General features: G+C 44.3%; 74 protein-coding genes (1 of these 74 cut by a window edge). 16 read left to right on the top strand and 58 right to left on the bottom strand.

Going from position 1 to position 54997, the window contains the following annotated elements; all coding sequences use genetic code 11:
* Positions 1-993, bottom strand: partial view of a GntP family permease gene (locus BFP77_RS07080; protein ID WP_099573344.1) — the 5' portion only. It extends 342 nt beyond the left edge of the window; the window shows 993 of its 1335 coding nt (coding positions 1-993); it begins with the start codon at positions 991-993; the stop codon falls past the left edge of the window.
* Positions 994-1145: 152 nt separating this feature from the next.
* A complete protein-coding gene (locus BFP77_RS07075; RefSeq protein ID WP_099573343.1) occupies positions 1146-3308 on the bottom strand; it encodes a thioredoxin domain-containing protein in 2163 nt (720 codons plus the stop codon).
* A 160-nt stretch (positions 3309-3468) separates the two neighbouring features.
* Between BFP77_RS07075 and BFP77_RS07070 the strand changes: the two genes are divergently transcribed.
* The 3 genes from BFP77_RS07070 to trxB all read left to right on the top strand — a co-directional run bounded on the left by BFP77_RS07070 (position 3469) and on the right by trxB (position 7312).
* Positions 3469-5067: an arylsulfatase gene (locus BFP77_RS07070; RefSeq protein WP_257212899.1), complete on the top strand. Its 1599-nt coding sequence runs from the start codon at positions 3469-3471 to the stop codon at positions 5065-5067.
* Between the two features lie 86 nt (positions 5068-5153).
* On the top strand, positions 5154-6230 hold the full coding sequence (locus tag BFP77_RS07065) for a formylglycine-generating enzyme family protein (protein WP_373604818.1): 1077 nt from the start codon (positions 5154-5156) through the stop codon (positions 6228-6230).
* A 98-nt stretch (positions 6231-6328) separates the two neighbouring features.
* Complete coding sequence (gene trxB / locus BFP77_RS07060; protein WP_099573340.1) at positions 6329-7312, top strand: thioredoxin-disulfide reductase; 984 nt, start codon at positions 6329-6331, stop codon at positions 7310-7312.
* A gap of 63 nt (positions 7313-7375) precedes the next feature.
* Here trxB and BFP77_RS07055 read toward each other — a convergent pair whose 3' ends face one another.
* The 34 genes from BFP77_RS07055 to BFP77_RS06900 form a co-directional block, all read right to left on the bottom strand.
* Positions 7376-7822, bottom strand: a complete 447-nt coding sequence (locus BFP77_RS07055; protein WP_099573339.1) for a hypothetical protein — start codon at positions 7820-7822, stop codon at positions 7376-7378.
* Between the two features lie 114 nt (positions 7823-7936).
* On the bottom strand, positions 7937-8989 hold the full coding sequence (locus BFP77_RS07050) for a pyridoxal phosphate-dependent aminotransferase family protein (protein WP_099573338.1): 1053 nt from the start codon (positions 8987-8989) through the stop codon (positions 7937-7939).
* Positions 8989-9999: a dipeptide epimerase gene (locus BFP77_RS07045; RefSeq protein ID WP_099573337.1), complete on the bottom strand. Its 1011-nt coding sequence runs from the start codon at positions 9997-9999 to the stop codon at positions 8989-8991. Before BFP77_RS07045 ends, BFP77_RS07050 begins: the two co-directional genes overlap by 1 nt.
* 92 nt (positions 10000-10091) lie before the next feature.
* Entirely contained in the window at positions 10092-10823 is a 732-nt protein-coding gene (locus BFP77_RS07040) for a head GIN domain-containing protein (protein ID WP_099573336.1), read from the bottom strand.
* A gap of 98 nt (positions 10824-10921) precedes the next feature.
* Positions 10922-12706, bottom strand: a complete 1785-nt coding sequence (locus BFP77_RS07035; RefSeq protein ID WP_099573335.1) for a PspC domain-containing protein — start codon at positions 12704-12706, stop codon at positions 10922-10924.
* 2 nt (positions 12707-12708) lie between these two features.
* Positions 12709-13044 carry a PadR family transcriptional regulator gene (locus BFP77_RS07030; protein ID WP_099573348.1) on the bottom strand — a complete coding sequence of 112 codons (336 nt, stop codon included), beginning with the start codon at positions 13042-13044 and terminating at the stop codon, positions 12709-12711.
* A gap of 250 nt (positions 13045-13294) precedes the next feature.
* A complete protein-coding gene (locus BFP77_RS07025; RefSeq protein WP_099573334.1) occupies positions 13295-13780 on the bottom strand; it encodes a nuclear transport factor 2 family protein in 486 nt (161 codons plus the stop codon).
* Positions 13780-14262, bottom strand: coding sequence for a DUF4870 domain-containing protein (locus BFP77_RS07020; RefSeq protein ID WP_099573333.1), 483 nt, complete (start codon positions 14260-14262; stop codon positions 13780-13782). Before BFP77_RS07020 ends, BFP77_RS07025 begins: the two co-directional genes overlap by 1 nt.
* A gap of 239 nt (positions 14263-14501) precedes the next feature.
* Positions 14502-15089, bottom strand: a complete 588-nt coding sequence (locus BFP77_RS07015; RefSeq protein ID WP_180272324.1) for a formyltransferase family protein — start codon at positions 15087-15089, stop codon at positions 14502-14504.
* 59 nt (positions 15090-15148) lie between these two features.
* Positions 15149-15649, bottom strand: a complete 501-nt coding sequence (locus BFP77_RS17120; protein ID WP_218963460.1) for a GNAT family N-acetyltransferase — start codon at positions 15647-15649, stop codon at positions 15149-15151.
* Complete coding sequence (locus BFP77_RS17115) at positions 15589-16278, bottom strand: hypothetical protein (RefSeq protein WP_218963459.1); 690 nt, start codon at positions 16276-16278, stop codon at positions 15589-15591. Before BFP77_RS17115 ends, BFP77_RS17120 begins: the two co-directional genes overlap by 61 nt.
* Positions 16275-16412 carry a hypothetical protein gene (locus BFP77_RS16955; RefSeq protein WP_180272323.1) on the bottom strand — a complete coding sequence of 46 codons (138 nt, stop codon included), beginning with the start codon at positions 16410-16412 and terminating at the stop codon, positions 16275-16277. Before BFP77_RS16955 ends, BFP77_RS17115 begins: the two co-directional genes overlap by 4 nt.
* A gap of 115 nt (positions 16413-16527) precedes the next feature.
* On the bottom strand, positions 16528-17397 hold the full coding sequence (locus BFP77_RS07005; protein ID WP_099573331.1) for a phage baseplate protein: 870 nt from the start codon (positions 17395-17397) through the stop codon (positions 16528-16530).
* Complete coding sequence (locus tag BFP77_RS07000) at positions 17390-17887, bottom strand: hypothetical protein (protein ID WP_099573330.1); 498 nt, start codon at positions 17885-17887, stop codon at positions 17390-17392. The genes BFP77_RS07005 and BFP77_RS07000 overlap by 8 nt, the downstream gene beginning before the upstream one ends.
* Positions 17887-18753, bottom strand: a complete 867-nt coding sequence (locus BFP77_RS06995) for a hypothetical protein (RefSeq protein WP_099573329.1) — start codon at positions 18751-18753, stop codon at positions 17887-17889. The genes BFP77_RS07000 and BFP77_RS06995 overlap by 1 nt, the downstream gene beginning before the upstream one ends.
* Before the next feature lie 8 nt (positions 18754-18761).
* Entirely contained in the window at positions 18762-19343 is a 582-nt protein-coding gene (locus BFP77_RS06990) for a hypothetical protein (RefSeq protein ID WP_099573328.1), read from the bottom strand.
* Between the two features lies 1 nt (position 19344).
* Positions 19345-19599 carry a hypothetical protein gene (locus BFP77_RS06985; RefSeq protein WP_099573327.1) on the bottom strand — a complete coding sequence of 85 codons (255 nt, stop codon included), beginning with the start codon at positions 19597-19599 and terminating at the stop codon, positions 19345-19347.
* Between the two features lie 11 nt (positions 19600-19610).
* Positions 19611-21251 carry a hypothetical protein gene (locus tag BFP77_RS06980; protein WP_099573326.1) on the bottom strand — a complete coding sequence of 547 codons (1641 nt, stop codon included), beginning with the start codon at positions 21249-21251 and terminating at the stop codon, positions 19611-19613.
* A 1-nt stretch (position 21252) separates the two neighbouring features.
* Positions 21253-23169, bottom strand: a complete 1917-nt coding sequence (locus BFP77_RS06975; protein ID WP_099573325.1) for a fibronectin type III domain-containing protein — start codon at positions 23167-23169, stop codon at positions 21253-21255.
* Positions 23166-23489: a hypothetical protein gene (locus tag BFP77_RS06970; protein ID WP_099573324.1), complete on the bottom strand. Its 324-nt coding sequence runs from the start codon at positions 23487-23489 to the stop codon at positions 23166-23168. Before BFP77_RS06970 ends, BFP77_RS06975 begins: the two co-directional genes overlap by 4 nt.
* Positions 23486-24151: a hypothetical protein gene (locus tag BFP77_RS06965; RefSeq protein WP_099573323.1), complete on the bottom strand. Its 666-nt coding sequence runs from the start codon at positions 24149-24151 to the stop codon at positions 23486-23488. The genes BFP77_RS06970 and BFP77_RS06965 overlap by 4 nt, the downstream gene beginning before the upstream one ends.
* A gap of 1 nt (position 24152) precedes the next feature.
* Positions 24153-24434: a hypothetical protein gene (locus BFP77_RS06960; RefSeq protein WP_143751870.1), complete on the bottom strand. Its 282-nt coding sequence runs from the start codon at positions 24432-24434 to the stop codon at positions 24153-24155.
* Positions 24431-24643 (bottom strand): hypothetical protein, encoded by a 213-nt coding sequence (locus BFP77_RS06955; RefSeq protein WP_099573321.1) that lies wholly within the window; start codon positions 24641-24643, stop codon positions 24431-24433. The genes BFP77_RS06960 and BFP77_RS06955 overlap by 4 nt, the downstream gene beginning before the upstream one ends.
* 42 nt (positions 24644-24685) lie before the next feature.
* Positions 24686-25165, bottom strand: a complete 480-nt coding sequence (locus tag BFP77_RS06950) for a hypothetical protein (protein ID WP_099573320.1) — start codon at positions 25163-25165, stop codon at positions 24686-24688.
* Entirely contained in the window at positions 25165-26145 is a 981-nt protein-coding gene (locus BFP77_RS06945) for a late control protein (protein WP_099573319.1), read from the bottom strand. The genes BFP77_RS06950 and BFP77_RS06945 overlap by 1 nt, the downstream gene beginning before the upstream one ends.
* Positions 26145-26735, bottom strand: coding sequence for a DUF6046 domain-containing protein (locus tag BFP77_RS06940; protein WP_099573318.1), 591 nt, complete (start codon positions 26733-26735; stop codon positions 26145-26147). Before BFP77_RS06940 ends, BFP77_RS06945 begins: the two co-directional genes overlap by 1 nt.
* Positions 26735-28510, bottom strand: coding sequence for a tape measure protein (locus tag BFP77_RS06935; protein WP_143751869.1), 1776 nt, complete (start codon positions 28508-28510; stop codon positions 26735-26737). Before BFP77_RS06935 ends, BFP77_RS06940 begins: the two co-directional genes overlap by 1 nt.
* 203 nt (positions 28511-28713) lie before the next feature.
* Entirely contained in the window at positions 28714-29121 is a 408-nt protein-coding gene (locus BFP77_RS06930) for a hypothetical protein (RefSeq protein ID WP_099573316.1), read from the bottom strand.
* 79 nt (positions 29122-29200) lie between these two features.
* Positions 29201-29614, bottom strand: a complete 414-nt coding sequence (locus BFP77_RS06925) for a hypothetical protein (protein ID WP_099573315.1) — start codon at positions 29612-29614, stop codon at positions 29201-29203.
* A 9-nt stretch (positions 29615-29623) separates the two neighbouring features.
* Positions 29624-30799 carry a DUF2586 family protein gene (locus tag BFP77_RS06920; protein ID WP_099573314.1) on the bottom strand — a complete coding sequence of 392 codons (1176 nt, stop codon included), beginning with the start codon at positions 30797-30799 and terminating at the stop codon, positions 29624-29626.
* Positions 30800-30851: 52 nt separating this feature from the next.
* Positions 30852-31358: a hypothetical protein gene (locus BFP77_RS06915; protein ID WP_099573313.1), complete on the bottom strand. Its 507-nt coding sequence runs from the start codon at positions 31356-31358 to the stop codon at positions 30852-30854.
* A gap of 11 nt (positions 31359-31369) precedes the next feature.
* Positions 31370-31750 carry a M15 family metallopeptidase gene (locus BFP77_RS06910; RefSeq protein WP_099573312.1) on the bottom strand — a complete coding sequence of 127 codons (381 nt, stop codon included), beginning with the start codon at positions 31748-31750 and terminating at the stop codon, positions 31370-31372.
* Positions 31751-31851: 101 nt separating this feature from the next.
* Positions 31852-32763 (bottom strand): phage capsid protein, encoded by a 912-nt coding sequence (locus tag BFP77_RS06905; RefSeq protein ID WP_099573311.1) that lies wholly within the window; start codon positions 32761-32763, stop codon positions 31852-31854.
* A 3-nt stretch (positions 32764-32766) separates the two neighbouring features.
* Positions 32767-33936, bottom strand: coding sequence for a Clp protease ClpP (locus BFP77_RS06900; protein WP_099573310.1), 1170 nt, complete (start codon positions 33934-33936; stop codon positions 32767-32769).
* A gap of 175 nt (positions 33937-34111) precedes the next feature.
* Here BFP77_RS06900 and BFP77_RS06895 point away from each other — a divergent pair, with 175 nt between their 5' ends.
* The 8 genes from BFP77_RS06895 to BFP77_RS06860 all read left to right on the top strand — a co-directional run bounded on the left by BFP77_RS06895 (position 34112) and on the right by BFP77_RS06860 (position 40229).
* Entirely contained in the window at positions 34112-34399 is a 288-nt protein-coding gene (locus BFP77_RS06895; protein ID WP_099573309.1) for an oxidase, read from the top strand.
* A gap of 7 nt (positions 34400-34406) precedes the next feature.
* The gene (locus BFP77_RS06890) at positions 34407-34895 is read left to right on the top strand and encodes a terminase gpP N-terminus-related DNA-binding protein (RefSeq protein ID WP_099573308.1); all 489 of its coding nucleotides are present in this window, start codon (positions 34407-34409) and stop codon (positions 34893-34895) included.
* The gene (locus BFP77_RS06885; protein WP_099573307.1) at positions 34888-36444 is read left to right on the top strand and encodes a hypothetical protein; all 1557 of its coding nucleotides are present in this window, start codon (positions 34888-34890) and stop codon (positions 36442-36444) included. The genes BFP77_RS06890 and BFP77_RS06885 overlap by 8 nt, the downstream gene beginning before the upstream one ends.
* Position 36445: 1 nt before the next feature.
* Positions 36446-36916 (top strand): hypothetical protein, encoded by a 471-nt coding sequence (locus BFP77_RS06880; RefSeq protein ID WP_099573306.1) that lies wholly within the window; start codon positions 36446-36448, stop codon positions 36914-36916.
* Positions 36903-37319 carry a phage protein Gp36 family protein gene (locus BFP77_RS06875; protein WP_099573305.1) on the top strand — a complete coding sequence of 139 codons (417 nt, stop codon included), beginning with the start codon at positions 36903-36905 and terminating at the stop codon, positions 37317-37319. The genes BFP77_RS06880 and BFP77_RS06875 overlap by 14 nt, the downstream gene beginning before the upstream one ends.
* Positions 37319-37825, top strand: coding sequence for a phage morphogenesis protein (locus BFP77_RS06870; protein WP_257212897.1), 507 nt, complete (start codon positions 37319-37321; stop codon positions 37823-37825). The genes BFP77_RS06875 and BFP77_RS06870 overlap by 1 nt, the downstream gene beginning before the upstream one ends.
* Positions 37822-39042, top strand: coding sequence for a phage portal protein family protein (locus BFP77_RS06865; RefSeq protein WP_099573304.1), 1221 nt, complete (start codon positions 37822-37824; stop codon positions 39040-39042). Before BFP77_RS06870 ends, BFP77_RS06865 begins: the two co-directional genes overlap by 4 nt.
* A gap of 206 nt (positions 39043-39248) precedes the next feature.
* Complete coding sequence (locus BFP77_RS06860; RefSeq protein ID WP_099573303.1) at positions 39249-40229, top strand: phage minor head protein; 981 nt, start codon at positions 39249-39251, stop codon at positions 40227-40229.
* A 58-nt stretch (positions 40230-40287) separates the two neighbouring features.
* Here BFP77_RS06860 and BFP77_RS06855 read toward each other — a convergent pair whose 3' ends face one another.
* From BFP77_RS06855 to BFP77_RS06765, 22 genes are all read right to left on the bottom strand, one after another.
* The gene (locus BFP77_RS06855; RefSeq protein ID WP_099573302.1) at positions 40288-40509 is read right to left on the bottom strand and encodes a hypothetical protein; all 222 of its coding nucleotides are present in this window, start codon (positions 40507-40509) and stop codon (positions 40288-40290) included.
* A 90-nt stretch (positions 40510-40599) separates the two neighbouring features.
* Positions 40600-40788, bottom strand: a complete 189-nt coding sequence (locus tag BFP77_RS06850) for a hypothetical protein (protein ID WP_099573301.1) — start codon at positions 40786-40788, stop codon at positions 40600-40602.
* Positions 40785-41372: a Rha family transcriptional regulator gene (locus BFP77_RS06845; RefSeq protein ID WP_099573300.1), complete on the bottom strand. Its 588-nt coding sequence runs from the start codon at positions 41370-41372 to the stop codon at positions 40785-40787. The genes BFP77_RS06850 and BFP77_RS06845 overlap by 4 nt, the downstream gene beginning before the upstream one ends.
* Before the next feature lie 167 nt (positions 41373-41539).
* Entirely contained in the window at positions 41540-42199 is a 660-nt protein-coding gene (locus BFP77_RS06840) for a hypothetical protein (RefSeq protein WP_099573299.1), read from the bottom strand.
* Positions 42200-42293: 94 nt separating this feature from the next.
* Positions 42294-42713: a hypothetical protein gene (locus tag BFP77_RS06835; protein ID WP_099573298.1), complete on the bottom strand. Its 420-nt coding sequence runs from the start codon at positions 42711-42713 to the stop codon at positions 42294-42296.
* Between the two features lie 20 nt (positions 42714-42733).
* Positions 42734-42946: a DUF7220 family protein gene (locus tag BFP77_RS06830; protein ID WP_099573297.1), complete on the bottom strand. Its 213-nt coding sequence runs from the start codon at positions 42944-42946 to the stop codon at positions 42734-42736.
* Between the two features lie 63 nt (positions 42947-43009).
* Complete coding sequence (locus BFP77_RS06825) at positions 43010-43246, bottom strand: hypothetical protein (protein WP_099573296.1); 237 nt, start codon at positions 43244-43246, stop codon at positions 43010-43012.
* A gap of 29 nt (positions 43247-43275) precedes the next feature.
* Entirely contained in the window at positions 43276-43728 is a 453-nt protein-coding gene (locus BFP77_RS06820; RefSeq protein WP_099573295.1) for a hypothetical protein, read from the bottom strand.
* Entirely contained in the window at positions 43725-44291 is a 567-nt protein-coding gene (locus BFP77_RS06815) for a hypothetical protein (RefSeq protein WP_143751867.1), read from the bottom strand. The genes BFP77_RS06820 and BFP77_RS06815 overlap by 4 nt, the downstream gene beginning before the upstream one ends.
* Positions 44230-44769 (bottom strand): hypothetical protein, encoded by a 540-nt coding sequence (locus BFP77_RS06810; protein WP_099573293.1) that lies wholly within the window; start codon positions 44767-44769, stop codon positions 44230-44232. Before BFP77_RS06810 ends, BFP77_RS06815 begins: the two co-directional genes overlap by 62 nt.
* A gap of 1 nt (position 44770) precedes the next feature.
* Entirely contained in the window at positions 44771-44956 is a 186-nt protein-coding gene (locus BFP77_RS16835; RefSeq protein WP_143751866.1) for a hypothetical protein, read from the bottom strand.
* A gap of 161 nt (positions 44957-45117) precedes the next feature.
* Entirely contained in the window at positions 45118-45369 is a 252-nt protein-coding gene (locus tag BFP77_RS06805; protein ID WP_143751865.1) for a hypothetical protein, read from the bottom strand.
* Positions 45370-45374: 5 nt separating this feature from the next.
* A complete protein-coding gene (locus tag BFP77_RS06800; RefSeq protein WP_099573291.1) occupies positions 45375-45719 on the bottom strand; it encodes a hypothetical protein in 345 nt (114 codons plus the stop codon).
* Between the two features lie 26 nt (positions 45720-45745).
* Positions 45746-45967, bottom strand: coding sequence for a hypothetical protein (locus BFP77_RS06795; RefSeq protein ID WP_099573290.1), 222 nt, complete (start codon positions 45965-45967; stop codon positions 45746-45748).
* Between the two features lie 230 nt (positions 45968-46197).
* Entirely contained in the window at positions 46198-46356 is a 159-nt protein-coding gene (locus tag BFP77_RS16950; protein WP_180272322.1) for a hypothetical protein, read from the bottom strand.
* Positions 46357-46358: 2 nt separating this feature from the next.
* The gene (locus tag BFP77_RS06790; RefSeq protein ID WP_099573289.1) at positions 46359-47018 is read right to left on the bottom strand and encodes a DUF3164 family protein; all 660 of its coding nucleotides are present in this window, start codon (positions 47016-47018) and stop codon (positions 46359-46361) included.
* A gap of 134 nt (positions 47019-47152) precedes the next feature.
* The gene (locus BFP77_RS16830) at positions 47153-47443 is read right to left on the bottom strand and encodes a hypothetical protein (protein ID WP_143751864.1); all 291 of its coding nucleotides are present in this window, start codon (positions 47441-47443) and stop codon (positions 47153-47155) included.
* On the bottom strand, positions 47436-47762 hold the full coding sequence (locus tag BFP77_RS06785; protein WP_099573288.1) for a hypothetical protein: 327 nt from the start codon (positions 47760-47762) through the stop codon (positions 47436-47438). The genes BFP77_RS16830 and BFP77_RS06785 overlap by 8 nt, the downstream gene beginning before the upstream one ends.
* A 2-nt stretch (positions 47763-47764) precedes the next feature.
* The gene (locus BFP77_RS06780; protein WP_099573287.1) at positions 47765-48406 is read right to left on the bottom strand and encodes a hypothetical protein; all 642 of its coding nucleotides are present in this window, start codon (positions 48404-48406) and stop codon (positions 47765-47767) included.
* A gap of 3 nt (positions 48407-48409) precedes the next feature.
* The gene (locus BFP77_RS06775) at positions 48410-49306 is read right to left on the bottom strand and encodes an AAA family ATPase (protein WP_099573286.1); all 897 of its coding nucleotides are present in this window, start codon (positions 49304-49306) and stop codon (positions 48410-48412) included.
* A gap of 2 nt (positions 49307-49308) precedes the next feature.
* Positions 49309-51342: a hypothetical protein gene (locus tag BFP77_RS06770; RefSeq protein ID WP_099573285.1), complete on the bottom strand. Its 2034-nt coding sequence runs from the start codon at positions 51340-51342 to the stop codon at positions 49309-49311.
* 1 nt (position 51343) lies between these two features.
* The gene (locus BFP77_RS06765; RefSeq protein ID WP_099573284.1) at positions 51344-51541 is read right to left on the bottom strand and encodes a hypothetical protein; all 198 of its coding nucleotides are present in this window, start codon (positions 51539-51541) and stop codon (positions 51344-51346) included.
* Positions 51542-51619: 78 nt separating this feature from the next.
* Here BFP77_RS06765 and BFP77_RS06760 point away from each other — a divergent pair, with 78 nt between their 5' ends.
* The 5 genes from BFP77_RS06760 to BFP77_RS06740 form a co-directional block, all read left to right on the top strand.
* Positions 51620-52318 carry a S24 family peptidase gene (locus BFP77_RS06760; RefSeq protein ID WP_099573283.1) on the top strand — a complete coding sequence of 233 codons (699 nt, stop codon included), beginning with the start codon at positions 51620-51622 and terminating at the stop codon, positions 52316-52318.
* Positions 52319-52829: 511 nt separating this feature from the next.
* The gene (locus BFP77_RS06755; protein ID WP_099573282.1) at positions 52830-53285 is read left to right on the top strand and encodes a DUF4442 domain-containing protein; all 456 of its coding nucleotides are present in this window, start codon (positions 52830-52832) and stop codon (positions 53283-53285) included.
* A gap of 101 nt (positions 53286-53386) precedes the next feature.
* Positions 53387-53839, top strand: coding sequence for an FKBP-type peptidyl-prolyl cis-trans isomerase (locus tag BFP77_RS06750; RefSeq protein ID WP_099573281.1), 453 nt, complete (start codon positions 53387-53389; stop codon positions 53837-53839).
* Positions 53840-53951: 112 nt separating this feature from the next.
* On the top strand, positions 53952-54281 hold the full coding sequence (locus tag BFP77_RS06745) for a YegP family protein (protein WP_099573280.1): 330 nt from the start codon (positions 53952-53954) through the stop codon (positions 54279-54281).
* A gap of 294 nt (positions 54282-54575) precedes the next feature.
* Positions 54576-54997: helix-turn-helix domain-containing protein (locus BFP77_RS06740; RefSeq protein WP_143751863.1), on the top strand; the 422-nt coding region annotated here is incomplete at its 3' end.

Here is a 54997-nt window from a genome sequence, read left to right as displayed (position 1 = left end):
TAAATCGGCTATCACAGCACCGATACCTGAATTTTGCAGAATTTTTCCAAAAATACCGCCAGCTCCCGTAATCAAAAGTATCGTTGAGGCACTTAGAAAAGCCTTGCCTACCCAACCAGATTCGGAAAATAAGGATTGATTTAATTTCTTGGGTAAAGTAAAAGCCAATAACATACCAATAATCAAGGCTATAAGCGGGGAGCCAACAAAGGAAATGAGTTGAAACAGAAATGAGCTGGTCATGGCTTCGTTGGCAAAAAAGGTTATTAAGGATTTCCCAACTATCAATAGGATAGGAACCAAAATTGGAAGAAAGGACCTGAAGGCATTCGGTGCTTCTGCCATCTTTTTTTCAATATCGGCCTCTGAAAGTTCAGGATTAGGGTCTATATAGGTCTTGCCAGCTATTTTTTTAGAAAAGATAATAGCTACGATAAGCCCAAAGAGACTTATGCCCAAACCTAGGAGCATAACGAGACCGATATCCGCTTCTAAGATACCGGCGGCAGCAATGGGACCCGGTGTAGGAGGTACAAGAACGTGGGTAAGCATTAGACCTAGCATAAGCGCAACACCTGTGCCCGCTATAGAGAGTTTGGATTTTTTGGAAAGGGATTTATTCAAGGGGTTTAGAATTATAAAACCACTGTCGGCAAAAACGGGGATGGAGACGATATAGCCAATAATACCCATCGCCGCATGAACATTTTTTCTTCCAATGAGATGTAAGACCACTGCTGCCATTTTATAAGCACCCCCTGTATTTTCTAAAAAAGCACCAATAACCACACCAAGCAATATGACCAATCCTATTTTACCCAAAGTACCACCAAAACCCTCTTCAATGGAAGAAAGTATAAGGTCGAACGGCATGCCCGTAGTCAATGCGAAAAAAAAAGAGGCCAGCAAAAGGGCCAAAAACGGATGCACGTTTAATTTGGCGGTCAGTAAGATAATCAAGGCAACACTTGCCACTAACAGTATTAAAATCATTTTCCTTCTTTTTTAACTTAAGTTGTTTGGGCTAGGGATTTAAACCTTCAAAAATTTTTTGCCACGAACCTTTTAAAAATAAGGAACTTATGCTAAACAATAAAAAGGCGAAATCAACTTATAAGACTGCTATTGGTATTACTATTTTAATGCTAATGCAATCCACCAAAATCTAAAGTCTGTGTTTGCAAATAGGTATTTGTTGGGTCTAGAATACGAAGTGCTTCCGGGATTGTTTTTACAGGTAATTTACAAGTATTATCACGACATACATATATGTAGGTACCATCTTCAGAAAACCTGCCTTCAAAAAGGGCAAAATCACTTTCCGTAGTGCTGCCTACCAAAAGTATATTGGGAACATAAGTAGCACCCATTTTTTTAATCATACTTTCTGCATCTTTACCCACTACCGCAACCTCATAGAAAGGATAGGACATGTTTAAAAGAAGCGAATTCCATTTTGCATAGGAGTAAGGCGTTTCCTTTGAAACTTCCACCATAGATGAAACCATGGTTTTTGCCTTTTTCATATCCTCTTGGTTATAGCGTATATGCCCAAGTTGAAAGAGGTTATGCGCCATAATAGCATTGGAAGATGGGATGACGCCATCGTCTGTTTTTATTAATTTGGCTATCAATTTATCTCCTTGATTATACGTATACATCCCAGATGAGGCATCATTAAATTTATCCTGAGCCTTTCGTGTCAGTTCTTGGGCAAGGGATAAATGTTGTGTGTTTAACGTAGTACTGTAGAGATTCAATGCGGCATTAGCCAGTAGACTATAATCTTCTAGGAAAGCATCGATATGCTTGCTATCTTTTTTGTAAGAATGCCCAAGTTCGTTGTTTTTATAGCCATGTGTTTGAATAAATTGTAGAATGTGTTCCGCATGGTCCAATAAAGAAGTAGTTCCTATGGCAGTATAAGCATTTAGGTAACCATTGATTAAAAGCGCATTCCAAGAGGTCAGAATTTTATCATCGGTCCTAGGGCGGGTCCTTTTTTTCCTTGCCTCCATCAATGTTGCTTTCCAATTGGACTTCAGGTCTTCTAGTTCTGATTTGGATACGGAATTCGTCTCTAGGAATTGGGTGTCGTCCATAAGTCTATGAAGCACATAATTACCGTTTTCCCAAACAGCCTGTTCTTCAATAGTGTAATAGGCGGCAAAAAGTTTAAAATCACTACCCAAAATCGATTTTAGCTCCGTTTCGGTCCAGACATAGAACTTACCTTCTTCTCCCTCGCTATCCGCGTCCAAAGCGGCATAATAACCGCCTTTTGGATTCTTCATTTCACGTTCAAGAAATTCGATGGTCCCCAAGATAACTTCTTTGTATAGAGGTTTTTTGAAAACCTGATAGGCTTTTGAGTATAAGCTTAAGGCTTGCGCATTATCGTATAACATTTTTTCAAAATGCGGCACTTTCCATCTAGCATCCGTGCTGTAACGGAAAAATCCACCACCAATGTGATCATAAATTCCACCAAGTGCCATTTTGTCCAAGGTTCGCTCAACATGTTTCAAAGCGGCTTCATCTTTTGTGAGCAATGCGTAATCTATAAGAAAATTCAAATTAGAAGGGAGCATAAATTTTTCGTCCCTAGTATCTCCACCCCAAACTTCGTCCCACAAAGGCTTCCAGTTTGCTATACCTTCAAAAACTGCTTCTTTTTTGAGTTGGGTAAAATCATCTGAGGGAGCTATGAGATTTACTTCTTGAATACCCTCCGCAACCATATCTGAATATTGCGCGGCCTTATCAGGGTCTTCCTTATAGAGTCTGCTTATCTCCGTAAGGACTTTTTTCCATTGCTCTTTGGTGTGGTAGGTACCACCGTATAACGGTTTGCCATTTGGAAGGGTGATTACGTTTAGGGGCCACCCTCCGTTCCCTTTCATTAGTTGAACGGCCGTCATGTAAATCTGGTCCACATCTGGGCGTTCTTCACGGTCTACCTTAATATTCACAAAATTCTCGTTCATTATTTGGGCGATGGAATCGTTTTCAAAAGTCTCTTCTTCCATTACATGACACCAATGGCAAGATGAATAACCAATACTTACCAGAACAAGCTTATTTTTTTCTTTGGCTTCATCCAGTGCATCTTGGCTCCAAGCCCTCCAATCCACGGGATTATGGGCATGCTGAAGCAAGTATGGGCTCGTTTCGTTGATTAGTGCATTGGTGTATTTATGTTTTGATGCTTCTTCTTTGGATTCATTTTTACAAGAGGCGAGGGTGGTTAGAAGAACAAGGGCAATTTCTAAATAACGAGAAACTTCGGGGATAAAATAATTGAACATCTTGCGTGTATCTAAATTAGTGTTAAGGTAAACAGACGTAATTTTCTGCTAACTTTAGCTAGCGTAATTTACTCATTTTATGAATTTTACTAAGGTCTTTTTTAGCATATTCATTATCTTTTAAAACTATAGCATATAAGTAACTCAAGATTAAAAATTTATGAAGAACAGGTCCTATGATTTTTTAATGGTAAAAGACTACTTGCTCCTAGTTTTTATTGCGCTACTGCTTGCTTCTTGTGGAGCGAAGACGAAGGAAAAAGAAGCTACTAAAATCACGAGGCCAAACATTATTTATATCCTTGCGGATGATTTGGGCTATGGTGAAATAGGTGTTTTTGGTCAAGAAAAAATTGAAACACCTCATATTGATGCGCTAGCTAATGAAGGTATGATTTTTACGCAGCACTATACCAGCGCCCCGGTATGTGCGCCCGCCAGATACATGTTTTTAACGGGAAAACACGCTGGTCATTCCTTTATCCGTGGTAACCATGAGTGGCGAGAGCGCGGAGATGTTTGGAATTATAAGGCAATGGCACAGGATTCTACCTTAGAAGGCCAGCATCCCATGCCTTTGGATACCAAGACCCTTGCACATTACTTGAAGGATATAGGCTATACAACCGGTATGATTGGTAAATGGGGTTTGGGTGCTCCGCATACTAAATCTATCCCCAATGAAATGGGATTTGACTTTTTCTACGGTTACAATGGTCAGAGACAAGCGCATACTTATTATCCGTTGCATCTTTACAAGAATAGAAAACGTGTTCATCTGGCGAACTATACCATTGCTCCCCACACACCATTTCCAGAAGGTGCAAACCCCGAGGACCCTGCAAGCTATGCTGATTTTACACTTACGGATTACGCACCCGATTTAATGTTCAACGAGCTATCGCAGTTTGTAGCACGTAACAAAGCAGCTCCTTTTTTCATGTATTGGGCAACTCCAATTCCGCATGTTGCGCTGCAGGCACCTCAAAAGTGGGTTGATTATTATATAGATAAGTTTGGACCAGAGGTTCCTTATCTCTCTGGTGGTAAGAACAGCTATTTTTCTCATAAAAATCCACATGCGGCCTATGCGGCTATGGTATCCTATTTAGATGAAAATATTGGGAAGTTGGTGGAGCAGTTAAAAAAAGAGGGTATTTATAACAATACGCTTATCGTTTTTACCTCGGACAACGGACCCAGTTATGCTGGGGGTGCTGATCCTACGTTTTTTGATAGCGCTAAACCTTTTGATGGGGGTTACGGAAGAGGGAAGGGGTTTGTTTACGAAGGAGGTATCAGGGTCCCGACATTTTTTACGTGGCCCAATAAAATAAAGGCAAACACCAAAAGCGACCATATTTCCGCTCACTATGATATGATGGCGACCTTAGCGGACATTACGGGTTTTAAACCTGGTAAGGAAACGGATGGCATTAGTTTTCTGCCCACCTTACTATCCGAAGAAAATCAAACAAAACATGATTTCTTGTATTGGGAGTTTCCGGAATATGATGGACAAATAGCCATCCGAATGGGAGATTTTAAGGTGGTTCGTCAGCATCTAAAAAACCCTGAAAAAGCGACTATTGAGTTATACGATTTGGTGAATGACCCACAAGAGCTAAAGAATATTTCGGAAGCGCATCCTGAACTATTGGAGAAAGCTGCTGCTATTTTTAAAAAAGAGCATACCAAGGCAGAAGCGGATAGATTTGTAATACCGCTATTGGAGACGGGATTTTTAAGTAAAAAATAGGGTAACTTTACCTTTTAATTACCGTACATATGAAAATACGTTTCTTAGTTCCAAGCTTACTTTGTTTGTGTATTACAGCACTTTTTTTGAGCTGTAAAGAAGATAGGGCTGGTAAAGAGGCCGAAAAAGCATTCACAAAGAAAGAGGCAAAGCCAGAAGTACTTACGCCGCTTTTAGTGGAACAACCGGACGGAGTAAGGACTCCCGATGGTATGATTTGGGTCTCCGGGGGTGAATTTCAACAGGGAGCCGTACCACAGGATAAAATGGCCATGGCGCATGAAAAGCCGGCCGTTAAGGTATCTGTAGATGGCTTTTTCATGGATATCACAGAGGTAACCAACGAACAGTTTAGAAAATTTGTAGAAGAAACGGGGTATATTACCATAGCTGAAAGGGCAATTGATTGGGAAGAATTGAAAAAGCAAGTTCCTGAGGGTACCGAGAAACCCCACGATTCCATCTTGCAGCCGGGAGCATTAACTTTCAGGAAGACCGAAAGCTCCCTACCCAATCTTTACGATTTTTCGCAATGGTGGAAATGGACCATAGGAGCAAATTGGAAGCATCCGAACGGACCTAAAAGTGATATAAAAGGAAAGGACAACTATCCCGTAGTGCAAGTTTCCTTTGAAGATGCCTTGGCCTATTGTGAATGGGCTGGTCGTAGGCTCCCAACCGAGGCGGAATGGGAGTTGGCCGCTAGAGCTGGTAGTTATGGCACAACCTATTTTTGGGGAGACGACGCGACCGAACTTTCCAAAAGGGCAAATACTTGGGAGGGCGAGTTTCCTGTCAAGAATACCGAGTTAGATGGCTATGAGCTGCGTGCTCCCGTAAAATCCTATGCGCCCAATGCCTTAGGTCTTTACGATATGGCTGGCAATGTATGGGAGTGGACGAGTGATTGGTACAATACAAATTATTATAAAGATATGGCCGTTACATCCAGTGTTTTAAGAAATCCACTTGGTGCTGCGAGTCCGTTTACACCGAATAATCCGTACGCCAAGGAAAAGATCATTAAAGGCGGTTCTTTTTTATGTAGTGATTCCTATTGCGCTAGTTATAGAGTTTCAGCCAGAATGGGTTCCAGTATGGATTCTTCCCTGGAACATACAGGTTTCAGGACGGTAGCTTCGGTTGCCATGCTTAAGAATTGAAAAATTAAGTTTATCATAAACTGTTGATAACTTCACTGTAAGGTTTTTGCACAAAAACCTACTTTTGTACTGTATAATTTGAAAGAAATTTAAAGACCATGTCGGATAAAGTAGAACGAGTAAAAACCTTAATAATAGGATCAGGACCCGCGGGATATACTGCGGCCATATATGCTGCTAGAGCAGATTTAAAACCAGTAATGTATACGGGAATGGAACCAGGTGGACAATTGACCACTACGACCGAGGTAGATAATTTTCCGGGTTACCCAGAAGGTATCGATGGTCCTACGATGATGGTTCAATTACAACAACAGGCGGAGCGTTTTGGAACAGAGGTACGTATTGGTATGATAACTGCGGTGGAATTAAGTAAGGAAGTCGGCGGAATACATAAGGTTACTGCAGATAACGATAAAATTATTGAAGCGGAAACCATTATTATTTCCACAGGTGCAAGCGCAAAGTATTTGAACATTCCAAGTGAACAAAAGTTACGAGGTGGTGGAGTTTCCGCATGTGCCGTGTGTGACGGATTCTTTTATAAAGGACAAGATGTGGCCATTGTTGGAGCAGGGGATACGGCCGCCGAAGAGGCGTCTTACTTGGCCAATATTTGTAATAAAGTGACCATGTTGGTAAGAAAGGACCATATGAGGGCATCCAAAGCCATGCAACATAGGGTAAATAGTCTCAAAAATATCGAGGTGCGTTACAATACCGAAGTTGATGAGGTTTTGGGCGATCAAGTAGTAGAAGGTTTACGGATGGTGAACAACCAAACAGGAGAAAAGGAAGATATCGCAATTACCGGACTGTTCATAGCCATTGGTCACAAACCGAATACAGATATCTTTAAGGGGCAATTGGATATGGACGAAACGGGTTATCTGATTACAAAGGGTAAATCTACCAAAACCAACTTACCGGGAGTATTTGCTTCGGGTGATGCGCAGGATAAGGAATATAGGCAAGCGGTAACGGCAGCAGGAACAGGTTGTATGGCAGCTCTTGATGCGGAGCGGTACTTAGCGAGCATTGGCTCGGTAGAAGAAGCGATAGCGGACGATTACAATATATAATCTGATTGGAGTAACAATAAAAAAAGTGGCTACTAAGCCGCTTTTTTTATTGTTAAACTTTCATTAGTCAATTCTTCTATAATTCTCTGCAAAGGTTCTATTCCCCTCATCGTCCAATGAAATTTGACTGTACCGGTCACTATCAAGGATCAACTCAAAAGTGAAGACCTGAACGGTATCTTGAATCCCCATCATTACGGCGGAACCATATTCCAACCGCTCCTCTAATTCATTTTCCGTATTGGTGTAAGACCCATAGCCGAACCATTCAGCGGGATCATCAGGGGCATAACGCGTCCACATGACCTTACCTTTACTATAAATTTTGATCTGTCTGTATCCATTAACGTTTTGAAGTGTGTCCGATACACCCGATTCGTCGTAATTGTATCGGTTAATAAGTTCCCAGGTGCCCTCTAAGGAAGAGGCGCTTTGTAGCTTTGAAGAAGTGATATTGGTTGCGGATACCAATAACAACATCAAAAAAACCAATCCAAGTAATTTTTTCATGGCTATCTATTTTAATGGTTATTAATACCATAAAAGATACGATTTAAAAAGTTAAATTCATAAAAAATACACCTAATAATTACGGATTAAATAAATATTTGATTAAAATTTTATTTATTCGTAATCAAAGCTGTTCAGTAGCTGTATTAATTTTTTTAAATCGTCCTTGGTATGGTTTGCTGAAATAACTATTCTGCTCATAGTTTCCGAGTCTTCGTTCGGGTATTTGAAATCAGTAACAATGATTTTATTTTCAAATAAATAATCAACAAGGGCCAGGTTTTGGAAAGAAATGGTGGGATGCCCCTCCATGTATCGTAATTTTTTATTGCGCACTAAATGTTGAAGAAAAAATGCTAAGTTTTCCTGCAGCTTGTTTCTTCTATCTTCATAAATGGTATCTGCCTTAAGTAATGTCGCCATTGCAGCAGGACTAGCAGGACTAGAACCACCATACAAAGGAGACTTCTTCAAAACTTCCAAGTCTTCTTTTTTTCCGAAAATAGCTCCGGCCTGTAGGCCAAATCCTTTTCCTAAAGAACAACAGACAAATAGTTTTTTAGCCCCGAGCCTATTGAGGGTCTGGTAAACGCCTCCGCCATTGGACCCAAGTATTCCTATGCCATGAGAATCGTCCACTACCAAAATAAGTTTGCCCAAAGGCAAATTCTTTAAACCCTGGAAATCAGGAAAATTTCCTCCCGAAAAGTCTATGGAATCCAGAAATAGTACTGGGGTTGCTTTATTGGTACTTTTCAAATGGCTCTCTAAGGCGAAATTGAGACTGGCGTAAGTAACATAGCTTTTGGACGCTTTTCGGAAAAGTGCGGAGTGGGTATGTGGTACATAAAAAAGTTTATGTTTTTGTGCTTGCATGAACCCCGAAAGGAATTGGCCTGCCAAATAACCGGAAGAGAGGGTAATACACGATTCACTACCTGCTAATCTTGCTAAATGTCTTTCCGCCTCATCGAAAACTGAAAATTGAACGTTAGATTTTCTTGAGGCCCCATAATTGGTTCCGTAGTTTCGGATGTGTTTGATGAACAATTCTTGAAACTCGGGTAAGTCCTGTAATCCTAGATAAGATGTTCCGCCAAAATATAGGTAAGGGTTACCTTTAACATACACTTCACGTCCTGGAAAAGAATCTATCTGGATAGCCATTATACTAGGGTTACACCGCTACCACCTAATTTAGGGAATATTACCGTAGCATCCGATGCAATTTGCACACCGTGGGCAATATCTTCTTTTAGAAGCAGGGCACCGTCCATATCTACATAATCTAACTGAGGTAATAATTGAGCAATCGCGGATATACCTACGGTAGACTCCGTCATACAACCCACCATAATCTTAAGCCCCAGTTCTTTTCCTTGTTTGATCATCCGTAGGGCAGGGGTCAAGCCCCCGCATTTAGTGAGCTTAATATTGATGCCACTAAAATGTAAACCGCATTTTTCAACATCTGTTCCTAGAATACAGCTTTCGTCTGCAATGACGGGTAAAACACTATGATGCATTACTAGTTCCATACCTTGCCAATCGTCTGCCTTTAGGGGTTGCTCTAAAAATTCTACCCCCAAATCTTTAAGTAAGGGTGCATTTTTAATGGTTTCCTCAGGGGTCCATGCGCAATTGGCATCAATCCGAAATACGGCGTCCGTATGGGCTCTTAGTTCTTTTACGATAGCGACATCATCTTCTGTACCGAGCTTTATTTTATAAATGGGCCAAGGAAATTCTTTCATTTTCTCCACCATCTTGGCTATGGAGGCTATTCCTATGGTATAGTTCGTTGTCGGATAGGAATCCGTACTTGTACCCCAAATTTTATGAAGCGGTCTTTGTAGCAGTTTACCATAGAGATCATGAGCGGCCAAATCTAGCGCGCAGATGGCGAAATTTGTTAGTCCTTTGGAAAGTAAAAAGGCATGGAATATTTCAGGCGTCGTGAATTTAAAGCTATTAATTTCTGTTTGTATCCCTTCAATTTCGACCATCATACTTTCTACCGAAACATTGTAGTAAGGATTGGCGGTCGCTTCACCATACCCAGTTTGTCCGTTCAGTGTTAGACCAACGATCAAGGTGTTTTGGTGATCATGGGATTCCCTAGAGATACTAAAAGTGTGCTTTAAGGAAAGCACGTATTTTTTAAGGCTGATTTGCATACTACTAATATAGTAATAAGCCTTAGGGGATAACACCAAAACCCGCTGATATTTCAGCGGGTTTTGGTGTATTTTAATTTAATCTTAGGTATTTAGTACTTGTGTACGCTACCGGAAACCGATTTATTCTTTTTAACCGTTGCCTCACCGGCATACGAAATATTTCCACCGCTACTAGCGTCCGCCGTTAATGCTTCGGATACATGAACACTGACATTAGAGCCGCTACTGGCTTCTGCTCTACATTCCTGCGCCATCAGGTTTTTAGCTCTAATATTGGCACCACTGCTACCATCCACATAGACTTCTTTCGCTTTTCCGGAAACATCAACATTGGCACCACTACTGGCATCCAATTCCAATTCCGTGGCATCTATTTCCGCTGTAAGAATAGACCCGCTACTGGACTCGATACTCAATTCATTACTCTTAATAGTATTCTGGGCCGTTAAATGTGCCCCGCTAGAACTTTCCAGACCAGTAACGTTGGGCAGTGATACGAAAACCTTTTTTGTAGCCCTACCAATATTTTCAATGGCATGGATTCTCAATTTACCATTTTTAATATCCGTTCCAATAAGGTCGATTACATTTTCGTCCGCCTCTACCGAAATGGAGAAATCACTTGCCTGCGTAATATATACCTCTATGCCTTCTGATGCGGAAACGTTCGTAAAATCATCTGTAATATCTCTATTTTCCTCGACGACTACGCCGTTTCCTTTTTTTCCGGTACCGAAGTCCCCGAAGTTAACGTCAAAGGCACAGGATGATAGGAATAGTGCCAAAAATAATGCGATTGAAATTCTAACTAGTGTTGTCATGATTTTTGTTTTTAAGATTGATGTAAAACTCTTTATTTTTTTAATTTGATACGATTATAATGTACCCAGTTGTTGAAATAGAGCTATGAACCGTCACTTTACTGGTCGTCGTCCTTAGCTTTTATCTTTACGCCATTTTCGTCTAACTTCATTTTAAAGGACTCTCCGTTATCTTGCACATCGATATCGATGCCGTCTTCGTTGATAATGATTTTACCCATTTCTCCGTCTTCGTTGATGTTAATATCTATTCCGTTCTCGTTAATACGGATGCGATTATTTCCATCGCCATCCTCATAGTCTAGATTATCCGGACAATCCAAACATTCCAATTCTCCAGCGTCCGTCATTTTCCACACATAATCTTCTATGTCGTTCGTATCCCTGTCGGTATCTGCACGGAGCATCCAGCTACGAGAAGTACCGCTGTCATAGGTAAGTATTGTTCCTACGGGTATGTAAAGACTGGCCCGTACCTCCTGATCATTGAATTTGCTATCACCGGAGGTGGCGAGAAAATCGTTAAATTCGATGGTGTTCCCTTCCACTTGGTAGCTGTAATTTATTTTTTCCGCTATTTCCTTCGCCCTAGCAAAAGAAGGACCGTTAGCTTCCTTACGAATTTCCATTCGTAACAGGGAATCCTTGGACTTTTTCAGTCGTAATCTTACATCTCTGGAGACTAAAATTTTGTTCCCGTCATCATCGTGTGTAACGATCATATTGCCCATATGCATTTGATTGTCCCTGTCGTAATCATAAGCTACCAGGTTAATGTTCAAGGTATCGGACGGGTTTTCTACATAGATTTCACTTTCTGAAGTGGTACTGCCAGAGTAGGCGTGACTGGCCGCTTCACGAATGCCGAATACTACTAGAAGAATGATGGAAAGTAACCATAATCCCAATAAACTGAACTTGGCTATGTTGCCAATAGACTTTAAGTTGGTCACTAAAATCTTTAATCCTAAGTAAAGTAGGAAAAAGAACGGAATGCCAATAGCGAAGAAAGCCAGTAGAGATACCAACCAAATAGGTAGGTTACTAGAATTTACCACATTGTAAAAGTCTATTCCGGGAACATGTACCATATCCATGACGCCCACGGAAAGTAGCCCTATAAATAGACCAATTAGTGTAGAAGCTCCTATAATGATTAGTAGAATTCCAATGAACTTTCCAAAAATTTTGAAAAGGAACATGATGATATCCCCAAGCGTATCGAAAAATGTTTTGCCCCCTTTTTTGACGGTGTCGCCTACTTTATCGTAGTCCACACTTTTTACACGATCCGCAACGTCCTCAAAACCCTCTTTAACTTTACGCTCAATATTACTAATGTTTACCGCCTCACCGCGCATATCCAATTTCTGTGCAGTAGTGCTGGCCTCTGGAATCAATATCCATAGTAAACCATAAAGAAGTATAAATCCGCCACCCGAGCCAATGGTCAAAAAGACCCATAGGATTCTTACCCATAGCGGGTCAATACCTAAATAGTGTGCCAGACCGGAAGATACGCCGGCCACATATTTGTGCTCCGTGTCTCGATACAATTTTTTTACACGGGTCTGTTGCGCAGAAGTTTTGGACCTAGGTTCATCTTCAAAGATATCCTCATCCACCATATAATCTTCTGGTTGGCCCATAATGGCAATGACTTCGTCTACTTCTTTTTGTGTAATTACTTGCCTTTCGTTCTCTAATTTCTCATAGAAAAGTTCGGCAATACGAGCTTCAATATCCGCTAAGATTTCATCGCTTCCCGGTGTATTGGCAAAGGACCGTTTTACGGTTTCCAAATACCTTCGCATTTTGTTGTACGCATCTTCATCCATGTGAAAGAGCGTGTTCGCTAGATTAATATTTATCGTCTTGTTCATCGTTAGCTGTTTTTTGAGTTGGTTACCAGGTTAGTGGCTTTACGTAATTCGTCCCAGGTGGTATCCAATTCCTTAAGGAAAAGTTTACCGGTCTCTGTAAGTGTGTAATATTTTCTTGGTGGTCCGGAGGTAGATTCTTCCCAACGATAGTTTAGAAGACCTGCATTCTTTAGTCGTGTTAAGAGGGGATAAATGGTTCCCTCTACCACCAGCATTTTGGCGTCTTTTAGCGTTGATAGGATTTCGGAAGCATATTTGTCTTCTCCGTTTAGGATGGACAGTATGCAATACTCCAAAACTCCTTTCCGCATTTGCGCCTTTGTATTTTCTACATTCATAACGTCTTTTTGCTTTTTATGCAGCTTTCTTCTTTGTGGGGATTGCTCCTTGTTTTCTGTAATGGTCTGCATGGGTTAACGGTTCGTTTTTTGATTGATGAATAAACATTTGGCTCATGATTAGTGAGTTCCTGAAAAACGTTCAGGGCGTATTGATAATTTTAATCTTTTTGGTTCAGGTTGATGAATAAACTCCTTAGGTGTGATGAGTACCCAGATTTTAATTTCCTTTATACTGATGGTCATAACTTTATTCCCTCTTTATCCTCCATTGCGCATCTTCTTTCACCCATACATGGGTAAATTTGGCAATATCTCCCTTCTGATAAATTTTATCACCGTCCAGAGATTCAAAACGATGAACCCCGTACTGTATGGCTCCGTATAGTTCTTCGTCCTTGTAAAGTGGAAAAACTTTAAGACTGTTAGCGATTAGGATTCTTTTCGAAGGTTGCAATTCCTTAGGGTTCCTATTGGCACAATTTTCCTTCATAGGGTTTATAAAGGCGTCCCTACCTTCTGTTAATCCTCCCTTATCATGGTAGAATTCAAAGTCTTCTGTAAAAAGTTCCTCTAATAAAGGAGTGTTACAGGTGTCAAAGGCCGCTTGGAATAACAAGCTATCTTTTTGAGCCAACTGCTGGTGTAATTCTGAATCGGTAGCCATTTGGCCCATGGCCAAACTTGTAAAGAAGGCTACGATGATATATACGAGTGCTTTTAGTAAGTTGATCATTATTTTATGAATTTTATGGTTATCGGATATTGAAAGGTTTGTCCTTCATTAGTCCTAATAGTTGCTAGAATGGTGTACACGATATTTACTACGAACAGGGCTCCTTGTACCAAACCTGATATTCCTATGGGTAAAAGCCAAGAACCGAACCTAAAATCGTCACTGTCAAAATTTAGATTAAGATTGTTGTAACCATTTAGGTGATGAAATCCAAAATGGTCAAAATCAAAAATATTAGGTAAAAAACCAACAAAGAAGGGAATACTGATAATACCTAAGATGATAGAGTAGAGGAGCATACTTATCTGAAAATTCAAAGCTTGCTTTCCGTTATAATCTACAAACTCGTACTCTTTTTTATTCGCTGTCCATAATACCAATGGAATGATGAAGTTCCCGAAAGGAATAAAGAATTTAGAAAACGTGCTCGCATGTATGAGCGATGCTAAATTACGTTCGTGTTTTGTAAGTGATTCTGTCATGATTTGCTCGTTACTGTTGATTGATTTCTGTTACTGTGCTAAAACTAATTATATAGATAACCTAATAACTTCTTATGCAAATATATATCTAAAAGAAGGTACTATGCAACACATGGTACTAATAATTAACATAATATTAACATTTTATACTGTTGATTTAAATCAATATATAATCGGCAAATCGGATTGTGCCAGTTTTTAAATCGGAATGTGCCAGAAAATCAAGGCTTTCCAATGCCCTAAGTGCTGGGCGAGGCGTGTTGCTCTATCATTAGCAAGTCCGGTCGATATATATCTTTAATGTTGAGATTAGGCTCAAATGTACTAAATCTATTGTCTTGCGGATGCCTGATTATCTCTCCATTTAAAAGCAATTTAAACGCCATTTTAAAGAGTTTTAAACCCATTGGCAGTAATTCCTCATCCCACAGGCGTTTCGCCCCCTTCCTAGGCTTCAATCGATAATCGGGTGGTATAAAGCACCAATCCTGTATCATAATGTCGCCACGGTCAATCCCGGCGTTGAGCCAGTAGATTGAACCCCCGGTAATCGGGTCATTCATTCGTATGGCCCATTCTATGGATGACCTTCCCCTATGCCGGGGCAATAGGCTAGGGTGGTAACCAATCCACCCCAACTTAGGGATGTAGCGCACCTTTTTGCCTATATAATCAAATGAGTGGGCCGTTATACCTAAGTCACACATAGGCATGTTCATTTCATTAAGCGTACCGGCATTAATGATAGGTATGCTATTTAATGCTGCCAATTCGCCAAGGTATTTGTCCCCAAATGGGCAGCAAACCCCCACAACCTCAATATCCATGTGAAGGCATAGCCTTAGCACTTCTCTAGCAAAATACTTCTGTCCTGAAATAAATACTTTCATTTTCCAATGTATTTGAACGACTGCACGGCCCTAAAGTGACCCCCATAGCCAGCCGTCATTTTCCTTTTTGATCCAGGCATTCCTTTTCCGGTTTTCATAATCGATGCCCGACTTTTATTTTTATTGGTTCCAAAAAGTCGGGCGTTGGTTTGTTCCCATTCCTTGGCCCTCCTCAGGTAATTACATAACTGTGGGTGGCTCGTATGAAAGAACGTTGGGTATTTGTGGCCCTTTCTTCCTTCTCCCTCAAGGTGGTATTGCATCACCTCGTTAAGAAATCGGGTACCAACCCCAGCTCCTTGCCACTCCGGCATAACGACCAAGCGAGTTGCCCGGTAGGCATTCGCAGTAAACAATGGGCAAACGGCAACATGGCAGACCAACTCACCGTCTACAGTTCCCACAAAATACTCCGCCGCTGGAGGGTGTGGAAGGTCTAGATAATAATGCGCTTTAAAATACTTCCAGTAAGTGCCGTTGACCTTCCAAATTTCCAAGTTGATATCCGGTCGTTTTTGGACTTTTTTTTTACTTCGCCGGTTGCGGTATCATATACCCAATCCGGTTGCAGCCATTCAATGACATCATAGTGGCAGCTCAGGAGGACCACTTGGCCACCGGTGGAACGCCGCCAGCCTTTAGCAAAGGCAGCCGCTCCTATTTTGGCAATTTGCCTATCCACTACTGAAGTAAACTCGTCCACAATGGCCCTTTGTGGTGCTTCGCAGAGTAATCTTGCCATCGCCGCCCGGTATTGCTCCCCATTGCTGAGAACCTTAAAGGGCCGTAGCCATGAGGGAACGCTTCCAAGACCTACGGCAGATAAGGCACCGGTGACCTCGTCCAAACTTCCATCGGGTTTAATGTCATCGATGAGGGGCCGGTCAGGGTTCCAACCCTCTGAGGTATTCAATATGGGAACCTCTGGCCACAATTGTTTTCCCAAGGAGGTTTTCCCACTCCCTGAGGGACCAACGATCAAACCTATTTGCCAATCGTCACCCTCAATGGGCAACTCGGCCTCGCATCTCCATTCATGGCCGTTATCGGCATTAAAAAGGCTCTTTACCTTATTGGCCCTAAAACTGTCAAATTCCAGTGAGCTATGTTGTACATTAATTTTCATACGGATACTAATTTTAAATCTTTAAACCCCATTTTTTTAAGCTTTTCAAATGCTTTCTTTTGCTCGGCCTCGGTAGGTACCTTAACCACAACTGCATGTTGCTCTTTGTAATTGAATTTCCCTTTTTTCATCATATATTTGTTATCGACTAAAACAATAAAGCACGAGTGCGCCAAAGGCTTCCGCCCCCGGTGTGCATTCGTGCTTTCTTTATATGTTTTAGTCGACTTTAAGGAAACCGGGGGCTTTTTATACCCCCTTGTATTGAATATAGGCCAGTGTAAAGAATGGCGGTCTATTCTCATGGGGCTGGTTGCTCCCCTTGTTATTCGTGGTAATACTATGGCTGTGAGAACCTCCAGACTGTGTATTAAAGGTTCTTAAACCTTCGTCATTACCAGCAGTATTATTCGTCAATGATGGCCCGTCTCCACTTCCAAAACCATCCTCTCTAATTTGAAAACCGTGTGTGTGTGAACCGCTGGAGCTGGTGGAACCGGTATGGTTATGCTGGGGCATCTCGGCCTCCGTTAACGTATGTTGCTTTTCGCCTCCGGTTTTTCCAATGGCATTGTAATCCGTATCCCCCGGGTCATAGCCAACAATAAAACGACCGGTAAGGTCAACGGTACCATTAGCGCCATTGCACAAATACCATCCTGTTGGAATATTACCAATTGAACCAGCATACATAATAATCCCGTCAACGGGAGTTATGGCCTTTTGGACTTCGGTCATAGGCTTTACCCTTGGAAGGCTTGCCCATGCAACGGTATAGGAGCCACCGGTCCCAAATTCGGCGGTGCGTATATAATAGGCCGCTTTGCTATCGCCCAGACCGTCAGCTGGGTTAACGTCCTCCAAATAGGTAACGTTCTCCACATCCTCCGTAACCGTAACATTTGTCCCGACAGCTCCCCCGGCAAAACGTATGACCTCGCCATTGAGGACCATCCAACCGGCGGCGGCGTTTCCCCCTGTGACCTCACAGCCCTTGAGTATAAAGTCAGTTCCCCCAATATTGGAGAGCTGCGATACCTCGCCAATGATGGACTGTATCAACATTAAAAATTCATTATCTGCGGGGAATCCGTCCCCCTGGGCTACATACTTATCCATAGGTAACTGTATAGGTTTTATCGGGTAATCTGTAAAAATCAATCAAGGCCCTTAGGCGAATCATTTCGGCGGCTGAAATATTGAAACCGGTAGGTAGTACCACCGTAAAATCAACATCCAGTTTACCAAGGCTCTTGCGGTCATAGAAACGAATCGGCTGGGAATCTGCACGGTCAAAAAAGAAAACCGGTTTATCGTCCGCCCTATCATAGAAATACACAGGAAAGGTATAGATACCATCCTCAATGAATATCCTACGCTGTACCCGGTCAAAAGAATCGTTCAACACATTCTCAATGCTGAAGACCTGAGGCGTGTGGGCAAGTTTGTAATTGGTACGGTCCCTAAATTGCATAAATTCCTGGTGCAATTGAATTAGAGGCTCCACCATGCAAAATAACCAATGTAAAAAAGTGGCCTTTCTCCTTCTAATGGGAAGCATCTGGGTGACCAGCCTATAAAAATCGATATTGAAAATATTCTCGTACACTAACTTATGACGGTTTTTGCGGTAAAGTTGATGGTCAAGTTTACATCTGTGATTTCCATATACCCACTATTGGCCACAATAGTATTATCGATGGTCTGCCAATTGGCTGGGGTTTGGTAATTGCTCTCGGCGTTGGTAATGTAAGCCTCACGGTTAGAGCATCCTGAAAGTCCCTGAAGGATATCCTCTAGCTCGCTCACACTAAACTCGCCGTTAAATCTTAGATTCTTCAGGTAATCCCTCACGGCATCCTGTACCGGAGTATTATCGGTACCATCTATCCGGGTTCCCGTTTCGGTTAAAATCAAGGGGTCATAAAAGAAGTCGATTGTCAAACGTAAATCGTCCGGGTCATCACTAAAGACTTCCAACTTGGTACCGGCGGTCTTAATGCGTTTAAAATAATCCACAATACCCTGCTTTTGGGCATCCGGTAATTTGGCCAGCTCGCCGTCGACCTCGGTAGCACATTTTACAAAAAGAAAGGTCTGGTTGTTAATCTCCAGCTCTATAACGGCGGCTCTCTTTACAACAAGGGCGTCCGTTATTTCCTGCTCGGTATAGCCGTCATCAGAATAGATCAGGTCATCGTTCTGCTCAACCAAGGGATGCCCATGACGATACTCAAGGGCCTTTTTACGGTACCAAAGGTTTCTGAAAATCTTTTGATTGGCCAGCTGGTCATCCACCTCCAGTTGAAATATTCTAAAGAATTCATACACTACCCAAATCACAAAGGCGACCACATACGCCCAAAGGTTATAGGATGCTGTGGTACTGGTACTAGTTAAGCCGTTCAGGCTTTCGTACTCGGCCTTTTTGGCTAGGATTTGTTGTTTTATTTCGTCTACAGTGGGCGTGGCCATATGAGGTATTATTTATACTCCTTAAAAATTGCTATTTCCAACATGAAAATTTGTCCGTACCGGTCCCTCAGAGGGTTTACCGTAACCTTTCTGTTGATATCCGGCAAATCCCCAAAAGGAAGCTTAGTCATAAAATCAACGGTAATGGGTCTACCCAATTTGATGGCGGTCTGCTCCAGCTCCCTAATTTTACTGGAGAATTCCACACCGTAGAATTCCACATCGTTCTTATAATCCGATTTCTGAAACCCGAAAGGTTGCATAAAGTCTACATAATACGCTTGATTGATTGATAGGGCATTCCCCCTCAAGTCTTTCAAAATTCTTGGGTTGGCATATTGGTCCTCCAGCTGGTCAAAACGGATTTGGTTTTCCCGCAAGTCCTGTATCTCAAATTTCATGGTCACTATCTCCTTTTCCCTAGCAATCTCGTTAACCTTGAATACCTCAAGCTGGGCCTGATATTGGCGGGATTTATACCAGCCTATGGCCATAGTTGAAATACCGGTGGCAAATACAATAAGGACCCAACGTACAAAGAGCACCCGCTTATCCTTGGTAAGTTTCTCGTAAAAATCGTTTAAGGGCATTTTAATCTACTTTTTTATTTTCCCAATACCTTACAAAGAAGGCCCTAACAGCTTCAACCGCCAGCAACAAACAAATGCAGCCACTCATTACATAGCCATCGTTTTTATCCAAAAACAAAGGTTCCCTGTAGATAAGGGGTATGATAATTCTAAAAACCATATAGAACATAAGGACTACCCAGCACATGATTCTGAGTACCACTCGTATCCAAAAGCTGAAGGTCTTTTCCTTTAATGATTGTTTGATGTCTTCCATGTTACTTTGTTTTACCACCAAATAATGGTGTTATTCTTTTTTCCTTTGTTGGTTTGGTTGCCGGTTGCCGGGGCTGAACATGGTGCGCAACTTCCACCACAATCAATTCCAGTTTCATCCCCGTTTTGAATACCATCACTACAAGTTGGTGTTGGCGGTGGAACACTACCATCAACCAAACTGTTTACATAACCAAAAGTATCATCCCCCCAAGTAGCTTCTAAACTATTTGGAATACCATCACCATCACTATCTGCTTCTACGCCACTCATTCCATTAAGATTAGAATATCCTGTTCCGAAATAACTTACACTAGTAATATTTCCAGAAGTTAAACCTGTATGACCTGTATTAGATGCTAATTGATTAAACAATCTTGTGGTGGAAGCATCCCTATGTTGATAGGTACCAACAAAAGGAAAAACGTTTTCTTCAAGCGTATCACCATCATAAATAGCACTTCCATTGGCTATCATGGGCATGGAATAAGGTGTTAAAACTTGATAACTTTTAGATAAAGGTGTACTCATTCCATTTGCATAATCATCATTTCTTGAGGTGATTTCATTCCATACATCACCACCAGTGGTTCCTATAGGTCTATAAGCTGAATCATAATTATCTTCACTTACATAATATCTATTTGTTGAAGGGTTATCATCCATTACAATCCATCGTCTGGGTGAAGGAACGTTTGAAGGCCTTTGCCAAGTATTGCCAATAATATTAGCATGAATATAGGCCCCATCTTCATTATCATTAAAAATCAAGCCCCATGAATTAAGGTTAAAGCCGTGGTTGTTTACATATTCATAATTATGCAATCCACTTCTATTTGCAAACCTAAAAGGGGAAAGTGCCGGATTTCTTTGAACCGAATTAGCGAAAATATTATAAGCATAGGATTGATCGCGTCCATTGCCTTGCATAGTTTTGCCTCCGCTTCCCGGTTGATTAGACAAAGGTTCATTAAGAATAGACCATTGAACCGTAACATTATTGGAATCCGTAAAATCAACCGTTTCATCAGAAGTATAAGACATTTCCATGTGGTCGAATATAATATTGGTACCATAAGCAGCAGTAAAAGCATCACCACAACAATCCGGGTCATTCCAACTCCCTGTTCTAACCCTATAAAATCTGTGGATAGTATTACTTGCCGTTAAAAGATTAGGGCCACTCCAAGCGTGGGAACGCCTGATTGTAATTCCCTGTCCGCCATACCTAAATGCAGTTTGGCCGGCTACATAAACATTTGAAGCTATGCTTAAATAGCCATAGGCATCTTTATTGACATCAATATATCCGGCGACCTCAAAAACTACAATGGTATTGGGTTGGCTTGTGGCCCATCTAAAAGTTCCAGTTCCTGTGCCATCCGCCAAAGTGGTTACCTTTCTAACTTGGTAATCCGTAGGGAAAGTCCAATAAGCACCATAACCAACAGCACCGGGAAATACTTCACCCGCAAAAGGTTTTTCGGGCAAATTTTCATTTATAGTTAAAGGATTTACTGAAAATTGTATGGCGGGCGGTTGTCCATATATCACCTTTATTTTTTCAAGCTTAGGTCTTATTGAATCATTTTTGATTCGATTACCAAAAACTAAGCTTGAAACCAATAATAATACTAATGTTAATTTTTTCATCTTATAAGATTTGAACACCATCAACCCATACATCACTACTTGTTATAGAACCACTTACAGGGGTTACCAATGGTGCATCAGTGGTTGCGGTTCCTGTCATTTCTATTCTTTGCCAAATTCCATTTCCAGCGGTTCCATGAACGGTACTTTGTACAGATCCCGCAGTCCATCCATCAGCTTCAAACAATCTTGGGAAGTTATTACCAGTAGATCCGGCTTCCCTATATAGATAATATTCAAAAGTTACGGTTTGGCCAGATAATACCCCTGTAAGCGCAAATTTAGCTTGCGCACTACTTCCAGAAGTAGTAATATCCACCATAACAGCATGGGTTCCATTGTTTACAAAGGTGGTGGAAGCGTTTAAGGTACAGTTTGTAACAGCCGTAAATCCTGTAGTCGCAATTGCTTCATTATTAAGGTTGGCTGCGTTTGCATCCGTGTAGCCAGTTACACCGGAATCCGTACTTACTTCAAAATCTTCTGAATAAGTACCTCTATTACCACCTTTATCTACCGCACGAACGTTGTTACTGTAAACTGTGCTTGCGGCCCCTCCCGTGAAAGTGTAAGAAGTGCTTCCAGATATATAAATTGGCGTATCACCATCAATACTTAATTCATAATCTTCTATTTGCCCCACACTTGCAGAAGCTGGGTTCCATGTAATTGTATATCCCGTTTCTGAAACACCGGAACTGGCCAAGCCTTCAACAGTGCTTATTGAATATGGTTTAAATGCCGGTGAAATACTGTAAATGTTATCCGCTATTTTAAAAAAACCGTTTGCAATGGTAGAATCTGTATAAACTGGCCCACTAGGATGGCCATTACCCACAAAAATTACCCCGCTTGCGGGTGTAAAAACTTGAAAACTATCTATTTCAGTAGGTTGAAAAATAGCCCTTGAATTTATTGAAATACTGTTGTCAACTTCAAAATATGAGCTTTCATCATCAAAATTGAACTTCCCAAAATCAGATTGGGTAAGGGTTTTGGAGGTTCCGCCTAAATCGGCAGCGGTTAGGCCACCTGAGCCAGCCCCGACTCCTGCAATAGCAGCGTCTAAAGCCCCTTTATCTACTAAATCCGTATTAAGTACAGGTTCTCCAGTCTCGCTCAGAGAGTAAAGCAAAGTGTACCCCGTTCCGGCACTTGTAGTAGCTGTGTTCTGGAATAGAAACCTAAAACCATCGCTGCCCGAAGTTTTTACAAGTGACCATCTTTTACCACTAACACCGTCAGCTACCCCGTAGGCACTTCCGCTGTTAAATATATTGTAACTCGAATAGTAATTGATACCGCTCACCGTATTATTGCCAGTCCTCCTAAACAAAGCATCAAAAACGTTATCGGTCACGTCAACGGAAAATTCATTGGAGGATAGATTTAATCCGTTGCCGGCGGTGTAAGAACCCCCACCACTTGATTCCGGTATCTCAATCCAGTCCGTTCCATTATAGTACCTATATCTTTTAGAGATAGTATTAAAATAAATAACTCCTTCCCCGGGAGCGGGGTCTGAAGCCCTTGATAATATAGCATATCCTCCCGTGAACTGACCAGCAGAAGCAGTATTGGAGACCAATAGATTATCCGTGTCAATAGTACCACCATCAACTATGTCATTGGAATCCAAATTTATATTTCCGGTCATAGGCACACTACCATCCGCTAAGAAATCACCGGTACCGGCTCCAGAGCTAATAAAAGGCACCCAGCCTTGGTCATCCCTGCGGTTAATCACCTTGATTCCCAAATCGTCGTTATAGGCTTCATAGATGACATCCGTGCGGGTTGTATCTATAGCGTTGATTTCCGCTGTGGTCAATTTACCATAGCGCATATAATCCTTCTTGGATTGGGCATGTACTGAAAAACCCAAGATCAAAACAAGTATTAAAAGTGCTTTTTTCATTTTCCTTTTGCTAGTTTGAATTCGTCTATTTTAGTCTTCCCATCGGGGCTTGTAATTATTAGCTCACCGTTTTCGGCCTCCTTTGCTTTCAAAGTAGTTTCCTCAAGGGCCTTTATTTCTAGTTTCCGCTGGTCATCCCACTCCTTGGCGGTTCTGCCAAGGGTCTGAATCTGCCCCCTTAATTGATATTCCACATCCGTCAGCTCCATTTCACGGTCGGCCTTTATTTTTCTAAACTTCATCCAAACGATAAAGTACAGGGCCATGAGCGCAAAGGCATTCGCTCCTATTAGGTACATTATAGTCTCATTGTCTATCATGGGTTACTATCTATAAGGTTAAAATCCGTATTTGCCCAAGTACCGGGGTCGGCTATATCCGCTTTTGCGGTACAGTGAACAATCTCCCCACCGAAAAGGGAACCATCGCCACGACCTTTTACTTCCTCCCCAGCCTGTGGATATATTTCTGTATTTCCACTTTCCTTATACAACCGGTATCCCCTTACATAAATAATCACAGGGTTACCTTGCATGACGGCATCGCTCAGGGTGTTAATGCTATCCTGTAAGGCGTCCAAGAAGTCCTGAAGCCCATCGATATAGCCAATAGGCTCGCTTTCCGGTTTTACATATTGGGTAAGGGTATCCAGTTTGTTCTTTAGGGTAGTGGTAAAATCCTCTGTACTCAATTGCTTGCCGGTCACTTTATCCACCTTCCCGTCCAAGGCTCCCTGAAGCCCTGTTATCTTGCTAATAGGAAAGTTGGCGGGTTCCTGATACTGAGCAATCGTCGTGACTGTTTCGTTACCGTCACCGTCGACGGTGGTAAATTCCCAATCGGTCCCGTTTTGCGCTATGTTGGTCAATACCTGCCCATCGTCCTTGTGCCAAAAACTGGCCAAGATGTTTTCCCATTTGGTAATCATCACGGGGTCCGTGCAAGTGAGGTAGGCGAGTAATATGTTGAGTGCTTGCTTCATTTTAGGTAAAACATTTGCATAGGTTACATGGGTCGTTATTGTCTATTATTTCGGACTCTCCATCGGTAATGGCCGTAGCCGGGTAAATTTCCTTTTTGGAATAGAAGGCCGTAATCTCTGTCTTTGGGTTTTCAAATTCTACCTCCAGCAGTTCCGCACCTGGTACCAGCTCGTCCGTTAGGCTCTGGTCATTGTCCAAGGCCATTTGTACAGCTGCCTCCGGTCTTCCGTAGGTCTGTACCGCTAAATCGGTCATGCTCTGTTGTGGCCTAATCGCTATCATTGAATTATTCCTGTTACCGTTGCCGCTCCGGGCTGTACCCCGGGTACGTTTACCGTTCTAGTTACTACATAGCTCTCCACCGCATCCGCTATCTTTTGCGCAATTCGCTCTCTAGCTTGGTCAATGTTCTGTTTCTCGATTGGAGTGTCGCTCTCCGCATCGAATGCGCTCTTTATTTGATTCTTAAGCTCGGTCTTTGTAATTGCCATGTCTTTTTTCTCCTTTTTGTCACCCTGAGCGGAGTCGAGGGGCTATGCCTTTAAAATTGTATTTAAACGGTCTTTAATTGCCGTCGTTGCCGCTACGTTGATACTCGTCCCCTGAATCACTACGATTTTATTTACCTCGTCAATGAAATCATTGAGAACCGTTCTCAAATCCTCGTTACCTTTCTTCAGACGGAATCCGGTGGCATCTACATGAAGCTCCGTATTCTCAATCACGGCGTCCAAACTCTCCACCTCCCTTACGCTGCTTACCAACAATTGCTCCAGCTCGTTCCCAATCATGCTTACCAAGACCGTACTCCCCAGCTTGGGGTATATGACCACGGCCTTTGTCTCGTCCACCGTGGCGGTCAATCGAACGCCGGTATATTCAAAGCTCTCGAGGTCTTCCACCGTGACGGTCTTTTTGGTCTTGTCAACACTTTTGACCGTAGCCGGAAACGTATATTGACCCTTTGCCCTGAAGGCGGCCAAAGCTCTTTTTAGTTCTGCATCTAACCCCATCAGCTAACCTTGCTACTTAGTTCAACTTCCCTTCTTGCCCCGTTGGTACCAAAAGTGGTGACCACCTTGGGTATGAAATAACTACCGGTGCGCTCCGGGTAATTTTTGTCCCTTATTTCCACGTTCATACCTCTTGTGGCGTAGGGAATGAGGAAACCGGTAAGGGTTCCCTCGTACCCGTCATACTTCAGCTCGCTCAATTCGGCCTCGCCCAATTTCTTGAGGGTGGCCGTGTCGGTTACGTTGTATCTAAAGATGGTACGCTGCTCCCCGGTGGTATCCCCCACAATGACTTCTACTTTCGTATTGTCAGGGCGAACCCCGATAACCTTCAGATTGATTCGGACATCCTCGGCCCGTCTAAACTTCAGGTCATGCCCGGCTATGTTCCTATAAAGGTCATAGACCACCGTTTCCCCAATGTTCTTGGTCTGCCTAAGCCCCGCAAAGAGCTTCCCGTCATCGTCAATAAAAAGGTAGAGGCCGTAATTCTCCTTTATCTTTTCCAAGGCCTGTGCTCCGTTGACGTTCTTTAGGATAAACTGGTCAAAGTTTACCTCCGGAATGTCCCCGGCCAGCTCCAGCCCCGTATCGGCAACAATATGTTTAAGAACTTCCCTCAGCGTTGTCTTGCCAAAGTTTTTTGTTATCTGCTTTTGACGGACTTTGTAAATCACGTCCTCACATTCTATGGTCACGGTCGGTACGTTCGGTTTTACCCATCGCACAAACCCTTCAAACTCCACCTTTTCAAAGACCCCTAAATACCTTAGGGTAATTTTTACCGGTGTACCGGCTACGATTTCTCGTTCTATTTGACTCCTAAAAAAACCCACCTTTTTGTTTCCAAATAAGGCCGACATTGGAACCTCTATCTCTGCGGTATCACTAAGCAGGTCGACGCTCTTGGTAATCTTCACCCCCCTGACTTGCCTAAACTTGTATATACCCAATACTATCTCACAGTCCAGTACGAACATTACAGTAGGTTTAGGTCGGCGTTTTCTGATTCCTGTCCTAAAAGCAGCTCTACCCGATAATCATAATTGCTCACCGCATCGATATAGTAGCTTTGGCTATACGGTTTCCCCTTCATGTTGCCAAAACCATAATCCTTGATAACAATACTCCCTATCCTAAAAAGCGCAGCAAAGGCGTTGGTAAAACCCAACGGTTCTGCACGTTCGCAAACATCTATGATTTGCCTAACCTGCTCTTCAGGATATACTTTGTTGGCCGGGTCAATACAAAGGCCCTCAATCTTTATTTTATAGTCCTCCGCACTTATAAACTCCTTCACGGTTCCCTTGCGCTCCGAGCCTACAATGATGGTCTCCACAATGTTCTTTCTCCCGGAGATAGTTATCAATGGCTCGTTGGGCAAACGCACCCCGTCAATAGTGCAATCCATAAAAAAGGGTCGACCCAGCAAATCCTTTCCTAAGACGGCCCTGCCCAAGCGGTTAAGATTGGGGAGGTCCACATCCTCGAAGCCGAGCAAGGGATAAGGAAGCCCCACATAGTTGAAGGCCCCGGCGGTCAAGCTTCGTATGTTAAATTCATTTGCCATTATACCGGACTCGTTTGCATTTGGTTCGTACTATTGAGGACCCTTAGCAACATGCGCTTGAGTTCCTCCTCGCTCTGGGCCATGCCCTGAGATATATTTTGTGAGCTGATCGTGAAATTCTCCACCAGCTTATCAAAGGTTACGGTAATGTTGGTCTGTCTAGCACCGCCACCGTTAATGGCATTGATTCCATTGGTCACTGCATCGCCCAAGCCCGTCCCGCCTCCGTCTCCGGTGGCACCGTCAGTAGTAGAAGACGGGGAACTTGGATTTACTAATTTTTCTAAACCGGTACCCTCAAGCATCGAGGCCAGAAAACCTTTCTTTTTATTTTTAGCGGCCTGCGCCATTCCCTTACCAAAGGCAGTTGCCGAGGCCATACCAGCGGCGGCGGCATCTTTTTTGAAGTTCTCGAGACTACCTTTTCCTATACCGGTCAAATTTTTGAGGGCTTCCCCTCCAGAGGCTATCCCCTTTTTAAAGTCCCCATTCCAAAAATGTAGGAAGGTGGTACCTAAGCCCTTAACCCCCTCTATAAGTTGGATAACACGGTCTGTTACAAAATTTTTAATGGCGGTTCCAAAGCCTTTGAGCAAGGCCCACGATGCGTCTACCGCACCACGAAACCATCCTAATTGATTGTAGGCATAAGTAAATGCAGCCGCTAAAGCCATAATCCCCAACAGCACAAAACCGATAGGGTTCGCAGCCATGGCCGCATTTAGGGACCATTGTTTTATAGTAAGAAGCGTGGTCCAAAGGGACTGTATCTTTAATCCCATGGCCAAGGCGAAGGAGGCCGTTTTCCATGCCACCAAGCCACCGACCACGAGGCCTATGTTGTCTGCTAGTAATCCAAATATCCAAGAATCTTTAACCCATGTGAATAAGTCGCCAACGTATGAGGTAAGAATGGGTAGGTAATCAATGGCCGTAATTCCCCACTCTAAAAATTTTGAGAGATAAGGAAGTAGCTTTAATCCTAATTGCATGCCGAATTGCTGAAGCTTCCCCATAAAGGTTGAGAATCGACCACTAAAGGACTTACTCAATTTTTCCATCATGTTATAGAAGGGGCCTCCCTTACTTGTGGCTCTTGCGAAAGCTCTCTCGACCTCACCAGCACTAACTGCTCCTTCCTCCATTCGCTTTTTTACTTGTGCAATGGACTCCCCGGTGGCCTCTGCAATGAATTTTAAAGGGTTGAAACCGGCATTAATCATTTGGTTCAAATCCTGACCCATCAATCTACCCGCAGAGGACATTTGCGAATAGGCTAAGGTCATTGAATTTAAGCGCTCCTTGTTTCCTCTGGAGACATCTCCCAACATGGATAAAATAGGAAGTACCCTTTCATGGGCAACCCCAAAACCTAGAAGGGTTTCGGTATTTTTTTGAAGGTCTCGATTATTATAAGGAGTGGCATTAGCAAACCTGTTGATTTGCTGTATAAGGCTGTCCGCCTTTTGAGCTGAGCCCAACATTGTTTCAAAGCTAATCCTAGTACTTTCGGATTCGGCTCCAAGATTGATGATTCCACGTACTGTTTGACCGACCGAAAAAGCCAATCCCAAACGGCTGGCCATGCCCAGCAGACCGCCCCAAGTGGAGGTCAATCTTTTGGAAGCCCTGTCCGCCTTATGAATATTGACGGTCATGTTTTCCACTTGCTGGTTCACCTTCACAAAAGTAGACCTACCCTTGGCCCCAATCTTGGAGAGCTTGGAGGACATTAGGTCCTTCGCCAAAAATGTATATGTGTAGGTTCCTGCCACCGGTATCTTTTAATTTGGGTTTAACCCTTATTTAAAGAGGGCATTGATTTCCTTGCCCTCCTGTTTTCTTATATCCTGAAGCTGTGCAAACTTCAAGGCCCATGCTTCGTCGCTCAGGGTACTTGGGTCGATGCCCAAATGGTACTCGAGCAGGGTATCGATATAGGCGATGGGGTTTGCCTTTATACTTCCGTCGGTACCCTCTAAAACTTTTTTAGCTCTGCCGTGCTGGTCTCCAGAATTTGCTCTATTTGCTCGGTCACCCCGTAGAAATAGAAGTCATCATCTATGATTTCCATATCTCCTTCCAAAAAGCCGCTTCTAAGAACTTGCTCTGCCATCTCCAAAATGTTCCCCTGGGCTACTTGGGTGGCGTACTTCATTTGGTCCCGGCTAGGGCGTTTTACCCAACAGGCCTTATCGCCGCTTGTGATATGGAATACCTCCTTGAGCTTATGGGCTTTCTTCAGCTCTTCGGCCTTGGCCTTTAGGGCTTCCTCAACCGACTGTACCTCCTCGCTATCAACTTTTATATTCTTGATGCCCTCGGTTGTTTCCTGAAGTTCCTCTCCAGTGAAATTTTCTTTTGCTCCGTCTACTACTTTTTTCATGGTGCCACTTGATTTTTTACCTTGGATGCGCCCCTCCTGTTACCGGAGGGGTACACCGCTCTTCTCTCTTTTGGTTTTGCTATACTACTTCCCTGCCCAAGAATATAATGGGGAGGGTAATCTCTTGAAATTTATCGCCCTGCTTCATGTTCCTAGGGTCCTCTGTAAACTCCACACCCTTCAAGATGTGGGTTACGATATTTGCCCCGGTCTTTGGAACATAGGCAACGGTTACGCTAAAGCCGTCCAAATCGGTCAGGTCTTGGTCATCCCGCAACTGGCGTTGAATGGCCTCCACCTCGCTTTGCAATAACATTAGGTTCCCCTCATAGGTCTTGTTACCACTTTGAATGCTGTGCGGATTTTCGCCCCTACCATGTACAGGCTCCTTATCTTTTTTGGCGGTATATTCCACGCCTCGTGCGCCTATCAATACCCTCCCAAAAAGGGCTATCTCTACATTGGCCCACGCAAATTCCTTACTGTTGAACATGGTCTTTTATTAATCGGTTAAACTTGTGGTAAATCCTAAATCGATGGTAATGGTCTCAGAGTATCCTACCGGCAGCACTTGAAGCGTAACCGTTAGCTCGCTGGTACCCAAAATATCCTGATCGGGGTCAATGGTCGCCTTTACGCCGCTAATCTCTCCGTTGGCGGTCATCTGTAGGTTGATGGCCCTCTCGATATCCGCTTTCCAGTTACCTATAATAGCGGGGCTAATCTTTCCGGTTTCCTCTAGTGGAATCTCCTCAAGGATATTGTCGCTAAAGACGCTGGCGGCTATTAAGGAGGCTTTGTCAATAACAGCTACTTTTTCTACACGGTTCAAGTCATCGTCCTCCTCCGTGAAGGTGTGGCTCTTACCGAAGAAATAACCGCTCTTACCGGGTACGACATACATAACGATGTACCCTTTTGTGGAGATGTTCCCCAAGACGGCCTCTTTACCGTCAATGGCGGTATCATCCGTTAGGTCGGCAGTAGTAATGGGTAAGGCCCCATCACGCACACGACCGGCGGCACGTTGTACCGGTGTCGCAGCCTTACGCCCCAAAAAGAGACCTACGGCGGCATTCTTGCCACCGGTACCGCAAATGATACCGGACACCCTGTTAAGGCTGGCCGTTTTATAATCCTTCAGGTCCGCCTCGGTGCCGTTGAAGTCCTTCACGTCCACCAAAACTTGCATGTTCTGGTATTTGGATACGTACAGCTCCGCCAACACTTGGGCTTTTACAGCGGCGGCATCAACATCCTCGTCAACCCCATTGGCCACGGTGATACCGGCGGCACTTTTTCGGCTAACGCCTAAATATCTGATAGTGCCTTGGGCCGCATCCAATAAGGTAGGGCCAAAAGCCAAATCCTTATCTACCATGTCCTCCATGGTTACCGTGCTGGCCACAAGCATAATCCACAAAGTGGCACCCGTTAGGGCCTCGGAGTAAAAATCCTTGATTTGCTTGTGTGGGTAGTCGTTGGAACCCGCTGCCACGATACCAATAGCCTCGGCATCCTTTAGGCTCGTGAGCTTGTAGGCATTGCCTATGGTCACATTCCCGGCACCGGCCACGGTAACCCCCGTGACAATAAGGCCGCAAATACTGTCCGCAGTTTGGGCGGATTGCCCTAACTGGTCATTGTTTATGATGATTTTTACCTTGGGTAATGACATGGTGTCCTAAGTTTTATTTGGATGAATGAATTTTGATACTTCCGGGATCAGTCTAAAGATGATACCCCCAATGACCAACCACTTTACCAAGGCCAACCAATCGGGACGCCGTTTGCGCTCCTCTTGTAAGGTCTGCTCCAGTATCGTAATGGTTTCCTTCAGGTGGGTTATCGTTTCCTTGTAGATGGGTACCGCCTGCTCCAGCTCCTCGCAATGGCAAGTAGCCTCCAATTGGTTCCCAAGGCGTTGGATGGATAACGTCGCCGCCCCAACTGATTTCGTAAGGGGTAACCGCTCCTTGAGGTCCGTTATCTGAGTAGATAAAAATGCTGAGTCCGCCTTCCGTATAATCATTAAGCTGTCTATCACTTTCGATGTGGAAAAGATGGAGTCCTTCGTGGTCGTTTGTGATTTGGATTGCGTTACTATCGGTTTGGAGGTCCGGCAGCTCCACAAAAGGAGTAGCGAACATATCAGCGGAGTTAATGATTTCATCTGCTTGGGCGTTTGTTGTGAAAAAGAGTCCCAGGATCAGGACGAGTGATAAAATATGTTTCATAGTGCTTTGTATTAGTCTCTCATTTCATAATGAGGGGTATCAATGGTCTTTTTAAAGTTTCCTCCCCAACGGTTGTCCGGGTGGAGGCTTTCCCAATAGTCCCCCAGCTCTTGGAGGTACTCCTTTTTGTAGGTAAGGTCTGCGCCCCCGTTCAAAAAGTGGTTAAAGTCGACGGCCAGTCTTTTTAAGTGTTGCCCGTCCATAGTCCATGATTTTCTAGATACCTTGGCCAGCATTCCCTTAATAAAGGTGAGCCCCTTATAGTATAGGTATTGTTGGTCTTGGGTTCTGAAGGCATCCCCAAACGTTAAGAGTATTCCCATCTCGTTCGCCTTTAAAATGAGCTTGGCTATGTTCAGGGTAAAAATTTGCTGCTTGGTAGATAATTTCATGGTGCCTTTTTGTAATTAATCCGTTCTAGACGGCCCTCAAGGGGATGGAGCTACCTCTCGGCTAAGAGCGGAGAGGTCAGCCCCCCTTTATAAATCTTAGGTTATGCGCCTACCGTCTCAACGATATTCACAACTCCTTTTCCGTCAGTTCTTGCGGCAAGGCCTCCAGCTCTTGTCACGGCGGACATTTTAGAACCGTACAATTCGGCATCGTCCACGTTCAAGAATACCTTGGAGCTTCCATGCGCATGGCGCACAAAGTCCTTGTTCCACAATAGCGCACCGGCGCAATCCGTAGCGGCGGTCGTGGCTGAGCCATAAGCCCTGATGGTGGCTCCTGTAGTAAAGATGTTCACCTTACTACGCACATACCAATCCACGCCTAAGAATCTTCCCACGGTTCCTTCAACTAAAGGTTTGGCCCTATTAAAGTCGCTGGATTTTACTTCAGGGATCAATAACATATCCTCCAACATAGCCGGAGTCAAAAGACCGCATCTACCGTCTAATGGAATATCGCCCTCGTTCATTAACCTTAGACCGGCTTGGATATCGGAAAGGATTAAACGCTTACGGGTACCGGTTCCAGAAGGAACTCCACTAACTGCCCTGTCATCCCCATTGGTTCTAACAGAGGCCACGTTGGCACTACCTCCCCAAGCGGCAGCCATATAATTTGCTACTGCGGTGTTTAAGGCTTTTACATGCTCCTCAAGGATGCTGGCACGCTTGTCATAGCTTACCAATAAGGCCTCGGAGTACTGCAACCAAGTTGGGTCCGTAGAGAACTCGTGCAATTTGTACTCGCTAGGAGTATCGGCCCTTTTGGCGGCCACACCTTTGGTGGTTCTGTCCACCTCCACGGTTGGGATGGTCCCTACGTGAGGTAATTGAACGCTATCGGCATTTACAAAGGCCGAGTCGTTCTTGGACATTTTGTAGAACTCATTCGCAGGGAATAGGTTCTTGCTTAAATCGGCACTAAATGCCCTAATCAATAATTCTGCTGCCATGGTCTACTTGTTATCAAAATATGCGTTAAACAATTGCGTGAATTTCGCAGGCTCCTTTTCCTTCATGGTCAATAAAGCCTGTGGGTCGTTCATCTCATACCAATGGTAATCCTTCTCGGTAGTAGCTTGGTTTTGAACATTCCCTTTACCGGTTACCACCTCGCCAATGAAGTTTTTGGCGGCAGCGGCTCCGTGGTCGCCTTCAGCTCCGGAAGCCTTTGAGGCTATCAATGCCTCGGCAGCGGATTTTGCGCTTTCATGGTTCGAAGCAAATAGCCCGTTCCACGCCTCTTTTTGGTCCTCCTTGATGAACTCGCCATCGACCAACTTTGCGACCAAGCTATCAGCTTCAGTCTTTTTTTGTGCTTTGACCGTTGTCTCAAGGGCTTCAAACTTTGGTTTGAAAGCTGCATCTACCTTAAGCCCCTTGACGGCGGCCACGATATCTGCACCCTTTTCAAGGCCAAGAACATTTTCCAATTGCTCTTGCAGTTGACTCATTTGTGTATCTGGATTTTGATTATGTACTAGGTGGGTTTCAAAGAAGTTGTACACTTCCTCCGGGCTGGTGACGTTCTTGGGCATTTTGCCGTTTACCTTGCTTTCGCTGATAATACCTACCAACCCTAATTTTTTGGCCTCTGGGCCTTTAATGTAATGGTCCTTGCCATCCATCCATTTAGCGGCCACCTCCTCGGTGGTCATTCCGGTACGCTTGGCCAGTATATTGACCATATCGTCCTCATAGCTTTGAATCATATCGGCTGCCTGCTTCACATCGTCCGCAGTTCCATAGGCACCGCCACGGGCCTTGTGGTTCATAAGCCTTGCCATGTTGCCCATAGCTAGACTATCCTTTGGGATGGCCATGGAGATAATACTCCCCATACTGGCCGCAAGCCCCTCGATTTTTCCGGTAATGGTCACCTTTCCCTCGGCGACAGCATCTACAATAGCGTTATAGATTGGAATCCCCTCCGTAATACTGCCGCCGTAGAGGTTAGTGATATTAATTGCTATTTCATTGTGCTTGGATAAAAGGGCGTTGAACGTTTCCAAGAAGGTAGCCGCTTTAAAGGAGTTGCTGCTATCGAAGGAGGTAATGTATCCCGTTAAGGTCATTGTGGCCTTTTTATTGGATTTGTCCTCGTTGACTACCGTGTAATTGTTCATGCCGTTTCGCTAATTCGTTGAGACAAATTTGAAGCGTTTTTGGCCGGCTAAAAAATTGACAATCAACCATTGGGACTAGTCTCGCAACGTTTGTAATCTCAGTTACAACCATTGATTGCCGTTTAGGGCAAGCCCCCCAAATAGTTCAATTTTGTAGGTATAAACAGTACCTGACATGCAAGATTATTTACTGGATGATAACGGCGACCTATTAATAGAAAACGGGGACTTTGTTATCGGTAATTCAGAGCTTCAACATCAACAGGACCTTTTGGCCTCCCATAAGGGCGAGTGGAAAGAATACCCTGAGATTGGTGTGGGCATCTCCGAGGAACTTCTTAATGAAAACCCCCGTCAGGTACTGGTTCAGATACGGGCCAATTTTGAATATGATGGGATGAGGGTCAAGACACTTGGAATTGCGCCCAATGGTAACCTGGTCATCGATGCAACCTATAAATAAGATTTAAATGGCGAATAAAGGGCGATTAACCAAGAAGGAAAGCGATAGGAAAAAGCGTCAAGGCGAGCGGATGTTCATCAATGGTCTGAGCAAGGACGAGATTTCCGAAATACTGGAGATACATATTGAAACCGTCCACCGCTGGTACAAGCAAGGGAAATGGCAAGAGGCCAAAGACCTACATAGTATCAGCATCGGCGAGCTGAAACGGCAGGTATTACAAACCTTTAAGCAAATAAAGGATGGTGAGACTCCGGATATTTCAGCGGACCAGTTGAGCAAACTTGCCGCCACCTTCGAGAAGTTTAGCGACAAAAAGAAGGCCTTGGCCTATATGTACGAAAACTTTGAGCAGCTCTGCGATGCCATCATAAAGGACGCCCTTAGCGAGCGTACCAAAAAGGGCAAGGAGGAAAAACTGTCCGTTGCCAAATATGTCCGTGAAATGATGGACCAAGTAACCGCCAAGACCTATAAAGAAGCCTTGCATGACTAAGACGGAACTTAAAACGGCCCGTGAAAACTTTGAGGCCCGCTCCAAATATATCAAGGAGGCGACCTTGGCAGGGCTATCCACCAAGGAGGAGTCTACCGGCGATCAGGAGAAACGAATTGCCCGGCTATTGAAACCCAATAACTATAACGAGTTTTTTGATTATTACTTTGGGGTAAACACCCCCACGCCATTAGCGGACGCACCTTGCGCCAAATTCCACCAGAGCAGCTATGTCAAGGTATTTAAGGACCCCTTCATTGTCCAGTTTAGGCGATGGTTCCGGGGGGCGGCAAAAAGTATCCATACCAACGTAGGGAACATGCTGCACCTAAAGCAGAACGACCTCCTTTATTTTGCCCTGCTCATTGGTAGAAATGAAAAGGCGGCAAAGCTCTTACTTGGGGATATACAGGCCCATTTGGAAAACAATGAGCGTATCATCAAGGATTTTGGCGTGCAGATGCAGCACGGGAGCTGGGAGGGTGGCCAATTCGAAACCAATGACGGTCGTAACTTTTTAGGGCTGGGACTAAACCAACCTTTTAGGGGGCTTCGTGTGGGGCAGTATCGCCCGGACTTTGCCAGCGTAGATGACTGTGAGGATAGAAAGGAGGCCAAAAATCAGGAATTGATTCAGGAGAAAGTGGAGAAGATTACCGGCGACCTTAAGAAAGCCTTCCACCTGCACCGAGGCCGCCTGATAATTCCAAATAACTACATCGTAAAGAATGGCCTTAACGACCAATTGCTGGCCAAGTTCAAAGGCTCTAGTCATTTGCATGTACAGACCGTTAACCTTCGTAACAAGAACGGCTTCCCAAGTTGGGACGAGCGGTACACCCCGCAGATGGTGGACGATATCGATGCGGATACGGATTACTATACCAGCCAACGGGAAGACTATAATAACCCTATTGAGGAGGGGAAACTTTTTAAGCGGGAGTGGATACGGTTCCGTAAGGTTCCAAAGGATGTGCGCTGGAGTGCCTTCATCGGTTTTTGGGATTTGAGCTACAAGGCCAGCGGTGACCATAAGGCATATTGGCTGCTTGGTGTTACGCAGCAACAAATATTTGCGTTGGACGTGTTCTGCCGAAAATGTGAGCTGACCGAGGCCATCAACTGGCACTATGACAAGGCCATCGAACGCAACAAAAAAGGGATGAGCGCCTTAGAGTATTTTGACGCTACCGCCGCCCAAGAGGTAGTCTTTTTGCCCATCTTTCAACAGGAGGCACAGCGCAGAGGGTTCTTTCAAATTCCCATGAGCGATGTAGCCCCGGGCGTGGATAAGCACCTCCGTATCGAGGCGACCCTGACCAGCGTATTGTTCAACGGTACCTTGGTTTTTGCGGACTATCTGGAGGGAACGGCGGACATGAACGCTGCCCTTGAGCAAATCCTAAGTTTTGAAAAAGGGACCAAGTCCCCTGACGATAGCCCGGATGCACTCGAGAACGGTGTGCGCAAGGCGCAGCTCTATTTTACGGCAGACCTAGGAAGCTGGGGCAAGCCGATAATTCATCAACATAAACGAGGAGGTTTCTAATATGAGTCTTAGAAAAAGTTTACATAATGCCTTTGCCGCCAAACTGGACGCCAAGACCGGCTCAAAGTGGACCGATATGTGGAAGGGACAAATCAACCGGCAGTCCACAAAGTACCCGTTCAACTTTCCGGCTAATTTTGTGAGTATCCGCAATATTCCTTGGCAGGATATGACCCTTAACCACAAGGAGGGAACAGCGATTATTGATGTGTACGTGTTCTTTGATAAGTACGGGGATACCTTTGAGGGGGCAACGGATAAGGCGAATTCCATGACGATGATGGACTATCTGGACACCTTGGCCAATGACCTCCATTGGATGACCGATGAAGGCAGTTTTTATGCCTTTGGAGAAACCACGCAAATTGGTGAGGAGGACTTGACCGATAGGTATGAGCGCCCCGCCCATAGATTAACCTTTCAATGCCAAGTAGGCAAAACCATAACACCCGCAATCCATGTTTCTAACTAAAGACGAGCTTAAGAGCGCAGCTGTCCCCGAGGTAGTGGACAGGGCCATAAATCAAGACGATGAGGTGGTGACCATTATCATCAACGAGAGTATTGCCGAAATGAAAAGCTATCTGAGCGGACGCTTTGACGTAGCGACCATTTTTGCGGAGACGGAGGCGGACCGGGACCAAGTGGTCCTAAAGCACCTGAAGAAAATCGTAGTAGATGAAATCTACCGGCGCAAAACGGGTGAAATCAATGAGACTACAGAGAAAGGGTACAATGAGGCTATGTACTGGCTTAAGGAAGTTGCAGCGGGTCATATCCCTGCCGGGGACCTACCTCCAAAAGTGGCGGAACCCGAAACCGGTGACGGGTTTATAAAGTTCGGGGGCAATACCCGGTACAATTCAAATTATTGATGAAGGACCAAGACGATTTTGTGCATGACATTGAAAGGCAGGCCCGAGAGCTGGAGGAGTTCATGGGTAATGAAATGCTAGACATTATAGAAGTGGAGGGCCTTAACCATTTTGAGGAGAGTTTCGATAATGAAGGATTTACGGACGAGGTACTTGAGAAATGGGAACCAAGAAAGACTACCGATACCCGTGGCCGTGATATAACTAGGTACCGAACCAACAGGGTCGGGAAGGCCGGGGAACTGAACCGCTACGGGCGCAAGAACCAAGGCCGAAAGATATTGACCGGCCATGATAGCGGCGGCGACAAGTTAAAGAATAGTCTCCGGGGAGATAAGATACCAGGGGGCGTGGAGTTTGCCTCCGACAAGGAGTACGCAGAGGTCCACAACGAGGGGAGCGACATCATGCCCAAGCGGCAATTTATGGGATCATCCAAACAACTGGACGAGAACATTCTGAAAAAAGTAGATAGAGAACTTGACAACATATTCGACCGAAAATGATTGAAATCTTAGACCATACCGGCAAACCCTTTGTAAGGGCAAAGAATACCATTGAGCTGGCCAGAAAGAGCCAAAGCCTTATGTTGGATTTTGTAAAAATGCACCACAGCGTTTTTCGTAGGGAACTCGACCATTGGAAGGTAGCAAGAATGGAGCGTTTGAACCAAGAGGCCCCTTATACCTATCTCCTTCAGGATTTGTACAAAGATGCTATGTTGGACACGCACTTACACGCCATCTTTGAAAGCCGTATCCTAAGAATGACCAACAAGAAGTATGTCATCGTGGACAAAAAGGGCGTACCCATACCCGACAAGGGCGACTTCTTAGAGACCAAATGGTTTACGGATGCCGTGCGCTATGCTATTGAAAGTGTTGGTTATGAATACTCCCTCATGCATTTTGAAAAAAGCCAAGACGGTAAAATTAAGGAGGTAAAGCTCGTCCCACGGGAACATGTGAACCCGGACCGCCGCTTGGTGGTCAAAGGGGTCTATGACAATCAAGGCCTTCTATTCGATAAGTTTCCGAACGACCTACTATATGCAAAGCTTTATGATGGTTTTGGGCTGCTTGAAAAGGCGGCCCCCATGACCATTTTAAAACGGCACTCATGGGCCAGCTGGGACGAGTTTGAGCAAATCTTCGGGATGCCCATCCGTATCGCCAAACTAGGCACCATTAGCGATGACGTAAAGAATGAGGTTGCCCAATGGCTCAAGGAAATGGGAACGGCCAGTTATGGCGTGTTTCCTCAATTTGCGGACATTGAAGTGAAGGAGGCCAATAACCGGGATGCCTTTAATGTCTTCATGAAAAAAATTGAGACGGTGGACAGCCAGCTCTCCATTTTGTTCAATGGCCAGACCATGACGGTCGAAGATGGTTCCAGCCGCTCCCAAGCGGAGGTCCACCAAGAGACACAGGACGAGATTACCCATGCGGATTTGCGTAACGTTGTCAACTGGCTCAATGATAATCTGGTCCCGCTCCTGAGAAACTGCGGGTATGATATCGGTCAAGATGAATGGATAGGCGTCGAAAAGATAACGGACCCTGTGGAGAAAATGAAGATTGACAATGTCATCATGACCTCCAGCGGGTATCGCTTGACCAAAGACTATTTGGAGAAGACCTACGGCGTGGAGCTGGAGGATTCCCCAAAGCCGGAACCGGGCAAGGAAAAAAATCAGGATCCCGAAAAAAAAAAGGAGTAAGTAACGCCCTAGAATTTTACTACCGGTCCCATTGCTGCGGTTCGACTACGCTCACCGACCACCCTGACGGACATGGCCAAATTAAGGGTATCGTTGCCGCCGTTGACCCCATCCCCGCCAAGGTCATTAAAAAGCTGCTGGAGGAAATCTACACGGGAAATACAGAGCTGGACAGGGAACTTTTTAAGGAAACGGCCCGTAGGCTCATGGGCGGGGTTACCGAAGGTTTTGGTAAGGACTTCTCCAAAATCAAGTACAATAGCCCGGACTTTGAACTGTTGGACAAGCTCACCTATAATGCCGGTACCTTCGCCGCCTTTAAGAACCATAGCCAAATAAGGGAAACGGTGCGGCTCCTGAAGGATGCGGACGGCAACCTACGTAGCAAGAGCGAATTTATCAAGGAGGCCTTAAAGCTGGACAAAACCTACAATAAACGGTATTTAAGCGTGGAGTACGACCAAGCGGTGACCAGTGGCCGTATGGCCAAGAAGTGGGCCGATGCCGTTAGAACCCAAAACCTTTATCCCAATCTTACCTATGTCGCTGTGATGGATGACCGTACCCGTGACCTACACAGAAAATGGCATGGGATAACCTTACCCATTGGTCACAAGTTTTGGGATACCCATTACCCCCCAAACGATTGGGCCTGTAGGTGTACCACACGGCGGTCAGACAAGCCAGTTGATGACAAGGGGCTGAAGGTGGACGATATGCCATCCTTGCCCAAGCAGTTCAATATTAATGTCGGGAAGGAGGGCAAGGTCTTCAAGGAGGACCACCCCTATTTTAAGACCTCGGCCTTTAAGGCGGTGGCCACCTTTGCAAAAAACGCCCTGGTGCGCTTTCAGACACAAAGCTATTATCCAAAACTGAAGGACACGCTTGCCGGTACCTACAAGACCGATATCGGGAAAGTGACCGTAAACAATAGGGCAATTAAAGAGGCCTTGAACCAACCCCATGCGAACGCCTATTTAAAGAACAATCTCGTTGGAAAATTACCGGAGCTGCTGAAGGATGCCTTTTACATCAAATCCCTAAAGCCCCTAAAGGAAAACCCGCATTGGGTGCTATACCATTATTTGAGGTTGGGCGACTATGACGATATGATCCTGGTCATACGTGAGGACAGAAAGGGGAACTACTTCTTTTATTCTATTGTGGACAAAATAAAATCCTAAAGCCATCGCCTTGAAAGATACAGTCTAACAGGAACTACACTCTAGGATTTGTACAAAGTTATGAAAAAAGGGCCAATTGTGAATCGTCCCCTATATTGTTACCGTAGGTACCCTCGTCATTGAAAATGGCCGAAATGGTTCTGGAGCTTAAAAAGAACTCCCCCGCAATCTTGTCTATGATGGCATCATGTCGCCACTCCTTATGCTTTTTCGTGAGCTGGTCATAACGCTTTTTTATGTTAGCGTTCCTAAGCTCAATAAGTTGACGGTGGCGGGCCATTGTAGAGGATATATGACAAAAATAGAAAAACCCTGTCAATCTGACAAGGTCTTTCAAGGTGTGCAGGATTTCTCCTATGTTTTAGTCGACTCATTTTAAAGAAACCGGGTGGATGTACTTCTGTATCTCCGGGGGCGTGGGGAGCAGCTCCTTGAGCATCTCCAGCATCTCAAAGCGCTCCTCGCTCAAATCTACCTCCGTATTGAGGTACTGGAGGGTTACGATGATGCTCTCCATTCTACGGTGCCGCTCGGCGGCTCTTTCTGCAAGATGGCTCATGCCAAAGACGTTTGCTGTGGCTCAAAAAACTCCATGGCCAATTGTACGAACTTGTTGTCATAGCCCGGCACAATGTTGTTATGCTTATTGTGTGCGGCCCGTTTCATAAGAGCGGCCATGACCTTCTGTGAACGCCTACGGCCATGGCGCACCGTACTTACATGATTAGGGGTTACACCTGTCTCCTTGGCCACGGAAACCACATCGCCCATGACCAGATACTTTTCAAGGGTTTGGAAAAGCGGTTTTTCATGTGGGTAAATCTGTAAGGGGGTGTTTGCAATACCCGCCTCCAAATCCATCCACCTCATGACAAGCTTTGCCCTCACTTCGTCATTGAACTTTGCCACCACATACAGACATTCTTCTTTGGACAAGTCGTACATGGGTCTTTTTTCTCCTTTGGAATCCTCGTATTCAACGAGCGCAAAACTGCGCCCGTTAATCTTGTTCCATGCAACCTCTTGACTTCTAATACTTCTTAATAAGTCTTTGTGATTTTTGCCGGATATTTCGGCAATCTCCAATGAGGTAATTCGATGCTCATTTTTAGACTGAGCTGGTCTTTCGCTTTCTTTGGACATATCGAAAGTTTTAAAAAAGGCGAAGCCCCGCCTTAGGTGTGTCCAAACAATTCAGAGAATTGGATGCGCCTCGCTTTCGCTACGGCCACCATAGAAGGGCTTCTATCGTTAAAAAAATGTGTCGAGATTACTCTCTGACATTGTTTGGACGATGTAAATGTAGTAAATTAATATGAATATTTCACCAATTCTTCATCTTTGGGAGTTTCTAGCTTCCAATAGGTATATTCATTGTCCTCCTTATACCATCGGTAACGGGCTTCCTTAAATCTTAGTTTTTTAAGAAGCTCCTGCACCTCCTGCTGAAATTCTTGCTTATTACGGTTCGCTGCAAATATGCCCCCGCTAAAGTTTATAATCGTATTACCGGTTCCATTGATACTTACCTCAATATCCTCTACCCAAAGTTTATCCTTAAATATTGTGGCAGCAGCTTTTCGCATTGCTGGATACTCCTTTTTCTGAACCGTTGCTATTTTTCTCTTGAAATCATTTATTACGGGAGTTAAGGTATCGTACATTTGGGCCGCCTCGATTGTATTTGCATAACTTGACAATATCATTACCTCCGATTCCAGCCCTTCAAAGGAAGATTTGAAACCATCCCAATCCATTCCTTTCTCAAAACGTTCTATTTGTGCATTTAGGTTATCTATCGTGGTCTGCCTTGGGTCTATGTCCAGTACCTCTGTTTTAGCGTTTACATCTGATTTAGAGCTTGATTCATTATCGCCTTCATCAGTACAGGCGTCAATAAGAAGGCCAAAAAAACAGAAGAGTACGACCATTCCAATGAAGGCCGAAAGGATAATTTTAACGATTTTCATAATTCAAAATTTAAAGGTTACTGTTGTAAATATATGCCAGTGTTGAAGATGTTCTACAAAATGTCTTTCAACGGTCATTAAATGGGTTAAAATACTACTTTAATTTGTCTTTGGGTACCATGAGTACCCCTCCTTTTTTAATATGTTGGGCGCAGGCAGCCATGGCCTCCCAAAGCTCCTTCATGGTCCAGCCTGGTCTTGAGAGCTGCCAACAGTCCGCTACATAACGGCGGTACATTTTCCACTCCGCCTTATCCTTGGGCTTGAACGCTATCAGTTGCGGTTCCAAGTCCTGAGGCACCTTATAAAAATGACTCGCAGCCATGGTATTGCAGGTGTAGCACTCAATATACATTGGGGTAACTCCCGGGTCCCGGTGTTTTACCACGGTGTTTGGGCAACCGTTGCCGCAGGTGTAGGCGTTGACTTTTGGTTGGCCCGCCCTGAGCGGAGTCGAAGGGTTGGTTGTTGGTTGATGGGCTTGCTCCAATGGAATTACTTTTTTATTGCTCATTTTGCTTATTTGTTGAATTATTATCTGGTTCGCTTATTAAAATACCTTCTAAGGACATAGCCCCTTAGAATACTCACTACGGTAAAGTACAGGGTAATGAGTAGGTTCTTGCCGCCGCTGCTCTCAAAGCCCACCAGGGGAAATATGAGAAAGGTACTGGCAAAGCTCACGATAAAGCCTATGGCCGTATTGCTAAGGCTTTCAAAAAAGGATTGTCTTTTACTTTGTCCCATGATTTCAGTTGGTTAAAAACCCCGCCCTTCGACTACGCTCAGGGAACGGGGTTTTGTTATCTACTATACTTTTTCAATGACCGGCCATTTCCATTGGCCCTCTTTTTTTCCTTCAGATACGTTGCTGGCGTAGAGCGTGTCCGCTCCATCACAAAGCACCTTAAGGTTGACGTCCTTTTCGTTCACCGCTACGATGATCGCGGGAACCTCCTTTTGGGGGTTGCTGCCAAGGCCCTTGATTTTGTCATTCTCTGCTTTTGTGGGTGTGTAGACGACCACCCTTCCAATTGTTGGATTCATAGTGTATATAGATTTAATTAATACTCGGTTTAATAAGGTCTATTGGTCCAGCCTATAATGATACTCGGCTCGTTGTCATCCACGAAGGACTTGAACCAGTCCCTAAAGATTTCTGCCGGTAGGCCATCGTTCTTGGACACGATATCCAAGGGGTACTCCACGTCATCTATAAGTAGTATCTCGTCATTCAACTTTTTAAAATTGATGGGGGCGTACCAAATATTATGGGCCTCGCCAGTTTGTGCCTGGTACTGTTTGCTTACATAGGGTTTATCGCTCCAAAGGCTGAGTTTGTAGATACTGTCCGGCGACTTTTGGGCGTTGTCTATTCTCGATGCCCAATAGTCATAGCTCTTTCTAATGGTGTGGATTTTTTGTCCGTTGACAATCTTATCCTCAAAGTGGGTGGGTTGGCCACCAAAGGTGGTGGCAACGGCATAATACCTCATGAAAGGTATGTTGATGATTTTTCCTTTTTTCATTTGTAATATTTTTTAATATCGGTTCTAAGGCGGTCCACAATCTTGCCCTTATCCTTGGAGTCCTCCATTTGGGTACGGTGCAACCGCTCCGCCATGTTCATATCGTAGCTCTTGCTCTGCTGTACGGTGTCCAAGCTCTCCGCAACGGCGGCCTCCATCCTTCTTTTTTTGTAGCTCTTTATAAAGGTGAGCAGCTTGTTGGCGGTGAACTTGCCAAATTGCTCCGTAGCGACCAGCTCCTTACAGATGACCACCACGTCCTCCAGCTTTATACAGGAGCGCAGTTCATACTCCGCCAAAATCTTGCGGACCACGACCTCCGCCATATCCTGACTGAAGCTCTCGCCAAAATAGAGGCTCGTGGCTAGGAACATACGGGCCACACCGGTAACGATGGTATCCTCCCCATGGAGTACCGCCATACGACCCAAGGAGGGGGACGGTGCGGCCATGGCCATGGTCATGGTCATTTGCCCGTAGTATTTTACGATGAGGCTATCCCTATATGCCGACGCTGTTATCAGCTCCAGCAGTTCCGGCTTTCCCTGCTCTTTTAATGGCATTTAAAATGACGTTTAAACGTGAATTGATGTACTTTAAATCCGTGTTTTCCTTATGGAAATCCTCCAGCTTGTGCCAATTGTCCAGGATCAGCTTAAAAAGCTCCAGCCCTTCCTCGTCTTGGTCGCTTACCCTTGTAAGGTAGGCCTTTATCTGATTGAGGTGCTTACCGTCCACCGCATTGAACCGGGGCGGTACCTGCATAAAGTTTTGGTAAAAGGCGTACCATGCGGACACGTACTGCTGGTACTTGGATTGTTTCTTTTCGATTTTGGTGTACTCCAGCTTGGGCCAGTCCTTTTGGTATTGCTCCACTTCGGATTCCTTTAGCGGGGTTACCTTGGCCATATTGACGAGTTCCTGAATGGTCTCGGTCTTTGGGCCCTTTACTGTCTCCAGTCTGAAGAAATTCCCTCCCTTGTAGCTTACCTTTAATGTTCTACCCGTTGATGGGCTATGGATTAGATAGTTTGTGGTCATGCTATTTGGTTTTTGGTTGCTGGTTTTTGGTTGCTCGTGGTCTTACTTCCAGACCAAGGCCCAACATCTCCACAAAGGCGTTGAGGAAGTCGCACACGCTGGTTTGGCAGTATGGGTGTCCTTTCCATTTAAGTCGGTAAGTAACGTCCCCATATTCAAAGGTTACTTTTAAGGTCTTTTTACTCATATCAGCATTCGGTTATGGAGGCCGATACGTAGCCACAGTCGGCACAACGTAATTCGGTAGTCTCACAGGTTACACATGATTTTGTTACGACAATGGAGCCGCCCGAATGGTCGCACAGCTCCCTGAATATTTTTAGGTACCAAGGCATAAGTAGGGGTTAGTTATTGGTTTTTAGGTTCTGGATACAGAATATCATCAATATCCATTTCCCCAAACAGTACATCGAAAACATCCAAAGAATCTACACCAAAGACGTCCTCAGCCTGCTCTGGACTATAATCCTTTTCCAAAATCAGTATTCGATTGTCAAGTTCTTTATGGCAGTCTTCTCCAAAAAAATTAAACTGCTTGCATTTGGCCTTATTCTCTTTAAGCCTGGCGATAATTTGCTCTTTTGTCATTGCTTTGCTCATAACTTTTAACTTTTAACTCCTTTTTCGTGATACTTTTTGACCATATTCTCCAAGGCGGTGATGGTAACGCTCAGCTCGCTGTTATATTCCGGGGAGGTGTTTGGTTTGTCCATCTTCATCAAGGGTTTGCTAATGGGAGCCTTTTCGCTCTGGAGCCATTGGCCAAGGCGTTCAAGGTCTGCATAACTGCGACCGGTATGCTCGTTGATGGTGACCCAATCCATCTGCCTAAGGAGGCTTAGGATGTACATGTGCTTGGAGTTGCCGCCGTCAAAGCGGCCCCAATAGAGGGGGGTCTTTTTAAACTCGTTGAACTTTTTGTAATCGAATTCTTTTGTAGTCGTTGTCATAATGGTGCCACATTAAATGTTAGTATTTATTGAACTAGGGGGTTGTAATCCGTTTTAGGCTTGAAAAGCTCCTCCCTATATAAGTGCATGGTCTTATCGCTGTTGGGCCGGTTTACGATTTCCGTAGCCTCTGCCTCCGTGAAGCGTTTGGCGTACTTGATTTCCTTGGTATAGCCCCGGTCATCTAGGTACCAATACCCAAAATTGCGCTTCTTGATGACGTAGTCCTTTTGCTCTTGGTTTTTCATTTTGATAGCTATTAGCTGTTAGCCGTTGGCCTATGGCCTTAAAAAAATCCAGTCTTTCCCGGTGTCATCCTTTCCATGCTTTTGCGGTTTGAATGTTTCCCGAAGACGCCGCCGTTTATCCGTATCACTTTAAAAAATCAGCCTCCCAAAGCCCGTTAGGGAGTGTACGGCCTTAAAGCATGGCGTATAGCCGGAAGGAATCCCTAGCCTAAATCCGCCTTCGCCCTCGTTTACATTTCCCCGATACTCCTCAGGTGGCTGTCAAAAGCGTCCCGCTCGGATGGGGTGAGTTCCCTGTTGGCAACCCAGTGATTGTTCATGTCCTTACGGACTACCTTGCTATTGACCCAAATAGTGTCATCGTTGGTCTGTGAAATTTCTACGGCCATGGCTATACACTTGCAAAGGTTAGGTTGATAGGCTGCCACTTTCCATCCGTTCCCCGAGTCTGAAATATGTAGCCAAAGCCTTTTAAATGGGTCGTAAAACTTTCCTTGATTAGCTTGAGGCCCTCCTTCCATCGTGGGTCCTGAAATTTATCCTCATGTTGCCATAGGTTCATGACCCGGCCATATTCCATGTCGCCATTTGCATTGCGCTCCAAGAATGACATTAAAATCTCGTATAACTTCTGATCGCGCTTTTTCACCGCATCGCCCAAGAAGTCCTTAATCAGTTCCACGGCCTTGGTGCTGCGCTCGTCCCAATGCGGCTCCACGTCACGTCTGCGGGTTACCCTAAGTACTCCCTCGGTATCGGTCAATGAAAAACCGCCCTTACTATTGCTTCTTAGCAGTCCGTACTCATTAAGAGCGACCGCATGCTCCTCAAGGGAAGCGTGACATTTATTCTTGAATACCTCCAATTTTTGATGTAGTTCTATGGCCTCCTGTACCAGTTCGCTTACAGTAACATCCCGCTGCGCCTCATACTCCTTGCGCTGCTTTTCCTCTTTGGCCTTTTCGGCCTTTTCCTTTTTTGCCAAATAGGCCTTGATTTCTTCTGGGGTCATATCCTCTATGGACCTCACCGGTGCTAGTGTCTCACTCATTGTTTTGTGAATAAAAGGGTTAATAATCTGTTGTGATAGTCCAGCACCCCAAAATAGAAGTCGCTGTGACGGTTAAACTTGAGCCAGTTGCTTATACCGGCTATTCTTTCTCGTATCTCTGGTTTTTCCATGGTCTAAATGGTTGAAAATTGTCTCTCGTAATTGTAGTATCGGTCCCACCCGCTGCTTTGGATAAGGATACCTATCTGGTTGATACGGCTCTCCAGCTCAGGAGGTACCCTGTATTGTGGTTCCCTTGCGTGGCCGGGGTTTAAATCGTCCTCCCGCAACAAGGCCAGCCATGCCGCACGTTCTTGGTTGAGGCATATCCGTTGGGAATCCGTCAACAATCTGTTATTCTGAAGGCTCCATGCGAGGCAGTCCCTCAATTTTTTGATTCGCTGTGTGGCCGCTGCTCTATTCATTGTTGATGCTGGTCTTTTTGGCGTTATCTATTAGGGGTTTGCTGTAATACAGCTGTATTTTGTGGATGTTCTTTACATAGAGCAAATAGGCGTCCTTGGGGCTTATCTGGCCCTTGTAGGGGGCCACCTCAAAAAGGAAGTCCCGCTCAAATTGGGTGTACTCCATACGCCACCAGTTGAAAAGGGCGGCATTGGCCAAGAGGGATTGCACCTCTTGTTGGTCCTTACCCTGCGTATTGGACCAGTTGAACCATTGCTGAAAAATGATATTCTCATAGGTCTCCTCGTTGACCTGAAGGGCGGCTAGTAATTTTTCCATTTTTAATCGTTATTTAATTCTTGCATTCCATGGTATAGCATGGCCTTTTCCTCGTTGATGCTCATGACCCCACCGGGGACACGACCGCTGACAAAACAGGCCAGCCCCTGAACGTGGACGATAACCTTGGCCAGTTTTTTGGCCAGTTTAGCGGTAGCGGTATAGGGTGCGCCCTTTTTGTTCTCGTCCTCATGGGCCACGTAGACGAACAATACCTTTGGAAAGGCGTCCTTGAGCTTGCGGAGCTTTCCATATTTAAGCTCCTCTTGAAATACCGTGATGTTGTCTATAAATACCACCTTGGGTGCGTTCCTTTTTGTTAGTTTGTCCTCCAGCTCGGTCACCGTTAGGTATTCCGAAAATTGGAGGGCGTTATTCTCCGGGTCTAGCTTTGCCCTTTTAACCGCAGCGACAAAATCCTTTCCCATTCCTTCCTCTGCGCTCACATAAAGTACCCTTGCAAATTGGCTCAGGTACTCTGCCAACATGAGGCAGAACCACGTTTTTCCATTCTTTTCTATGCCGTAGATTATCCATATTCCGCAGGTCTCGGGAAGCCCCATAACGGTCTTCCAAATTCCGGTAAAGGCGAACGTGCTGAACTTTTTGGCGTATAGGTTCTTTAGGTTCAATGTTCGGCCCATTCATTATGCTGTTACGGGCGTTACGTTGTTTTTTTCCTTTAGAATTTCGATGTAGACCCTTCTTAGGGAGCCGTTGGTCTTGCCGTACATCTGCAAAGGGGTGTACTTGCTATTATTGGCCTTGAGTATCTTGGCAATCTCCGACAATAGGAACTTGTGGCGGTCTTGCTCGTTCAATGGCGTAATTCTTTGGTACCGGCTTCCCAAGCGGCTGAAAATCTCCGCAAAGCCCACCTTTTTATTCTCCCGGTTCCTGTCCAGCTTCACGGCTAGGCCGTCGGCACCCATCATGTACCATCCGCATCGGTATTCTGTAGCGTTCCATAGGGCCTTGACTTCTAAAAAAGCGGGGTATGAGAGGTCGCCGAACTCGTCCAGAATGACAAGGGGCTTGGTCATGCTCCGCATATACTGGATTAAATCCTGTTGTAATAGCCTTACCGATTGGTGGGAGTCGATACCGAACTCACGGGCCATGGCCCTCAATAGCTCCGTTCTTGACTTATGGCGGGAGCAATCCACCCGTATAGCGTTACGGTGGCGGCTTACATAGTCCTTAGCGGTGAAGGTCTTTCCGATGTCCGAGATATCGCAAAAGATGCCGCTTATGCCCATTTCCTGACAGGCGGTCAATTGTTTAAAGATGTAGTCATACACCATCGTGTAAGCGGTCTGCCAATGAAAGGCCTCGGCGTTGACGGGTACGTTGTACTTACTGGCTATCTCGTTCCATTTTTCGGAGGAGAGGACATTCTCAATATCACCGTTGGTGATTCGGCTAAATTGGGCGGGATTGATGCCTAATGAGGTTGCCTGTGCCTTGTTGGTGGTAAACTTGAAACCATTGTTCTTGATGGCTTCAACAATACGCATCCGGTACTCTTGGGTTAACATTTCCATAATTACAAATCGTTAGCGGGATTTCTATAGTTTATAAATTCTTCCTCGCCTTCATAAGTAGGCTCGTCCATGGGAGGGACAATGGTTTCGGAGTTCATATTTTTCGTCGGGTCAAACTCCTCTATGCCCGGTATCTGAAATTTATTGTTGAGTGTCTTTTTGCGATTGTCGAGGATGGTGACGGTATCCAGTTGGTTCTTTTGGGTACGCATGAATCCGTTGACCGTGGCCTCGTATCGGGTCATGATGGCCCTTAATTCCTCATCCTCTGCGGTGCGCTCAATCTTGGCCTTATTGGGGCGTGGCTTTGGCAACAGCTCGCAGATATAGCGACCGTCCACATAGACAAATGCCTTTAGTATATGGCCGTCGTTTCCGTCCAGCCAGTAGATATCGAACTCACGGCCCTCTACTTGCTTCATAAGGTGGACCAATGGCTCCCCGGTCTGAATGGTTCCCTCGTCGCCCAAAAGCCAAAGGCGGCTATTGAGTCGGGTTATGCCAGCATTGCAGGAGCTTCCGGTCTTATGGCCTAAATGGGGTAAAATGGCCTTGTAGTTGGTGGCCCTTAGGTCTGGGTTCTGATTTTCGCAGAAAACCTCCCAGCGGGTCTTTCCCTTAATCTTGGAATGCTCCATATTGTTCCAAGTGACAATGTCCTTGAGACATTCTTGGGCCAAACGGTCATAAGGGACTGTCATTTTTGGGACATTGCTTATCTGATTGGATTCACTAAGGGCAAATGGACGTGCGAGCCAGCCCTCACGTTCCTTCTCCAGCTTGTACCGTAATTCGCCATAGTACCGCTCTATTCTTTTAGATCGGGCTTTATTGGCGTACATCTGCCGGTATTGGAACATATTGCCCTCCTTGAGGAAAGTATCTTTATAACTGGCGTTCAAGGAACTCTCACACTCCAGCTCGGCGGGTAGGTTAAAGCCCCACTCGTCATAGTTCCTTACCATTTGGCGGTAGAACTCTAGGATAATACCCTCCTTAGTCTTTCCATAGACCCACACGGTAAACGCCTCGCTGGCCAAGTCGATACCATTATAGAACCACATCCTTTTTCCTTTCTCATATTCGAAAGGGGGCTGGCGGTCATCCACAGAGATTATGGAACCGGCAAGGGTAGGTTGCTCAAAGGAATGGTAAGGCGTGAATTTGGTCATTAGCTTTTGGCGGTCGCCGTTCCTTACTGCGTGGGTACCTATTTGGTTTTCCCATTTGGTCAGGTACATTCGAATACTGCTCTCGCTAAGTGCGGTAAATTTTTTAGGGTCGTAGATTTCCCCTGTGGTATCATTGATGACCTGAAGGTGGCCGTTGATAAATGCGTTGTATTGAATATGGATTTCGGTAGGGTTCGGTTTGTTGGATTGACCGGCGAACATATTGTTCAATAGTTCAACGGTTTCCTCCGTTACCTTGAGGGCGTTTCTTTTGGCTATTCCCTTGACGTCCTTAATCAAACTGATATACCCATCTTTTCTGAAGCTCCTAAAGGCTCCCTTGAATCTTTTACTGGTGGGTAGGTTGTGGGTATAACCGTACTTGGCTTGCATGACGGATTTGAAGGTTTCGGCATCCGTTGCCAAAGTGTTCAGGATTCCCCTTAGGCTTCCACCTTTACTACTCCGCTCAATTTCCCTTGCCTGTTTTAATTGGACCAGGGCTTTCATGACGCTGGCATTGATGATGTACCGGTTCTGTGATTCAGGGAGAAGGTTAAGACCGTCCTCCGTTTTAAAAGAGGTGTAAAAATCTACTGCCTCATGGTCACGTACATAGTAACGCTCCAGTATATGGTCCACCCTTCGAGGGTCGGGCAATTGTTGCTGAATTTCCGAGGGTAGGGAGTCGTAGTCCAATAAGAGACTGCGCCCATTGCCGCCGGATGATATTTTTCGAAGCCCGAAGTCCTTACGACTGTCACGGGTAATCTGTTTTCTGAGGTTTTCCCAATTGGGCCAAAAGTCCGGGATCAATTCCTCCCTGTAAACCCCAACTTTATTATTTGAGAGAAGTACAGGCATATTATGCGGATTTTGGTGTGAATAGTTCGATGGTATCTCTAAGGCTGTCGTAAATCTTCGATGATAAATCGCTTTTAATCTCGGCTTCGCCATTTGCGATTTGGTTTACGTAAGTATGGCTGACACCGTGTTTACGTGCAATAGCACGAACTTTTCCTTTTAGTGTCGCTTTTTCGATTTCAGTAAACTCAGCTTTCATGTTTTTTATTTACTTTACATATTGGAAACAAATTAAGCAGATATTTTCTACACTTACAAATATTTTTGATATTATTTTATGATTAATTCTCGAATTGCCGCTTTTATTCAACACTTAGGTGTGAGTTATAATGAGTTCGAAAGGTCCATTAATGCTGGGCGTGGTAGTGTTTCGGGAGCTATCAAAAATGATAGAAACCTAGGGAGTCATATTGTAGAAAGTATCCTACAGAAGTATAAAGAACTAAGTGCAGACTGGCTTTTTAGAAATCACGGTGAAATGCTTATTTCCACCGATAAAATGCTTAGGGAAGAGGTTACGCAATATCGACTTAGAACTGATAATAATGGTGGATTTCAACAAATTCCACTCTATAATTTAGAGGCGACTGCGGGTTTGGTCGAACTTTTTCGACACGTTGACGAAAAAACGCCTATGGATTATTTGAGCATTCCCAACCTTCCAAAATGTGATGGTGCGGTCTTTGTTACCGGTGATAGTATGTACCCATTGCTTAAATCTGGGGACATTGTCATATATAAAGAAGTCAGTAATATAGAGGAGGGAATTTTTTGGGGTGAAATGTACCTGGTTAGTGTTGACCTTGACGGGGAGGAGTATATAAGCGTAAAGTATATTCAGAAAAGCGAGGTTGATGAGAACCACATAAAGCTCGTTAGCCAAAATAGCCACCATCAGCCCAAGGATATCAGAAAGGATAGAATTAGGGCGTTGGCAATGGTCAAAGCCAGCGTAAGGATAAACGCAATGCGATAGATTTCTAGGAAAAAAAGCAACTTTTTTAACCGACTTTACCCAATAAGCCCTCCAAAAGCCTGATTTTACTGGTGTTCTAGAAATTTTACACAATAACATAAGTTGCAATAAGGGGTGTCTAACTCTGTAATTTTGTGCAATTAATAGATATTTTCGACATTTAAAGGGTCTTTAAATTGACTCAAAATACTTCATAATGTCCCTCCAACTGTCCCCCCAACTAAAAATATGGCCATATTTACCCCTTTGAACAGATTAGGAGGTAAACTGCGACAATAACGCCACGAAGCCCGTGGTTAAATAGGTTTTAAATAGAAATTAAATTTTGTTGTAGCAGGTAATCCGCAGGCATTCTTCGTGCCTTTTTGGAACATTCCGTTTTGAGTGTTCGAAATTAAAAAACTTTGGGAAGCCCCTATTTTATTAACTTTACAAAAAAATAAAAGCAAAATAGAATTAGCACATTCCGTTTTGCCCCTTATAAATACTTTTAGCAAAAATTAAGAACAAAATGGCGGAAAGCGTTAGTAAATTCAATACGTTCACCTTTTTTAAATTACCCTCTGCATGGTGGTCTGGCGTGCGTTTGCGTCATTTAGACGAAAAGAAGGCAATTGTTACGGTAAAGCACAAATGGTTTAATCAAAATCCGTTCAAGAGCATGTTTTGGGCTGTTCAGGGAATGGCGGCAGAGCTATCTACCGGTGCCATGATGATCGACCAGATTAGAGAAAGCGGTAAGAAAATTTCCATGCTCGTTGCCAATAACAATGCAAATTTTTCTAAAAAAGCGACAGGAAGAATAACATTTACCTGCGAGGATGGCCATCTTATTAAAGATGCTTTGGATAAAACCATTGCTACGGGAGAGGGGCAGACCATATGGATGAAATCTGTAGGTGTCAATGAAGATGGGGTGGTGGTCAGTACCTTTAACTTTGAATGGACGGTACGTCTTAAGAAATAAATTTGGTTGTAGATACAAAATGACCTTGGTAAGTTAGCGATAGTTGCTACGTACTAACCTTACTTAAAAGAACAGCAAACTAAAAACTGAGGTTAATTGATATGAAAAAATTTTTAATTCCCCTTATGATCTTACTCTTTATGAACTGTGGTTCCGACGATTCCGTAAAAGATTTTACCGCAGCCAATGAAGAGGAAATACTGGAGTATACAAGTGCACAAGGCTTAAATGCACAAAGAAGTGATTCCGGACTATACTACATTATAAACGAAGCCGGTTCCGGGAGCAGCCCCGCGGCAAGTTCAAATGTTACTGTCGCATATAGGGGTTACTTTACGGACGGTACAGTTTTCGATGAAAGTAATTCGGAGGGTATCTCTTTTGATCTTAGTGGTGTAATTGCGGGTTGGACAGAAGGCATCACCTACTTTAATGAAGGTGGCAGTGGTATTCTTTTGATTCCCTCTAGACTTGCTTATGGCACTAGAGGTAGAAGCGGTATACCTGGTGGTGCGGTACTTATATTCGATATTACACTCATATCTGTAAATTAGGCCTGGAATACTTCTTCCAAATGTGATTACTATCGTGCGTTAATTTTTTGGCCAATAGTGCTCGTACTCCTGTTTTTTAGTAACTTTAGGGAAACTATAAATTAAATTAGCAATGGGTAAATTTGAAATTAAAACAGGAAGTTCTGGCAAAACAATGTTCAATCTTAAAGCCGGTAACGGACAAGTAATTTTAACGAGTCAATCGTATGCCAGCAAGGACGGATGCAAGAACGGAATAGAATCGGTACGCACCAACTCACAGGACGATGCTCGTTTTGAGCGCAAGACGGCTAAGGATGGCAGCCCTTTCTTTACATTAAACTCAACCAACGGTCAAATCATAGGAAAGAGCGAAATGTATTCTTCTAAAGATGGTATGGAAAACGGTATTGCTTCGGTAAAGAAAAACGCTCCGGATGCGGAGGTAGTGGATAATTCTTAGAATAAACTTTTTTTCCTAATATATGAAGGCGGTCCGCAAGGCTGCCTTTTTTTTAGGGCTTTTCAAGATAAAGTTTATCATAACTTTTTTATAAGACTTACTATGCGGGAAAAAGTGATTTTTAAGGAAGTTCAAAAATTCAACCAATGGTGGTTGTGGCTCATTTTGATTTCACCAGTTATTTTTTCGGTATTAAAAATTTATCTAAGTTCAAGTCATAAGTGCAACATGCATATTTAAAATACTTGGGGCTAGCCCCAAGTATTTTAGGTTCAATATTTATATTGATCTTGCATGAAACATTACAAACAATTGACCCTATCTCAAAGGTATCAAATTCAGAGTCTTTTACAAGTCGGATTTACTCAAACCCAAATCGCATTAGAATTAGGCGTTAATAAAAGCACTATTAGTCGTGAGCTTAAGCGAAATATCCCGACAAGAGGTCAAACGGCCTACACCTATGTTGCCGAACACGCACAGCGAAAGACGCTTCATCGCCATAAGGTCAAAGCTAAGGCAATACTCCTAACGGATGATTTAAAAGCCCGTATAGCTGAGTTAATGTCTCACAATAAATGGAGTCCAGAGCTTATTGCCAAACGTCTTGCCAAGGAGCAAGAGCAATGTGTTAGTCACGAGACTATTTATAAATGGATATGGACCGCAAAGCACAGTCATCATAGAAAACATAAAGCTTATAAAGGTCTTCATAA

Source organism: Maribacter sp. 4U21, assembly GCF_002742365.1.
GTDB lineage: Bacteria > Bacteroidota > Bacteroidia > Flavobacteriales > Flavobacteriaceae > Maribacter.
This window is presented reverse-complemented; position numbering and strand designations above follow the sequence as displayed.

Coding starts and splice junctions, on each gene's coding strand:
- BFP77_RS07075 (WP_099573343.1), bottom strand. CDS start 3,308: ATGTTCAATTATTTTATCCCCGAAGTTTCTCGTTATTTAGAAATTGCC.
- BFP77_RS07070 (WP_257212899.1), top strand. CDS start 3,469: ATGAAGAACAGGTCCTATGATTTTTTAATGGTAAAAGACTACTTGCTC.
- trxB (WP_099573340.1), top strand. CDS start 6,329: ATGTCGGATAAAGTAGAACGAGTAAAAACCTTAATAATAGGATCAGGA.
- BFP77_RS07055 (WP_099573339.1), bottom strand. CDS start 7,822: ATGAAAAAATTACTTGGATTGGTTTTTTTGATGTTGTTATTGGTATCC.
- BFP77_RS07050 (WP_099573338.1), bottom strand. CDS start 8,989: ATGGCTATCCAGATAGATTCTTTTCCAGGACGTGAAGTGTATGTTAAA.
- BFP77_RS07045 (WP_099573337.1), bottom strand. CDS start 9,999: ATGCAAATCAGCCTTAAAAAATACGTGCTTTCCTTAAAGCACACTTTT.
- BFP77_RS07040 (WP_099573336.1), bottom strand. CDS start 10,823: ATGACAACACTAGTTAGAATTTCAATCGCATTATTTTTGGCACTATTC.
- BFP77_RS07035 (WP_099573335.1), bottom strand. CDS start 12,706: ATGAACAAGACGATAAATATTAATCTAGCGAACACGCTCTTTCACATG.
- BFP77_RS07030 (WP_099573348.1), bottom strand. CDS start 13,044: ATGAATGTAGAAAATACAAAGGCGCAAATGCGGAAAGGAGTTTTGGAG.
- BFP77_RS07025 (WP_099573334.1), bottom strand. CDS start 13,780: ATGATCAACTTACTAAAAGCACTCGTATATATCATCGTAGCCTTCTTT.
- BFP77_RS07020 (WP_099573333.1), bottom strand. CDS start 14,262: ATGACAGAATCACTTACAAAACACGAACGTAATTTAGCATCGCTCATA.
- BFP77_RS07015 (WP_180272324.1), bottom strand. CDS start 15,089: ATGGATATTGAGGTTGTGGGGGTTTGCTGCCCATTTGGGGACAAATAC.
- BFP77_RS17115 (WP_218963459.1), bottom strand. CDS start 16,278: ATGAAAATTAATGTACAACATAGCTCACTGGAATTTGACAGTTTTAGG.
- BFP77_RS16955 (WP_180272323.1), bottom strand. CDS start 16,412: ATGATGAAAAAAGGGAAATTCAATTACAAAGAGCAACATGCAGTTGTG.
- BFP77_RS07005 (WP_099573331.1), bottom strand. CDS start 17,397: ATGGATAAGTATGTAGCCCAGGGGGACGGATTCCCCGCAGATAATGAA.
- BFP77_RS06995 (WP_099573329.1), bottom strand. CDS start 18,753: ATGGCCACGCCCACTGTAGACGAAATAAAACAACAAATCCTAGCCAAA.
- BFP77_RS06990 (WP_099573328.1), bottom strand. CDS start 19,343: ATGCCCTTAAACGATTTTTACGAGAAACTTACCAAGGATAAGCGGGTG.
- BFP77_RS06985 (WP_099573327.1), bottom strand. CDS start 19,599: ATGGAAGACATCAAACAATCATTAAAGGAAAAGACCTTCAGCTTTTGG.
- BFP77_RS06980 (WP_099573326.1), bottom strand. CDS start 21,251: ATGAAAAAATTAACATTAGTATTATTATTGGTTTCAAGCTTAGTTTTT.
- BFP77_RS06975 (WP_099573325.1), bottom strand. CDS start 23,169: ATGAAAAAAGCACTTTTAATACTTGTTTTGATCTTGGGTTTTTCAGTA.
- BFP77_RS06970 (WP_099573324.1), bottom strand. CDS start 23,489: ATGATAGACAATGAGACTATAATGTACCTAATAGGAGCGAATGCCTTT.
- BFP77_RS06965 (WP_099573323.1), bottom strand. CDS start 24,151: ATGAAGCAAGCACTCAACATATTACTCGCCTACCTCACTTGCACGGAC.
- BFP77_RS06960 (WP_143751870.1), bottom strand. CDS start 24,434: ATGATAGCGATTAGGCCACAACAGAGCATGACCGATTTAGCGGTACAG.
- BFP77_RS06955 (WP_099573321.1), bottom strand. CDS start 24,643: ATGGCAATTACAAAGACCGAGCTTAAGAATCAAATAAAGAGCGCATTC.
- BFP77_RS06950 (WP_099573320.1), bottom strand. CDS start 25,165: ATGGGGTTAGATGCAGAACTAAAAAGAGCTTTGGCCGCCTTCAGGGCA.
- BFP77_RS06945 (WP_099573319.1), bottom strand. CDS start 26,145: ATGTTCGTACTGGACTGTGAGATAGTATTGGGTATATACAAGTTTAGG.
- BFP77_RS06940 (WP_099573318.1), bottom strand. CDS start 26,735: ATGGCAAATGAATTTAACATACGAAGCTTGACCGCCGGGGCCTTCAAC.
- BFP77_RS06930 (WP_099573316.1), bottom strand. CDS start 29,121: ATGAAAAAAGTAGTAGACGGAGCAAAAGAAAATTTCACTGGAGAGGAA.
- BFP77_RS06925 (WP_099573315.1), bottom strand. CDS start 29,614: ATGTTCAACAGTAAGGAATTTGCGTGGGCCAATGTAGAGATAGCCCTT.
- BFP77_RS06920 (WP_099573314.1), bottom strand. CDS start 30,799: ATGTCATTACCCAAGGTAAAAATCATCATAAACAATGACCAGTTAGGG.
- BFP77_RS06915 (WP_099573313.1), bottom strand. CDS start 31,358: ATGAAACATATTTTATCACTCGTCCTGATCCTGGGACTCTTTTTCACA.
- BFP77_RS06910 (WP_099573312.1), bottom strand. CDS start 31,750: ATGAAATTATCTACCAAGCAGCAAATTTTTACCCTGAACATAGCCAAG.
- BFP77_RS06905 (WP_099573311.1), bottom strand. CDS start 32,763: ATGGCAGCAGAATTATTGATTAGGGCATTTAGTGCCGATTTAAGCAAG.
- BFP77_RS06900 (WP_099573310.1), bottom strand. CDS start 33,936: ATGAACAATTACACGGTAGTCAACGAGGACAAATCCAATAAAAAGGCC.
- BFP77_RS06895 (WP_099573309.1), top strand. CDS start 34,112: ATGCAAGATTATTTACTGGATGATAACGGCGACCTATTAATAGAAAAC.
- BFP77_RS06890 (WP_099573308.1), top strand. CDS start 34,407: ATGGCGAATAAAGGGCGATTAACCAAGAAGGAAAGCGATAGGAAAAAG.
- BFP77_RS06885 (WP_099573307.1), top strand. CDS start 34,888: ATGACTAAGACGGAACTTAAAACGGCCCGTGAAAACTTTGAGGCCCGC.
- BFP77_RS06880 (WP_099573306.1), top strand. CDS start 36,446: ATGAGTCTTAGAAAAAGTTTACATAATGCCTTTGCCGCCAAACTGGAC.
- BFP77_RS06875 (WP_099573305.1), top strand. CDS start 36,903: ATGTTTCTAACTAAAGACGAGCTTAAGAGCGCAGCTGTCCCCGAGGTA.
- BFP77_RS06870 (WP_257212897.1), top strand. CDS start 37,319: ATGAAGGACCAAGACGATTTTGTGCATGACATTGAAAGGCAGGCCCGA.
- BFP77_RS06865 (WP_099573304.1), top strand. CDS start 37,822: ATGATTGAAATCTTAGACCATACCGGCAAACCCTTTGTAAGGGCAAAG.
- BFP77_RS06860 (WP_099573303.1), top strand. CDS start 39,249: ATGGGCGGGGTTACCGAAGGTTTTGGTAAGGACTTCTCCAAAATCAAG.
- BFP77_RS06855 (WP_099573302.1), bottom strand. CDS start 40,509: ATGGCCCGCCACCGTCAACTTATTGAGCTTAGGAACGCTAACATAAAA.
- BFP77_RS06850 (WP_099573301.1), bottom strand. CDS start 40,788: ATGAGCCATCTTGCAGAAAGAGCCGCCGAGCGGCACCGTAGAATGGAG.
- BFP77_RS06845 (WP_099573300.1), bottom strand. CDS start 41,372: ATGTCCAAAGAAAGCGAAAGACCAGCTCAGTCTAAAAATGAGCATCGA.
- BFP77_RS06840 (WP_099573299.1), bottom strand. CDS start 42,199: ATGAAAATCGTTAAAATTATCCTTTCGGCCTTCATTGGAATGGTCGTA.
- BFP77_RS06835 (WP_099573298.1), bottom strand. CDS start 42,713: ATGAGCAATAAAAAAGTAATTCCATTGGAGCAAGCCCATCAACCAACA.
- BFP77_RS06830 (WP_099573297.1), bottom strand. CDS start 42,946: ATGGGACAAAGTAAAAGACAATCCTTTTTTGAAAGCCTTAGCAATACG.
- BFP77_RS06825 (WP_099573296.1), bottom strand. CDS start 43,246: ATGAATCCAACAATTGGAAGGGTGGTCGTCTACACACCCACAAAAGCA.
- BFP77_RS06820 (WP_099573295.1), bottom strand. CDS start 43,728: ATGAAAAAAGGAAAAATCATCAACATACCTTTCATGAGGTATTATGCC.
- BFP77_RS06815 (WP_143751867.1), bottom strand. CDS start 44,291: ATGCCATTAAAAGAGCAGGGAAAGCCGGAACTGCTGGAGCTGATAACA.
- BFP77_RS06810 (WP_099573293.1), bottom strand. CDS start 44,769: ATGACCACAAACTATCTAATCCATAGCCCATCAACGGGTAGAACATTA.
- BFP77_RS16835 (WP_143751866.1), bottom strand. CDS start 44,956: ATGAGTAAAAAGACCTTAAAAGTAACCTTTGAATATGGGGACGTTACT.
- BFP77_RS06805 (WP_143751865.1), bottom strand. CDS start 45,369: ATGAGCAAAGCAATGACAAAAGAGCAAATTATCGCCAGGCTTAAAGAG.
- BFP77_RS06800 (WP_099573291.1), bottom strand. CDS start 45,719: ATGACAACGACTACAAAAGAATTCGATTACAAAAAGTTCAACGAGTTT.
- BFP77_RS06795 (WP_099573290.1), bottom strand. CDS start 45,967: ATGAAAAACCAAGAGCAAAAGGACTACGTCATCAAGAAGCGCAATTTT.
- BFP77_RS16950 (WP_180272322.1), bottom strand. CDS start 46,356: ATGGCCGTAGAAATTTCACAGACCAACGATGACACTATTTGGGTCAAT.
- BFP77_RS06790 (WP_099573289.1), bottom strand. CDS start 47,018: ATGAGTGAGACACTAGCACCGGTGAGGTCCATAGAGGATATGACCCCA.
- BFP77_RS16830 (WP_143751864.1), bottom strand. CDS start 47,443: ATGAATAGAGCAGCGGCCACACAGCGAATCAAAAAATTGAGGGACTGC.
- BFP77_RS06785 (WP_099573288.1), bottom strand. CDS start 47,762: ATGGAAAAATTACTAGCCGCCCTTCAGGTCAACGAGGAGACCTATGAG.
- BFP77_RS06780 (WP_099573287.1), bottom strand. CDS start 48,406: ATGGGCCGAACATTGAACCTAAAGAACCTATACGCCAAAAAGTTCAGC.
- BFP77_RS06775 (WP_099573286.1), bottom strand. CDS start 49,306: ATGGAAATGTTAACCCAAGAGTACCGGATGCGTATTGTTGAAGCCATC.
- BFP77_RS06770 (WP_099573285.1), bottom strand. CDS start 51,342: ATGCCTGTACTTCTCTCAAATAATAAAGTTGGGGTTTACAGGGAGGAA.
- BFP77_RS06765 (WP_099573284.1), bottom strand. CDS start 51,541: ATGAAAGCTGAGTTTACTGAAATCGAAAAAGCGACACTAAAAGGAAAA.
- BFP77_RS06760 (WP_099573283.1), top strand. CDS start 51,620: ATGATTAATTCTCGAATTGCCGCTTTTATTCAACACTTAGGTGTGAGT.
- BFP77_RS06755 (WP_099573282.1), top strand. CDS start 52,830: ATGGCGGAAAGCGTTAGTAAATTCAATACGTTCACCTTTTTTAAATTA.
- BFP77_RS06750 (WP_099573281.1), top strand. CDS start 53,387: ATGAAAAAATTTTTAATTCCCCTTATGATCTTACTCTTTATGAACTGT.
- BFP77_RS06745 (WP_099573280.1), top strand. CDS start 53,952: ATGGGTAAATTTGAAATTAAAACAGGAAGTTCTGGCAAAACAATGTTC.